Raw genomic sequence first — 57,671 nt, forward strand, 5'->3', positions numbered from 1 at the left:
AACAGCTATTGCACCCCTTTATACCAGAAGCCGCTAGCTATGGGCATTGATATGGCCCTGCAATCGGCAACAAAATACATAGGCGGTCACAGCGATGTAGTGGCCGGCGTATTAACCGGGAGCCACGCAATGATGACTAAGATCTTTAACAGCGAGTACCTTACCGCAGGAAACGGTATTTCACCTTTTAATGCGTGGTTGCTGATAAGGGGGTTAAGAACCCTTCCTGTACGCCTGCAAAAAGTAACAGAAAACACGAAAGCGGTACTGGCCTTTCTGAAAGCGCATCCAAAAGTGGAAGCCGTATTGTTTCCGCATGATGAAAGCTTTCCCCAGTATACATTGGCGAAACAACAGATGCAGGGCGCCTGCGGGCTTTTATCATTTTATCTTAAAGTGGAAAAAATTGAAGAGATCGTAACATTTTGTGAAAATCTTAAGCATATCCTTATGGCAGTGAGCTGGGGTGGCTATGAATCTTTGATCATTCCCGGATGTGCTTCCGTGGCTCAGGAAGCATATAACGTTGCCCAAAAGTCGCAACGTATGCTGCGGTTATATGTAGGACAGGAGGAGCCCGCTTACATCATTGAAGATTTAGAGCAGGCGCTAAATAATACATGAAGGGTTTTGCCAAATGTTTTTTTAGTTGAATATTTGTAAGATAAACGGGAAGCTGTTCTCTTCTAAAAAGTGCCGGTAGCCTGTTGCGGATATTATAAATTTGTTTCATGAGAAAACTATTATGCTGTCTGGTTGTATTTGCAACCTTAATGGCTAACCCAATTGCCAATGCACAAACAAATGTAAAATGGGATCTGCGGCGTTGTGTGGAATATGCGCTTACCAACAATGTTTCTGTAAGACAGGCCGATATACAGGCAAGACTTTCCGCTATTACGCTGAAGCAAAGCAGGCTCCAGCAAATACCTTCACTCAACTTTTCGGGTAATCACGGTTTTTCATTTGGGCGATCGCTCGATTATACAACGAACACATACACAGATAATAATTCAATGTATCAGCGATTAGGTTTGAATACAGAGGTGAATTTATTTAACTGGAATAGCCAAAAGAATACGATAAAATCAAATGATTATAATTACCAGGCCGATGCGGCGGCGGTAGATAAAGCAAAGAATGACATCGCGCTGAATGTGGCGCGGCAATACCTGCTGGTTCTATTAGATATGGAGCAGGCCGAGGTAACGGGTATACAATTAAAGCAAAGCCAGGCGCAATATCAGAATACGCGCAAACAGGTAGACGCCGGAGCGTTGCCGGAACTGAATGCGGCAGAATTAGAAGCCCAGGTAGCCAGGGACAGCGCCAACCTTATTACTGCACAAACCCAGATAGAAGTAGACAAACTTACCCTGAAAGCTCTCATCAATCTTCCCGCAGACGCTGTATTTGAGCTGGATGTTCCCCCGGTGGAACAAATACCCGTGGATAATATTCTTGAAATTTCTCCTGCAACCATATATGACCTGGCGATCCGGTCGCAACCACAGATCAGGGTCAATAACCTGCGCCTTCAGGCAGCTCAAAAAAACTATGAAGCCGCGAGGGGGAGACAATATCCAACGATTTCACTATTTGGACAATTGAACTCAAACTATAATACTTTTCTTAAAGGAGCAGAGATAAAGGATTTAGGTTATTTGCCTAACAATATACCGAACGCTGAGGTTTTTACACTAAGCGGAACAGGCAGGAACTATGTATATACTAAACAATACCAGGAGTACCCATTCCAAAAAAGCTTTAGTCAATTATGGAATGGATATGGCACATTGTTGAAAAATAACTTCGGACAGGGTATTGGTATAGGACTAAGCATTCCTATTTTTAATGGCTGGTCGGCACGTGCGAATATAGAAAGGGCAAAATGGGATATTAAAAGTAAAGAACTGGTTATTGAGCAGGATACGTTACAGTTAAAGCAGGACGTATACACCGCATTTAACCAGGCCCTGGGCTCCTTCCATACTTTCAATGCCCGGCAAAAAGAAGTGGCAACCGCGGAACGTTCTTTTGACCTCGCTTCCAAAAGATATGATATCGGGGCCATGCAAACCATTGAATGGCTTACCAATCAAAGCAATTTATACAATGCCAGGATCAATACGCTTATTGCCCAATACGATTATGTATTTAAGATGAAAGTGCTTGAGTTTTATAAAGGACAGGGCATCAGATTATAACTTCTAAACAACAACACATGAATAAAAAACTGCTGTGGATCATTATTAGCCTTGTGGCTTTGGTTATATTACTGGTAGTGTTGAAAAAGAACGGCGTAATAGGCAAGGAAGAAGGTATAAAAGTGTCTTCGGAAAAAGTAATACCCAGAGACATTACGGAAATTGTAACGGCAAGCGGCAAGGTGTATCCCGAAATAGAAGTAAAAATTAGTCCCGACGTTTCGGGCGAAATAACAGAGCTTAACGTGGAAGAAGGCGACAGTGTAAGAAAGGGGCAGGTGCTGGCACGTATATACGCTGATATTTATGCTACCCAGCGCGACCAGGCTGCGGCGCAGGTTGCCGGTCAGCAGTCGCTGGTATCCAATGCACAGGCGCAGCTGGAAGCATTAAAGTCTTCGCTGGAACTGGCCAAGCTTACTTTCAACAGGCAAAAGCAGCTATTGGATGATAAAGTAATTTCAAGAGCGGAGTTTGAACAGGCTGATAATACGTTAAAAACAGCACAGGCTAATTATGATGCAGCCCTGCAAAGCGTTCGCAGCAACCAGGCGCAGGTTCAGAGCGCTGCTGCCAACCTGCAAAAAGCCAATAAAGACCTGAGCAGAACAGAATTGATATCACCCATGACAGGCGTGGTGTCCTTACTAAGTGTAAAGAAAGGCGAAAGAGTAGTAGGGAACTCCATGATGGCCGGAACGGAAATGATGCGTATAGCAGACATCAGCGTGTATGAAATAAGAGTGGAGGTAGGCGAAAATGATGTGCAGAAAATTGACCTTGGTGACACCGCCATCATTGAAGTAGATGCATACAACAACCGTAAGTTTAAAGGGGTTGTTACCCAAATTGCCAGCAGCCAGAAGGGGGCAGCGCTGCAAACAGCCGCTTCATCAACCTCCAGCACCGATGTTACCAATTATGAAGTGAAGATCCGCATTCTCCGCGATTCTTATGCCGATCTTTTTGATCCTGCAAAACCCAAAAAATTTCCTTTTCGCCCGGGCATGAGCGCCAGCGCCGATATACAAACCAATACCAACAGGAATGTACTTTCCGTTCCCATTAACGCAGTAACCACCCGCGATAAAAAAGATACGGCAAGTGAAGGTGCTAAAGTGAAAGATGTTAAAAAAACAGAGCAGCCTGCTGCCGGGAATGATAACACCACCAACGAAAATCCTTCCGCCACCGCATCAGACGATCTGCTGGAAGTAGTGTTTGTATTGCAAAAAGATAATACGGTAAAATTAGTAACGGTAAAAACAGGCATACAGGATATTAACAATATTGAAATAACAGAGGGGCTGAATGAAGGAGACGAAGTTATTACCGGCCCCTATACTATTGTAAGCAAAACACTCAAAAACAAAACAAAAGTAAAGGTGGTTCCCAAAGAGCAATTATTTGAAATAAAGAATTAAAGGTTTGAGGCCTACTTTTGAGGCTCAAACTTTTTTTATGCAGTTTGGTATTATCGGCAGCGGAAGCTGGGGAACAGCATTGGCAAAAATGCTTACAGACAACGGAGCGCACATTAACTGGTGTGTGCGCAATGAGGCTGTAGCAAAACATCTTGTGAAAAGGCTGCACAACCCCAACTACCTGCAATCCGTATCTTTCGATGCGGGCTTACTCTCCCTCTTTACCAATGCCCGGCAGGTTTTTGCCGCATCGGATCATATTGTTATTGTTACACCCTCTGCTTATGTAATACAGCAGTTTGCCGGCATTACGGCAAAAGAGCTGGCAGGAAAAAAAATCATTTCCGCTGTTAAAGGTATTTTACCGCAACAGAATATGCTGCTGAATGACTACCTGAAAAAAAGGTTCAATCTCGGCATTGACAATTATTTTACCATTATGGGGCCATGTCATGCCGAAGAAGTAGCAGCAGAACGATTATCCTATCTTACTTTTTCCGGAACAAAACAGGCGGCCACAAAAGCCATTGCCGGCTATTTTGCCACACCCTATATCAATACCATTATCAATCATGATATATATGGCGTGCAATATGCCGCCATACTTAAAAATATATATGCGGTGGCAGCAGGCATGGCGCACGGTATTGGATATGGGGATAATTTTTTAAGCGTGCTTATCGCCAACAGCGCCGATGAAATGGCCGGTTTTTTACGTAAAGCGGGTATACGGAATATAAAAGTAGGTGTACATACTGCGGCCAGTGCCCTTCATGCAAAAAAGTCGCCCAACTACGCCGCTTCCGTATACCTCGGCGATCTGCTGGTAACCTGCTATTCCCTCTTCAGCCGTAACCGTAATTTTGGAGCATTGGTCGGCAAGGGATATTCCGTTGTTTCCGCCCAAACCGACATGAAGATGGTGGCTGAAGGATATAACGCAGCGCGCAGCATTCACGAGATCAATAAAGAAATAGGCGCCGATATGCCCATCGCCGAAAACATTTACCAGGTATTATGGAAAAAGCTCTCCCCGCGTATTGCTTTTAAGTATATTGAAGACAGTCTGGTGTAAAAACGCCCTGGTTTGTGTCCCACAAACCAGCTTCCAACTTCCGTTTCGTGAAGACACGAAACGGGGCGGTTAAAGACAGCCTGTTGTAAAAAATTATAAATCAATATCAAGAATGGACGTACCCGGTTTGATATGTATTCCTTTTAAACCGGCAGCCTCCGCGCCTTCAATATTTAAAATGGAGTCGTCTATAAAAACCGTTTTTGAAGGATCAAGATTATTTTCCCTGATGATATGTTCATACGATTCCTTATCGGGCTTGCGCATACGGAGCAGGTGGGAGTAATAGGCTTTTTCAAAGTGATCGTCGAAAACATTTCCGTTAAATGCATCGGTATACATTTTTCTGAAAGTAATTAAATGCAGGGCATTGGTATTGCTGAAGAGAAATGACCGGTACTTATTTTTTAATTTGCTTAATAAGGCAATCCGTTCTTCCGGAAAATGACCCAGCATGGCGTTCCACGCCGCTACCAGTTCTTCATCCGTTAAAGGCAGTGCGGCCAAATTTCTCAGCGCCTCCAGGAATTCCGCATCCGATATACCGCCCACTTCATAATCCTTAAAAAAAGAAGAAACGTTACCGCTGCGGAAAAGCGTATTGTAATCTTTCACACCCAAAGCTGTAAAATGCTGTTCAGCGCGGGGCATATCCAAAGTAAGTATAACGCCGCCCAGGTCGAAGATCAGGTTTTCAATATTTTGCATGAGTTAAAAATACGGAGGATTTTATACTTTTACTAAATGTATAAACAGATGAACATTTGAGAGATGATGGCGTTACCATTATGCATGCCGAGGTAAAAATAGGCGACTACAAACTGTAAACACATAAACCATAAACTTTCCTCAATACGTTCCCCGGTATAAATTGTCGCCTTTTATTGGGGCGGCTTTTTTTAGCGGTATCTGCAACCCGCCGGTTTTATCCAACCAGTCAAACAATTCGGTTTTGAGCAACAAACCGGTTTTCCGGTATGCCGTATCGCGGATCAGGTTGTTCATTTCATAAGGATCATTTTTCAAATCATACAGTTCATTAATATCCCACACGCCATTATAGTAAATGTATTTGTACTGGTCTGTTCTTACAGCAAAAGTGGTAGGTGTTTGGGGGAAAGCCTGTTCCCAGTAATACTCATAAAACACTTTGTTGCGCTGCCAGGCTGTTGTTTGTTCTTTCAGTAAACCTGCAAAAGAATAGCCCTGCATCTGCGATGGCTTATCCACACCTGCCAGTTGCAGGAACGTGGGCGCGATATCTACGTTCATGATCACCTGCTCCAGTACCGATGAAGGTTTTACCATGCCGGGCGCCCATACCAGCATGGGAACCCGCATAGACTCTTCATACGCATGTCTTTTATCTATTAAGCCATGCTCGCCAAATGAAAAGCCGTTATCACCCATATACACCACCATGGTGTTTTGTTCCTGTCCGTTCTCCTTTACCCATTCCAATACTTTCTCAATACTATCATCCACAGCCTGCAGGGTTTCGAGGTAGCGCCTGTAGAAATCATCAAATACAATGGTACCATGGTACATATAATCCACGCCGTGCCAGCTATACCGCTGGTTACGCACCCATTGCGGGATATCGCGGTAATTTACTTTCGTTTGAGGAGCGGTAACGGTTCCGAAAACTTTGCTGCTATCCGTTACCGTCAGGTACATGGAAGGCGGGCAAACTACCGGGATACCGGCATACTTATTCTTATGTCTTTTAGCGGGATAAAATTCGGCGTGCACGCCTTTGTGCGACAGGTATAGAAAAAAGGGCTTGCTTTTACTGGTCTTATCTAACCAGCTAATGGCATAATCCGTTAGCAGGTCGGTAGTGTAGGCGCTGTCGGTAAACTTTACCGCTTTACCGTTAATATTAAATACAGGATTATAATATACGCCCTGGTCGCGGAAACTGATCCAGTAATCGAAACCCGGCTGGGGATTATCACTGTTGGTAGCTCCTATGTGCCATTTCCCCAGGAACGCCGTTTGATAGCCTTTCTGCTGCAGGTACTGCGGAAAAAATCTGAGATTGGCAGGCAATGGGGAATTGTTGTCTACAACGGTATGGGTATGCGCATACTGGCCGGTTAATATAGATGCCCTGCTGGGAGAACATAAGGCCGTAGAAACAAATGCATTCTTTATATGCATGCCTTCCCTGGCCATGCGATCCATACCCGGCGTTTGCAGCCCCGGCATTCTGTTCATAAACCCCATGGCATCGTAGCGATGGTCATCTGCCAGTATAAAAATGATGTTCATGGGCTTTTGCTTTCCCGTTTGCGGGAATGCCCATTTAGCAACAGTTACCAGCAATAACAGCAGTAAAACACGCATGTCGTTCTTTTTAGTGAGGTGTTTCGGATTTAGAGTTTCGGGTTTCTGTTACTCCTCATGCAGCGGTGGCAGCGTTACCCAGTTAAACCCGTCCCTGGCAATCAGCGCTTCCGCATCTTCCGGTCCCCAGGAATCGGGGGCGTAATTAGGGAAATCAACCGGCGGGCGGGCCTCCCATGTTTCTAATATCGGCATAATGATCTTCCATGCGGCTTCCACCTGGTCTACCCGCATAAATAAAGTGGCATTGCCTTCCATTACATCTAATAAAAGCGTTTCATAAGCCTCGGGTTCGTGCTCGTCATAAGCTTCATCGTAGTTGAAGATCATATCCACAGGGCTCAGGGTCATATTCTGTCCCGGCCGTTTGGCCTGGAAGCGGATACGGATATCCATTTCGGGTTGTATGCTAATAGTGAGCCTGTTCGGCCGCCACGTATTTGCAGCTTCAGGCGGAAAAGCAAAATTGGGTGCCGGGCGGAACTGCAGGGTTATAATAGTGCTTTTGTTATGCATGCGCTTGCCCGTACGAACATAAAAAGGAACATCCTGCCAGCGCCAGTTATCAATATAAAATTTTAAGGCGGCAAAGGTTTCCACACCCGACTGCGGAGCTACATTTTTCTCCTGCCGGTAGCCTGCCACCTTCTCACCCTTCATCCATCCTTCGCCATATTGGCCTCTTGCCGCATAATCCTGCACACTGGCATGATCTATTTTACGAATGGCATTCAGCACATCCACTTTTTTATTACGGATCTCATTGGCATCAAAGGAAACCGGCGCTTCCATCGCTATCATGCACATCAGTTGCAGCATGTGGTTTTGCACCATATCGCGCAGGGCGCCCGATTTTTCATAGTAGGCGCCCCTGGTTTCGGCTCCCACGGTTTCGGCAGCAGTGATCTGCACATTTTCAATATAGTTGCGGTTCCATATTGGTTCAAACAGGGCGTTGGCAAAACGCAGGGCCAAAATATTCTGTACCGTTTCCTTACCCAGGTAATGATCAATACGGAATATCTGGTCTTCATCAAACATGGTGCTCAGCAAATGGTTCAGTTCCCTCGCGCTTTGCAGGTTGTGACCAAAAGGCTTTTCAATAACAATACGGGTACATTTGGTATCGGCGCAAATATTCAATGGACCCAGTTTGGCGGTAATGTCGGGTACCAGCTGGGGCGCTACGGCCAGGTAAAAAATAACATTCGGATGTTCGCCGAAAGCCGCTTCTCTTTCTTTAACGATATCGGATATTTTAGCGTATGCCGCTTCGTCTTCGGCATCCATTTGCAGGTAGCTGATATGCTGCGCAAAACTTTGCCAGTCGCCGTTTTCCTCCCCTTTGCGGCGGGAGAATTTTTTAATGCCTTCCAGCAAATGTGTCCGGTATTTTTCATCGCTGTATTCACTTCTTCCAATACCCACGATGCCAAATTTTTCGGGCATCCATTCATCCAGGAACAGGTTATATAATGCCGGGGTAAGCTTACGGAGGTTGAGGTCGCCGCTTCCTCCAAAAATAAAGATCAGCGAAGAAGGCGGACGCTTATGGTTTTGCGTACCTGAAATAGTTGATTGCATGTAATTGTAATATGAATAACAGCTTAACAATAAATAAAAAACACCTGAGCCCGGAAGCAGGGATTGCGCTTCTTTATCTTTTTAAACACCGGTGCACTATTGCCAGTTAGAATGAAATATCCCTTCTTCGTCAATACGCTGATAGGTATGAGCGCCAAAAAAATCGCGCTGAGCCTGTATCAGGTTGGTAGGCATTACAGCACTGCGGTAGGCATCAAAGTAACCTAAGGATACCGCCAGCGCGGAAACAGGAACACCAGCCTGCACAGCCATACCAATAAACTTACGGGTATTGTCTGTTCTGCTTTTCAGCAAGGCCGAAATATGACTATCTAATAAAATATTAGAAAGTTCCGGATTACCCGCATAAGCCCGGTAAAATACTTCCAGCAAAGTAGAGCGGATGATACAACCACCCCTCCATATTTTTACTACCTCCGGAAGCGGGATTTCCATATCATATTCTTTAGACGCCACAAATAACAGCGCCAGCCCCTGGGCATAGCTGATCATGGTTCCAAAAAACAGCGCTTCCCTTGCCTGCTGAATAATGTCTTCTTTAGATACCCCCGTTATTTTAATGCCGGAAGGATATACGGCAGCGGCGGTTACCCTTTCGTGTTTGAGCGCAGAAAGATTACGCATACTCACGGCAATGTCAATGGTAGGAATGGCTATGCCCAGGTCCATTGCGTCCTGCGAAGTCCATTTACCTGTTCCTTTGGAACCTGCCTTATCCAAAACCACATCTACCAGGCGCTTACCGGTTTTATTGTCATTCTTCAAAAATATGTCACGCGTTATTTCTACCAGGAAAGACTGGAGTTCGCCATCGTTCCATTGCTTAAATACTTCATGCAGCTCATCATTGCTCAACCCATAGCCACGGTGCAGCACATCATATACTTCGCTTATGAGCTGCATAATACCGTATTCAATGCCGTTGTGCACCATTTTTACATAATGGCCTGCGGCGCCTTTGCCCAGGTGCGCCACGCAGGGCTCACCGTTCACCTTGGCCGAAACAGCTTCCAGCATAGGTTTTACATGCTCGTAGGCTTCCGGGTCGCCACCGGGCATAATGCTGGGCCCTCTTCTCGCCCCTTCTTCACCTCCCGAAACACCCATTCCCATAAAATGAAACCCTTTTTCCTGCATATACTGTACGCGGCGCAGGGTATCGGTATAATGCGAGTTGCCGCCATCAATTACAATATCGCCTTTATCGAGCAGGGGGATCAGCTCATTAAGCACATCGTCTACCGGTTTGCCGGCCTGTACCAGCAGCGTTATCCTCCGGGGCGATTTAAGCGCCTCTACCATTACTTTAAGATCGGAGGTACCCTTTACGGTAGTACCCGGAACAATTTCGCTCTCTAATTCCGTAACCTTTTGCGGGCTCCTGTTGTATCCTATTACCGCAAAGCCGTGATCAGCCATATTTAATAACAGGTTGCGTCCCATAACGCCTAACCCAATCAATCCAAAATCGAATAATTGATTTGCCATTGTAGTTTGAATAAAAATGAAAAGGATGGCAAATTTAGGTTATTTCATCTGTTTATCTTCCCGGAGTTAATAATTTGAGATTTGCAGGTATCGGCGATCGGGTAAGAGTGGGGTGAGTAGCTACTAACGACAGGCTGAATCTTTCTTCCCTCACCTTTCACCAATCCGTTAATTACAGCTTTGTTCACTTTTATTCAATAGCTGCCCGGTATTGCCTTTAAGCCCCGTTCCTCTACACCGTGTGGAGCGGGATAGCGGGTGCGGTTTTATGCGTTTTAACCGCGCTGCGGTGGCTTTTCAAATGTTTTTCATGAATGATGGCGGCAAGCGGTTTGCCATATACTTTGCTTTCCACCCAGGAAATAACATCGAGATAAGCAAAAGCCCGGGTTTCAAAACGATTTTTTTCGAGGTGCTTGATTTTATACAGGAATTTTTCCAGTTCGGGTTTTAACCGGCGTGGTGAAACATGGAAAGAACTGCGCAGGAAGCGGAACATTTCCTCTTCCACAACGGTAAGGTTTTTCATCTTGGCCATAAATCGGTAAACCGATTTTATAAGCGATTCAATGATCTCATCATTACCCAGTTCATAGTGCGCCATCAGGTGCATCAGCCGGGCATAGCATTGAAGGTCATTGCGCAGGTCAAGCGGGCCATTAATGATCTTTTGCAGGTAATCAATCGCTTTTTCATATTGTTCCGCCCCAAAATACAGGGTGGCAATTTTGTAGTTAAACACCAGTATGCGGTGCCGGTCTACATAAAGCGCATACTCTTTAAGGTTAGCCTCTATTTCAGGGATCAATGCCAGTCCTTCTTTAAAAGTACCTGTCATAAGGTGCCAGTTCACCCGGGCAACATTAATGTAGATAGAAGTATGAATGCGGAAATTGTCGTGATGCCTGGCAACCGGTGTTTTGGCAAATGTTTCAAACCGGCGCAACGTGCCCTGGAACTTCCTGTAATTGCGCAGGTCAAAATGAGCGTTCAGCAAATTGTGCATGCCTTTTATGAAGTGTCCCATTTCCACAGCGATCATGGCGGGATGCGCTTCAAATAAGTCCATCCATTTTTCGCTGTACCGGTAATACATTAAAAAGTCCTGCCGTATAAAGGCATACCAGCAATAGCTCTGGTACAGGTAAAGATTTTCATAAAAGCCGTTAATCGTATGAATGGCAGGTGGGATATTACTTTTAAAAAACGCTTTGATATCCTTTTCATCTTCCACATTACGGGCATGTCCAAACTTAACATACCAGCGGTATAGTAGTAATGCCAGGTTCGACAAACGGGTTACCCTGTCAATATGCGCGCTGATCTCAAGTGCTTCGTGGGTAAGGTCTTCCGTTTTCTCAAGCGTGCTGCGGGTAATATGCAGCGTCTCTATTTTCTTTTCCAGCGAAATAACCTGTGCCAGGAAATTGAATTTCTGGTTGGTTTTGGCCAGTTCCTTGGCCTTTTCCAATATTCTGAGACTTTGTATTTTTAAGCCCTTGTTATAGAGCAAACGGGCATGGTCGAGGTGTTCACTCAGTTGAAGATCAGTATTTTCGGTGGTTTTAAGCAGGCGCAGGCTCGATAAAAGCTGTTTATATAAGTGTGTTTTTAAATTAGCCAACTGCGGTTTGGTAACGCCTTTCAGCTTAGCGAGCAACTGCTTTTCATCGTACTCGTTCAGCTTCTCCAAAGCGTCAAACAGTTGAATGATCTTCAGGTCTTCTTTACCCGAGCTTCTTTTTATATATAGCTTGAAATGTCTTTTTTCAGACTTTTCGAGTGATCGAACCAATTGAAATAAAGCATCTGTAAAACTGTTGGGCATCATAATAAAAATTTCCTGAAATGCAGTTCCACAAAGGGTTTTGCATTACCATACCCCTTTTTGGCATGATAAAATTACGAACAACTTGTTTTGCAGGGCAATAATTCGTGTGTTACTTTTACATCAGCAAGTGAGAAAAGAAGAAAAAGCAAGCAATCGTGAAGCAAGAATCCGGCAAGTGTTAGAGGCATCCAAATGAAAGCAGCAAACTGCAATCATTTACAGAACAAGACTTATTAAGAATTTTCATATGGCAAGCAATCGTTAGAGGTCATCTGTTTCTACAGAAGACCTTTTTTTTATTTCAGCACCAAATCTACAGTATTTTTTCTTTGAAAATTAATTTTTCTTTAACTATTAATTTTTCGCCGATCCGTTGGCAATCTCCCGTTTAAACGAATGCACACTTCCTTTTACTTTCTCAGCATTTTTTTATCCTTCCTGTAAAGCATAACCGGTTAACAACCAAAGCAAAATACATTAAAATCCTGTCCAAACCACCACCATTATCTTATTTGCATAAAATGTTCACCTTTATTTAAGAGGTAAAATAAATTTTGTGAAAATGTAAGCTATACATTACATTTGGTAATGTAAAAGTTACTTTTATGAAGCACAATCCTTTTCCTTACTCCTATTGGACAAAAATTTTAGGGATATTGATCATTATTGCAGGAGTGATCAGCTTTTTCCGGCAGTATCATAAAAAGGGAATTTTCGATATAAATGAATTAGCCATCGGACTTAGCTGGGGACTTGTCTTTATCTTTTTTTCCAAAGAAAGAACAGATGACGAAATGATACATGGGCTCAAATTTAAAGCATTAACATGGGCTATTATTGTAGCGTTTTCTATTACTGAGCTCTATAATTACCTTTTCCTGAATTGGCGTTTTAAACGGGGGCATGATATAATCCTTTCTGTTTCAGCTTATCAGTTTTTGGCTCTAACGCTCATTATCGCCATAATAAGCTTTCATTACTTAAAGCACAAGGCAACGTTAAATGACGCGGAATGAAGAATCTTATAAAAGTTGAGCGGGCAAGGCAAAATATGACACAGGCAGAATTGGCTGAAAAAGTGAAAGTTGCCCGGCAAACCATCATTGCAATTGAAGCAGGAAGGTTTGTTCCTTCTGCCACGTTAGCCTTTAAAATTGCCACAATACTTAATTGTAAAGCAGACGGGATATTCGAACTTGAAGAGAAGGATTGGCTGTAGGTTTAGACGCAGCATGACACACAACGCTTACTTTTGCTGTTTATGAGCAGAAAAAAAGTTAAAAACCAGGTGCTGGAGCAGGTGCTGGTGGAGGATTATGCGGCGGAAGGTAAATCCCTGAGCAGGGTTAACGGGAAAGTTATTTTTATTGAGGGAGCAGTTCCCGGCGATGTGGTGGATGTATTACTGGGAAAGAATAAAAAGGACTGGGCGGAAGGGAAAGCTATTCGTATACATACATTGTCTGCCAGCAGAACCCAACCATTTTGCAGTCATTTTGGGGTTTGCGGTGGTTGCAAATGGCAGATGCTGCCTTATGAAAAGCAATTGGAATATAAGCAAAATGAAGTGGAGCAAAACCTGCGCAGGCTGGGGCATATTAGCTTACCCCCGCTAATGCCTATCCTGGGCTGCGACAGAACGGTACGGTACCGTAATAAATTAGAATTCACGTTTAGCAATCACAGGTATAAAACATGGGATGAAATACAAAAGGATCCCTTACCATTACAACCCCGCAGCGAAAGAAAAGAAGACCCGGCGCTTGGCTTCCATGTACCACGTATTTTTGATAAGGTTATTGATATTACTACCTGCCACCTGATGGAAGAACCCGCCAACCTTATCAAAAACACCGTGCGTGATTTTTCCATGCAGCAGGGCTACCCGTTTTATGATATCCGGCAACATACCGGATGGCTGCGTAACCTTATTATCCGCGTATGCACAACAGGCGAAGTAATGGTAAATATTTGTTTGGCCTACGACGAAAAAGCGGAGCGGAAAAAGCTGCTGAACCATCTTTTGGAGCAGGCGCCTTCCATAACTACATTGCTGTATACCATCAATTCAAAGAAAAACGATAGCATATACGACCTGGCGCCCCAAATATATTACGGCAAGGGATATATTACGGAACGTTTGGAAGATCTTCAGTTCAAAATAAGCCCAAAGTCTTTTTTTCAAACCAACAGCAGGCAGGGCGAAAAGTTGTACCAGGTAACCCGCAATTTTGCTGAACTAACCGGTAACCAAACCGTATACGACCTGTATTGCGGCACGGGCAGCATTGGTATTTTTGTAAGCAGGCTGGCAAAAAAAGTAATAGGGGTGGAACTGATACCCGAAGCCATAACTGATGCTAAGGAAAATGCCTTATTAAATGGCATTGATCATGCCGTTTTTTTTGCAGGCGATGTGATTGATGTATGCAATGATACTTTCATTGCGCAGCAGGGTAAACCTGATGTAATTATTACCGACCCCCCGCGGGCCGGCATGCATGAAAAATTAGTACGGAAAATATTAGAAATGGAGGCCCCCCTGGTAGTATACGTAAGTTGCAACAGCGCCACGCAGGCCAGGGATCTGCAATTGCTTAATGAAAAATACGAGGTAACGAAAGTGCAGCCCGTAGATATGTTTCCGCACACCCACCATATTGAAAATGTGGTACAGCTAAAACTAAAATAATGTTATTGTGGCGGCGATAAAAAAACCACATTGCGGTTTATTATCCCGCTTAGTTTATTTTCGCACCTAATCAATTGAATCATTATGACAGAATTTCGCCCGGGTGGATTCCAGGTATTGCCGGTAGTTGTGAAAAATTTACTGATCATCAATGGGTTGGTATTTTTAGCACAGGTAACTTTTGAGCAAACCGGAATGGGCTCATTGGAAAACCTTTTTGCCCTGCATGATGTGCATTCTGTATACTTTCGCCCTCACCAGCTGGTCACCCACCTTTTCATGCATGGAAGCCTGGGACATATTTTCTTTAATATGTTTGCTTTATGGATGTTTGGCAATGTTTTGGAAAATTACTGGGGCGCTAAAAGATTTCTCATTTTTTATATTGCATGCGGATTGGGGGCGGGGATATTGCATTTGGGTGTTTTATACTATGAGAATGTTCCCATCATGCAACTTTTTCATTCTTTACCCGCGCTTCAGCAGGAGGAACTTTTATATTCCCCCAATTTCAAAGTAAATACTCCAACGGTAGGGGCTTCGGGCGCCGTTTTCGGTTGTCTTGCCGCTTTTGGATATCTTTTCCCCAACAGCCTTATTTACCTGTATTTTTTTATACCTATCAAGGCCAAATGGTTTGTATTGATGTATGCCGCCATGGAGTTCTTTATGGGCGTACGTAATTCGGCCGGCGATAATGTAGCTCACTGGGCACATTTGGGCGGCGCTCTGGTAGGCTTTTTGCTGGTATTATACTGGAATAAAACAAAGCGCAGCAGATTTTATTAGTAATTTTGCCGTGTTAAGCTGAAGTGTAAATTTTTAAGTATGGGGGTGCTTGAGCAAACAAAAACGAGGAAGGTTTTTTTTGGCGCCGATAACGACGCGCTGGTACGGATCATTATCATTAATATACTGGTTACCGCTATTCTTTTCCTTATCCGGTCGGTTTACCAGCTTTCGGATATTGATCTTACCCGGTTTCAGAATGATATAGCAGCCTGGTTTGTATTGCCTGCCGGCGCGGGCAAATTGCTTACCCGCCCGTGGACATTACTTACTTTCATGTTTTCCCATATTGATATATGGAGCCTTATTGCCAATATGCTTTGGTTATGGGCTTTCGGGTTCATTATTCAGAGTTTATTGGGTAGCAGAAGGTTAGCACCCCTGTATATTTACGGCGGGCTGGCAGGAGCCATAGTATATATTTTGTGCAGTAATTTCCTTCCTTCGCTGGCTCCTCATGCTTCCGCAATGACCTTGTCGGGCGCCAATGCCTGTGTTATGGCCATTGCCGTAGCAGCTACAGTGGCCGCTCCCGGGTATCGCTTCTTTCCCATGCTCAATGGAGGTATTCCATTATGGGTATTAACGGTGATTTACGCGGCAATCAGTTTTGCGGGAACTTCTTTTAATAACCCGGCTGCTTACGGCGGAGAGTTGGCAGGAGCGGCAACTGGCTTTTTATTTGTGAAGCGTTTAAATAAAGGCTATGACCCCGGAAGCTGGATGAATAGGCTATACGACTGGTTTTTTGATTTATTTAACCCGGATAAAGCGCCTGATCCGGATTCGGCCCGCCGCCGTATTTTTTATGATACCCATGGCAAGCCACCATATAAAAAGAAACCCAACTTAAACCAGGAACGCATTGATGAAATTTTAGACAAGATCAACAGAACCGGCTATCATAGCCTTTCGCATGACGAAAAAGATATTTTACACCGGGCAGGCGAAGAAGATCTATAATTAACTTTACTGCATGGTCCGCACATTCATCAGGCGTTTTTTACTTATTGTTTATCTGGTTGTTGTTGTTGTTTTCTTAACCGCCTGCCTCTCGCCTTTTTTGAATCCTGCTACCTGGTGGTTTTTTGGATTCCTGGGACTGGCTTTCCCCTATCTCCTTATTATATTGCTTGTTTTTTTAGCGGTATGGATTTTTGCCCGGTCGCGCTGGAGCTGGCTCGCCATTATTGCCTTACTGTTAGGGTGGAAGAATATTGCATCGGTTTTCGCATTCCATCCTTTTAGTTCCTTTGATAAAGAAAAAAAGGCAGCAGGCACTTTGCGGATCATGACCTGGAATATCAAAAGTTTTTTTCCTCCGGAGGATATTAAAAATAGAAAAACGCGGATTGCCCACCGTGAAAGTATATTTGGTGTTATACGCGATTACGACCCGGATATTATTGCCATTCAGGAGTTTTATGGCATAGAAAGCGTTAAATGGTTTAATAATCTCACTTATCTTAGGGAGATGGGATACCGGTATTATTATTTCCCGGGAGATTTTGAAAGATATAGAGACAATTACAGCGGTACAGCTATTTTTTCAAAATACCCTATTGTATATTCTGCAAGAACAAATATGCCCCAGAACGGGGAAGATAAGGTGGAAAGCCTGCTAAAGGCGGACATTATATATAATGCCGATACCATAAGCGTTTTTACCGCTCATTTGCAATCCTACCGGTTTATGCCGGAGGATTATAGCGATCTTTCAAAGATCAGGAACGACCCCAATGAAAGAATTGACGCCTCAAAAAACATTGTCCGGAAAATGCGCGTTGCTTTTAAGAAGCGGGGAGTGCAAACCGATATTATACGGAGGCAATTAGATGAAAGCGCATATCCTGAGATTTTTTGTGGCGACTTAAACGATGTGCCCAATTCCTATGCTTACTTTTCTGTAAAAAATAATAAAAGAGACGCTTTTATTGCCGGAGGATTTGGTTTTGGACAAACCTTCTACAACTTTTCATCCAATTTTATGCGCCGCCTTCCTACCCTCCGGATAGACTATATTTTTACCGATCCCCGTTTTACCATTAAGCAGTGTACCCGGGTGCCTGTAATATTGTCGGACCATATACCCGTGGTTGCAGATATTCAACTGAACGCCAAATAGCTGCTTGCGGCCGTGTTTAACACGGGGTTTATCAACCGGAATATTTATTCCGTTTATATTTGCAATAAACATATACAACATTAAACAGCGGTATGGCAGAACTGAAGGTTTATAATTCATTGAGCAGGCAAAAAGAAGTGTTTACGCCCATTACGCCGGGCCACGTGGGTATGTATGTATGCGGCCCTACGGTTTACAGCGATGTGCACTTAGGCAACTGCCGTACTTTTATTTCCTTTGATATCATATACCGTTATTTAAAATACCTCGGGTATAAAGTAAGGTATGTACGCAATATAACCGATGCAGGACACCTGGAGGGCGACAGGGATGAAGGTGATGACAAATTCTCAAAAAAAGCCCGGCTGGAAAAGCTGGAACCTATGGAAATTGTTCAGAAATATACCCTGGGCTTTCATAAGGTGATGGAACTGTTCAACAACCTTCCTCCTACCATTGAGCCTACGGCAACCGGTCATATTTCAGAACAAATTGAAATGGTAAAGCATATCCTCAAAAACGGCTATGCTTATGAGGTAGATGGTACCGTTTACTTCGACGTGGAGAAATACGACAAGGAAAAACCCTATGGCATTCTTACCAACAGGAAGCTGGAAGATTTGCTGGAAGGTACCCGCGACCTCAGCGGGCAGGATGAAAAGAAGGGACGGCTGGATTTTGCATTATGGATAAAAGCAAAACCGGAACATTTAATGCAATGGCCCTCTCCCTGGGGCATGGGCTTCCCTGGCTGGCATATAGAATGTTCGGCAATGAGTGAAAAATATCTGGGAAAACAATTTGATATTCATGGCGGCGGAATGGACCTGGCGGCAACGCATCATACCAACGAAATTGCACAATCGCAGGCCTGCTATAATGTAAGTCCTGCTCATTACTGGATACATACCAATATGCTCACCGTTAATGGTGCGCGCATGAGTAAAAGCGCGGGCAATGGCTTTTTACCGGAACAATTATTCACAGGCGATCATCCATTGCTCGAGAAAGCCTATTCACCCATGACGGTACGCTTTTTTATGCTGCAAACGCATTACCGGAGTACGCTCGATTTCAGTAATGAAGCTTTGCAGGCCGCTGAAAAAGGATTGAAAAGATTATGGGAAGCATATGAAAATCTTGAACATTTGCAGCAGCAGGCATCGGGCCTTCAGGAAACGGCATCAGACAGTGAAACGGACAGCCGCTGCCGCGGGCTGATCACGGAGTTTGATATTTCCATGAGCGATGATTTTAATACGGCAAAAGTGCTGGCTAATATGTTTGAATTAGTTCCCGTTATCAATTCTTTTAAGGGCGGGCAAATTCCGTTAAACAGCATCAGCCGGTTTACATTTGAATTGCTGCAAAAGCAGTTTACCACCTATTTAACGGATGTTTTTGGATTGAAGGATGATAAGGCCACCAGTAACAAACACTTAGACGGGGTGTTACAGTTGCTGATACAGATCAGGAAGGAAGCAAGAGCGAGAAAGGATTTCGCAACCTCCGACAAAATACGCAACGAGCTGCAACAGCAGGGCATTATATTAAAAGATGAGAAAGACGGAAATGTAAGCTGGAATATCATTTAAAGGGCTTACCCATGCATTATGTGGCACATCTTTGTAACGACAAACAACTGAAAAGCCTGCTCCAATGGCAAAAGCCACTTCAGTTAAAGAAAAGGAGGGATATTTATCTTTACCTCTGCGCTTCTATTATGAGCCAGCAGCTTTCGGTTAAAGTAGCTGATATTATTTACAAACGTTTTCTTAACCTGTATGGGGGCGCCAGGCCCAGCACCCTGCAGATAAGCCAAACGCCATTTGAAGTTTTACGCTCCATTGGCCTGTCGGCTGCCAAAACCAGCTATGTGCTGAACGTAGCCGCATTTGCTATGGAGCAGGGAATAACCGCCCGCAAGCTGAACCTAATGGATGACGAAGAAGTGATTGCTTATATTACACAAATAAAAGGTGTGGGCAGGTGGACAGCGGAAATGCTGCTGATGTTTGCACTTGGGCGGGAAGATGTTTTTTCGGCCGATGACCTGGGCATACAAACAGCTATGCGGCATTTGTATACGCTGGACAATACGGATAAAAAAGATTTCAGGCGGCAGATATTAAGCATATCACAAAAATGGGCGCCTTACCGCAGCTACGCCTGTATGCATTTATGGGCATGGAAAGATGTAAAAGGGGAAAGGTAAGAACCAGCCATCCCCGTCCGAAACGTTCATCCGGGCGAACGGCAGGCTGGTATGCCGGTTTGAAAATGGGGGCGGGCCACAGGGTGCAGGAATACAAGGCGCCAGGAACCTGCTCATTTAATTTTGCCAAATAATATATTCCCGGTATCTTTGCCGCCCCAAAAAGTTCTTTTTGTTTGGGAGTGGCGCCGAAAGCGTCACGTTAACACCAAAAAATGTAAAAAAATGGCAAAAGAAATTACCGGATATGTAAAGCTGCAGGTAAAAGGCGGGCAGGCTAATCCTGCGCCACCTGTAGGTCCAGCGTTGGGTTCCAAGGGTATCAATATCATGGAATTCTGTAAGCAGTTCAATGCGCGTACGCAGGATAAAATGGGTAAAGTGCTCCCCGTATTGATTACGGTGTATTCCGACAAGTCTTTCGAGTTTATCATTAAAACTCCCCCCGCATCCGTTCAGTTATTGGAAGCTGCCAAAGTGCAAAAAGGTTCTAAAGAACCTAACCGCAACAAAGTAGGTAAAGTAAACTGGGACCAGGTTGAATTGATCGCTAAAGATAAAATGGCCGACCTGAATTGCTTTACTACGGAAAGCGCCATGCGCCTGGTTGCCGGCACGGCACGCAGCATGGGTATTACTGTTGATGGTAAAGCCCCATGGGAAAATTAAATCTTCACTTTCCAAAAACTGAAAGAAAATGGCAATCAGTAAAAAAAGAAAAGCTTCGGAAGCTAAAATAGATAAAAATAAGGCGTATTCACTGAAGGAGGCTTCCGCTCTTGTTAAGGAAGTGAATACAACAAAATTCGACAGCTCGGTTGATATCCACCTCCGCCTGGGCGTTGATCCTAAAAAAGCGGATCAGGCCATCCGGGGTACGGTTACCTTACCACACGGAACAGGTAAAACAAAAAGAGTACTGGTACTTTGTACACCCGATAAAGAAGAAGCCGCGAGAGCTGCAGGCGCCGATTATGTGGGACTAGATGAATTTGTAACCAAAATTGAAGGCGGCTGGGTTGATGTGGATGTAATTGTGGCTACTCCCGCTGTAATGCCCAAAATTGGTAAGCTGGGTAAAATATTGGGTCCCCGCAACCTGATGCCTAACCCCAAAACAGGAACCGTTACCAATGATGTAGCTGCAGCTGTAAATGAAGTAAAAGGTGGTAAAATAGCATTTAAGGTGGATAAAGCCGGTATTATTCATGCATCCGTGGGACGCGTAAGTTTTGCTCCCGAAAAGATCGTGGAAAACAGCCAGGAATTCATCAATGCCATCATTAAGGCAAAGCCGTCAACCGCTAAAGGCACCTACCTCAAAAGCGCGTACATGGCCAGCACCATGAGCCCCGGCATTGCTATTGACACCAAATCATTTGTGAACTAATGCTTTTACAGCACAAAAATCTTTTTGTATGACCAAACAGGAAAAAAACGAAGTGATTGAATTGCTGAAAGGCAAGTTCTCTCAATACAATAATTTTTACGTTACCGATACCGAATCTTTGTCAGTAGCACAGGTAGTTAACCTGCGCCGCGCCTGCTTCGACAAGCAGGTGGAAATGAAAGTAGCAAAGAATACCCTTATCAAAAAGGCGCTGGAGTCTTTAGATAATGAAAGATTTGCGGGGGTGTATGATTCATTAAATAATGTAACCGCTTTGCTGTTTTCAGAAAACGCCAAAGAGCCGGCATTGATCATCAGCTCATTTCGTAAAGCAAACAACGGTAAAAAGCCTGAGCTTAAAGCGGCTTTTATTGATGGTGATGTGTTTGCGGGCGACGACCAGTTACAAACGTTAACTGCGCTCAAGAGCAAAAATGATCTTATCGGTGAAATCATCGGACTGTTACAGTCGCCTGCCAAAAATGTGATGAGCGCATTAAACGCCGGTAACAAATTAGCAGGGCTGATAAAGGCTTTGGAAGAAAGAGCGAATTAATTTGAAAATTTGAAAATATGGCAATGTGCTAATGGGCTACCCAGGTCAAGTTGCTATATTTTTCTGAAATTCAAGGAAAGAAGAGAGTAAATTAATGAATGTGGCAATTTGAAAATGACTTTCTTTATTGCGAATTACATTTTCAAATTTTCAAATTGCAATATTTTCAAATTACTTATCCCCGGCCTGGGGGATAATATACAACAAGTTTTTTTAATAACTCCGCCGGAGCACAGGCAATGAAGGCGGAAAAAATTTGATAACAATGGCAGATTTAAAAGCATTTGCTGATCAGTTGGTAAACTTATCAGTAAAAGAAGTAAACGAATTAGCAAAGATCCTGAAAGACGAGTATGGTATTGAGCCCGCTGCTGCTGCAGTGGCCGTAGCTGCTGGTCCTGCTGCTGCACCCGCCGCGGAAGAAAAAACAGCGTTCAACGTAATATTGAAAGCTGCAGGAGCTAACAAATTAGGCGTGGTAAAGATCGTTAAAGACCTTACCGGCTTAGGGCTGAAAGAAGCGAAAGACTTAGTTGACGGCGCTCCCAAACCTATTAAGGAAGGTGTTGCCAAAGCTGAAGCCGATGAAGTTGCAGCCAAGCTGAAAGAAGCTGGCGCTGAAGTAGAAATTGCTTAATTGCTTTACAGCACAAATACATTGAAGTCATCCCGGCAACGGGGTGACTTTTTTTGTGATCGTTGGCTACAGGCTTTCAGCTATCAGCCATCGGCTATCAGTTGGTAAACTATTAAATGACAAGCAGAAGTACGCTTTGTGTGCACTTCCCTGCTCATGGATGACCGCTGAATGCTGGTAGCTTCCACCTGAATTCAAATTTATTTTTGGTTCCCTGCACCCTGCACCCTGTACCCTGTACCCTGTACCCTGCAACATGAAACCTGTAACCCGTCACCGTCATAACTGGTTATTAAGGAGCGGCAACGCTGCGGCAATTTCATTTACTTTTTGATATACTTCCGGGCTTTGCAAATGCGCAAGGTGCCTGTGATGATGAAGGTCGGTACCTAAAAGCTCAATGTACCTGAGTTTAAAAAGCCACGCTGCTATTTGGGCTACGGTCTTGCCGTAATAGCCACTTAGGGAAAGAATATTTACCTGGAATAAACAACCGGCATTTCTCAATTCCTCATATTTTTCCGGCTTTTGATGAAAATAAACGTATCGTTCCGGATGGGCCAGTATAGGTTTGTAACCCTTCATCTGGAGGTTGAATAACTTCTCTTTGTAGTCGAGCGGCGCGCTGGCAAATGAAAACTCCACCAGCACCAGGTTATCTTTTATCGTGAGCAGCGGTTCATCTTTCTGCAGCAGGCTGTCAAAATGATCATCTAAAAAATATTCCGCCGCGGCCTGCAACTCCATTTTGATATTCCTTTTTTCCAGTTCCGCTTTCAGCTTTTCGTATCCCCGCATGATGATCTGCCGGTTATTGGGGTACAGGTCAAACATGAGGTGAGGGGTAGTGATCAGCTTTTCATACCCCGCATCGCGCAGCCCTTCAATGAGTTGTATAGAAGTATCCATATCCGGCGATCCATCGTCTATGCCGGGTATAAGATGCGAATGCATATCGCATTTCAGTACACTGAGGTTACCACTGAAAGCAGGCGGCTTTTTTTTGAAGAGGGAAAACATGGAACAGGAGATTTTAAATTTGATATTTGATATCTGTCACGGCAAACAGGGTTGAGATTGGGAAAGTACGCGATAAGCGCATTGGTGACCTTTAGGGTGTGACTTCACTTCGCTGCTGCTTTCTCATTTTCAGTAGCCACAACTATAGCTATTTTATTTGAGGGCTGAGCCTGGGTTTTGGTTCAAATTGAATAGTTGAATTCTGAAGTTTGAAAAAATAGTACCTGATGCATCATTGTTGTGCGAACTCCGCAATACACCCGAATGCCTTTTGTTTAATTGTTTCCATTTGTAGTGAAAGCTTATCTGCCTCTATCTTTTTTTGCTGAATTTCATCATTTGTCAGCTCACACAAAAAATTCTTTATTTGTGATCTCATCTTATCAGATTCTTCTATAAACCATGCGGCCTTTTGAAGATAACTCCAATTATCATTTTCCTTGTTCCCACAAAACAGGAGTACCCCCCCTTCACACACTGCGCTGATGGCTTTAGATGGGACACATATATGATTCCATTCTGGTAAAAGGGTTACCAGATGAACATCAATATATTTTAAATGGTTGCGTTGAACATGCTCTGTAACAATTACGCCAGTCTTATTTTTAGCTACAGACACGACATCACCGGCTTTTGAACCATATACCGAAAGCACCAGCGAATATTTATTTGCATCTAATAATTCTATAATAGTCAATAAGAAGTTTTTAGAATGGGCTTCACCAAGATTACCACAGTACCCTAAAATGATTTTATTATCATTTTTCCAGTTGGGCATTGATGTTACTTTAGTAGTATTGATACCGCTTTTTTTAATGCCACATGGAAGGATTGTATTTGGTACTGCAATGCGGTAGTTACGTAGAATAAATTCTAATTGAAGTTCGCCCAGGGCAATAATATAATGTGGAGGGCTTTTCTGCATTATTTTTTTATATACTCTATATAATAAGTTACGATGAGATATTAACTTCCCTGCCGCAAACGCTTCGGGGTAAATATCCATTGACCAATAAGCCCATTTTTTTTTCTTGAGCAGCAATGCACTCCATAAAATCAAAAAGGGAGGATCTGTCATTATAATCAGCAATCCTTCCCCTTTCTGTTTTGCTTTTCTGATTAATCTGTAGCTTTCCACAAAGCTTGCGAAAAGCCGGATCAGTTTACGTTTGCCATTATAGATACTTTTAACCGATATAAGCTCTCCTGCAGGATCTGTGTATTTTTCACCTCCCGCATATCCGCCATCCGTATGTATAATTTTAACTTGAAAACCATTGTCCTGTAACCATACAGCAAGTTCATTGGCCGATTCTCCTGTAATACCCCGATTGGGGGGATAATTTTTATTAACAATGGTTATTTTTTGCTGTTTCGGCTGATCCATGATTGATAAATCTCTGTAAAAGTGGTGTTAAGATCTTTAGTGATAGCCCAACCGGGGTAATGCGACCTCATCTTACGCAAATCACTATAATAACAAATATGATCCCCGCTACGATTATTTTTATCGTACCTGTACTTCATTGGTTTACCGGAAATACCCGAGATCAATTCAAAAGCTTCAAGCAATGAACAGGTATTTTCTTTTCCACCACCAATGTTATATACTTCGGCAATTCTGGGTGCTTCAATAAACGCGTTAATAAAATTGGCAACATCATAAGAATGGATATTATCTCTAACCTGTTTCCCTTTATAGCCAAAAATCGTATATTCTTTCTCTTCCAGATTACAGCGTATCAGGTAACTCAAAAAGCCATGTAGTTCCACTCCCGTATGATTTGGTCCAGTTAAACATCCTCCCCTTAAACAGGCTGTTGGCATATTAAAATACCGTCCATACTCTTGTACGCACACATCAGCTGCTACCTTTGATGCACCGAACAGTGAATGTTTAGAATGATCTATCCGAAAAGTTTCGGGTATGCCATTCCGATAAGTATTGTCAGCATAGTCCCATCTTGAATCTAATTCAACCATTGGTATTTCATTTGGAGCATCACCATAAACTTTATTAGTAGACATATGTACAAATGGAACAGATGTAGAATGCTGGCGGGTTGCCTCTAACAAATTGAAAGTACCCACTGCATTAGTATCAAAATCATCAAACGGAATGTTGGCTGCCTTGTCGTGACTGGGTTGAGCGGCCGTATGTATGATTGCATCGGGAGCGATATCTTTAACCAGTTTTAAAATTCCTTCACGATTACGGATATCCATTTCATGGTGACGAAAATTTTTGAGTGTGGTTTGCAGCCGCTTCTGGTTCCACCTCGTATCTCCTTGTTCACCAAAAAAAACGGCCCGTTGGTTGTTATCCAATCCGTAAATCTCCCAACCTTTATTTGCAAAATACATACACACTTCTGAACCAATTAACCCAGAAGAACCTGTAATAAGAATTTTTTTCATATTGTAGTTATAAAATATAAAGTATATCGTTATTTTCGTTCTATCACGCAATTTTCCAGTACCAGCATATCCATCTGTGTTCTTAAAAAGCAATCCAATGCTTCCGCAGGCGTATTAACTATGGGTTCATTTTCATTGAAAGAAGTGTTCAGCAAAATGGGAACGCCGGTTTTTTTTCTGAACGCGTCTATCAGCCCGTAATAGCGGGGAGAAATATTTTTGTCTACCGTCTGCAACCGGCCTGTACCATCTACATGTGTTACCGCGGGTATTTCCGCCTGCTTTTCTTTTTTTATAGGAAATACCTTTTCCATAAAAGGCACTTCATCTTTTTTTGTAAAATAGTCGCCTGTATATTCTTTCAGGATAGAAGGCGCGAACGGACGAAAACTTTCCCGTCTTTTGATTTTTAAGTTCAACAGATCTTTCGCTTTGGAGTTTCTGGGATCAGCAATAATAGACCGTGCGCCCAAAGCTCTTGGACCAAACTCGGCTCTTCCGTTAAACCAACCTACCACGCCGGGTTCTATCAGCTTTTCCGTAACAATATCAAATAACGCTTCATCGGCCAATCGCTTATATACAATGCCTCTTGACTGAAGAAAGCTTTCAATTTCTTCATTCGAAAATTTACTACCCGTATAAGCAGACCATACGGGCTTTGCTCTTGGTTGTTCAAGAACATGATTATAGAGATATAAAGCCGAGCCCATGGAAATACCCGCATCGTGCCCGGCAGAAGGGATATATACGTTTTCAAAACCAGTGGCTTCCGCAACCTTACCATTGGCAACCGAATTTTGCGCCACCCCTCCGGCGATGCATACATTCTTCATACCTGTTCTTTCTTTCAATTTTTTCAGGATATGAAAGATCAGTTCTTCCGTAACCCGTTGTACGGAAGTGGCGATATCTTTATGATATTGTGTGAGTTCTTCTTCTTTCTTCCGGGGCGCGCCAAATTCTTCAATAAATTTATCAGAAAACAGATTGCCCACATAAGGCATGTTATTTTCGTACTTAAACCCTGCCTTTGTAGGCGGTACAAAATATTCCTGGTTCCAGGTATATAAGCCATTGGGTAAAAAGCGGAGCACTTTTTTTACTTTGTCTGTATACTTAGCTTCTCCGTAAGGAGCCAGCCCCATTACTTTATATTCATCGCCGTAATGGGGGAAACCTAAAAATTGCGTGAAAGCTGTATAAAACAACCCGCAGGAAACGGGAAAATCCACACTATCCAAAACTTCAATTTTATTTCCCCGGCCGATACCGATCATTGTGGTGGTAAAGTCGCCAGAACCATCTATGGAAAGAAGGGCGGCTTCTTCAAACGGCGAGGCAAAAAAAGCCGAAGCCAGGTGGCTGCGGTGATGCTCTATATTTTTGATCTTATGTTTAAGGCTGCTGTAGTTGGCCGATGGATCAATTTTTGTGAATTCATCTTCTAAGCCGGACACCTGCTGTGCATTTTTGTACCGGCTAAAAGCTCCGGCGATCAGCGAAGGATTGGAAAGGAGATAGCCTACTTTATTCATTAGTTTAGCTTTGGCATTCCTGCCAATAGTGATATAATCTAATTCATTTAATGAAATACCTGCTTCGCGCAAACAAAATTGAATGGCCTGTACCGGAAAGCCAGCCCAGTGCTTTACCCTTGTAAAGCGTTCCTCTTCCGTAGCCGCTATCATTTCACCATCTTTAAAAATAGCTGCTGATGAATCGGCATGATAGGCATTAATTCCTAAAATATACATCTGTACTAAAGCTTTTATTATTTATTGTATTTGCTGACATCTATGCTTATTCCCTCAATATTTAGGTAATGTGGCAAAGATAATGGCAATCTCCTCATCCCTATCGCCATTGCGAGGAGCATTCGAATTTATAATGTTAACTGAATTACTGTGCGACGAAGCAATCTCCTAATACCGAAGACAAATCAATATCCTTTAAACCGGCTTACTACTCCGCTTCGCTGCAATGGGCTTGCTTCGGCGTGGACGGAACTCCAAAGTTCCAACATCTGCTTACGCCTCGCAAGGACGTTGTTATAATGGGCATTTTGATATATCACCACTCCTTTATATCTTCCCACAAATCCTTCCAACCGGGATTCATGCTTTCAATTATTTTAATTTTATTTTCCCGACTTCCTCCTTTAATTCTTTTCTCCTCTTCAATTGCTTCCATTATGGTTGGAAAGAAAAAATAATAAACAAGTTTGTCAGCATTATACCTGGCTGAAAAGCTTTTCGGGTGCTTTTTTTCTTTGTGTTCCTTTATTCTTGCTGCCAGGTTACTTGTTACGCCTGCATACAGCACAGTGTGGTGCTGTTAAGTTATGATATAAATGAAGCCGCCTTTTACAAACGTCATTACGAGACCCTAAAGGGATTTGAATGCTGCGTAATACTTTTAAGGGTCGAAGTAATCCCCTGATTCGGAGGAGGATTATATATTGATGGTTTATCGTTGCTTCGAATTTAGAATTTTTGACTTCGGATTTTACCCTATTACTCCGCTTCGCTACATGGGGCTTGCGCCCTCCCGTCATTGCGAGGAAGCAACCGGATGAATAATATTACTCCAAATATTATCTGACGAAGCAATCTCCTGATGGTAGAGACGGGTTATATTTTTTTCAACTGGCTTACTGCTCCGCTTCGCTACAGGGAGATTGCCTGCCTGCCGGCAGGCAGGCTTCAGCGTGTATAATTCTTCAAACTTCGAACATCCTTTTACGCTTCGCAAAGACGGGCCGTTTATTGTCACCACTCTTTTATCTCCTCCCATAAATCTTTCCAACCCAAATTTATACTTTCGATTAATCTTATTTTGTTTTCTCTGCTACCTCCCTTAATTCGCTTTTCTTCTTCAATTGCCGCCTCAATAGCTTCAAAGAATGCATAGTAAACCAATTTGTTGATGTTGTATCTCGCTGAGAAACTTTTGGGGTATGCTTTCTCCCGGTGTTCCTGAATCCTTGCTACCAGGTTACTTGTTACACCTGTATACAGCACAGTGTGGTGCTGGTTAGTTATGATATAAATGAAGCCGCCTTTTACAAACGTCATTACGAGACCCTAAAGGGATTTGAATGCTGCGTAATACTTTTAAAGGTCGAAGTAATCTTCCAATGGCGGAGACAGATTATATTTTTTAAATCGGCTTACTACTCCGCTTCGCTACAAGGGGCTTGCGCTCTCACGTCATTGCGAGGAAGCAACCGGATGAATAATGTTGCCCCAAATACTATCTGACGAAGCAATCTCCTGATGGCGGAGGCAGATTATATTTCTTTGAATGGGCCTACTGCTCCGCTTCGCTACAGGGAGATTGCTTCGGCGTGTATAATTCTTTTAATATCCAGCAACCGTTTCCGCTTCGCAAAGACGGGTCACTTATGGGCCGTTAACTGAATAACTCCTTATACTTTTCCTTCAGGTTCGAACTTTCCATAAAGTTCCTGGCATACTGCCATGCCCCCGCGCTCCACTGCTGAAAGGCTTCATCATCCATGCCGGCCACTTCCTGTAGCACGCGCACAAACTCCTTTTCATTGCTTAAGGGCAGATCCCAGCCGGCATGCTGTTCCTGCAAGCTGCGCCAGGGTGTTTGATCACTGATGAGCACCGGCCTACCCGCACTCAGTGCCTCAAAAATGGCATGACCGAAATTTTCACCGAGGGTGGGTAATACAAAAAGATGGTGCGCATTGATCAGTTCTTCAATCTCCTGATGCGGAACATCCTGCCGTAGTTCAACCGCGATAGGTTGAGGCAAACTTTCTATTATTTCCCTGCATTTTAACCAATATCCTTCATCTTCAATAGTAGCTACAATAGTTAACATTACGCTACCCGCAACGAGGTGCAGGCAACGCAATAAAAAAGCCAGGTTTTTTATAGGATGTACCCTGCCTGTAAAGATTATTTTCAGTGATCCGCTTTCTTTATATATAGGCTGCAAATCTTTTTGCATTGGGGGGAAATTGCTGATCTGTTTTGTAGGAACCGCCTCTCCAAACAAATTTTTAATATCGGCTTCTTCCGTGGAATCGGTAGCGTGGAAAACAATCCTGCCGGGTATATTAAGCAGCTTTAATAATTGAAAAAAAAATTTCTTCTTTCCAGGTTTGTATTGTACCGCTGTTGATTTCAACATGCCCCTTGGCGCCAGTATCACTTTAGCTGTAATAAGGCCAAAACGTTTCATCAGCAGCGGATAAATAGTAAAATACTTCGAATACATATTGTTCAGGTAAATATAATCCGGCTTAATATCCCGTACATGCACCAGAATGCTTTCCCAGTTCAGCGCGCCGGGAGATGCATAAAAGAGCTGAACACCATCTTTTTCTATCCAGCGGTTGGTTTCAATTTGCAGATACGCCTGCTTATCACCAAGGTCCCTGTCGCCGGTGAAAATATATATGGCATAATCCTCCTTCATGTACGCGGCGAAGTTCACGCAGGAACGGATGGGGCCGCCGGCCTTGAAACCGGGTTCGTACCAGTCGGTGAAGACCATTATTTTGGGTTGAACGGACATAGCATATTCTTAATAAACAGCGCAGCACTCCCGGCACGCACCTGAAGCGGTGCTTGCTTTGTAATAAACCTAATTTGATCCTTACAATTCCCTGTTCATAATATTAGCAGGTGAAGCAGGCTGCACGGCCAATGCTCCGGCTGCTTTACCGGGTTTATATTCAAAGTACTTCTTCAGATTCAAAAATCTTTTTTCAAATAAATAATAACTGCCCGAAGCAATAATATAGGTGAAAGCAAAACATAGTATGGCCTCTATCCATATATTGCCTGTTTTGAAAAACTGCCTGGCCAGCCAAAAGCAAATGGGATGATATACATACAGTCCGTAACTGATCTTGCCGGTATAAATGAGCGGAGGGATACGCAGCATTTTTTTAATGAAAAAACCCTGTCCGGCCGTTATCACAAACCCGATAAATGAAAAGTAAGCGAATCCAAGTATAAGGAACCTTGTTAGCCTGAAGAAAAGATTTGATGAAGTGCCGGTAAGGCTCTGCCAGAACAACAGTACAAGAATGGCGCTTATTATAAACAGGAAAAGGAACCTTTTCCTGTTTTGTTTCACCTGCTTAAGCTTTCCCTTTGCTTCCAGCACGGCCAGTAATGCTCCCATAGCCAGCTCATCCATCCTGGAAAAGGTAAAAAAACGGTATTCATAATTGCCGGCAATCAGCAGCCCACGGGTGAGCAGGGCTGTTATAATAATGGCGGATATGACATACGTGATCTTTTTGTTGTTTAAATAATATACCAGCAACGGCCAAAAAAGATAAAAATGTTCTTCTATGGCCAGCGACCAAAAATGGCCGGGGCCTTCAGCAGCCCAGTTGAAGGTAAATGCAAAGTCCTGCATGTAAATCCAGTACACGGCCTGCATAGAAAAGGGCTCCTGGGGTACATGTTTAACCAGTGGAAAAACAAAATAGTAAACCGCCAGGAACAGGTAATATAAAGGGAAGATACGGAGTGACCTGCGTAAATAAAAATGGTAAAAAAAACGTTCATTTTGCCGGGAAGCCATCAGTATACGGGTAATGAGAAATCCTGATAAAACAAAAAATAAAGAAACTCCTGTTTCCCCGAAATAACTCAGCTTTCTCACTGTCAGCAAAAAAGCATCGTCGGTTTTCAATTGGAAAAAGAAATGGAAAAACATCACCATTAAAGCAGCAATGCCTCTTACACCGTCTAATTCCCTGATATATGAAATTTTCATAAATGGTTGTATTAACAGAAAACGATGCTCCGGTTAATATAGTATACCGGTTTGTTAACCGGATAAATTTATAATTAGTTTATTATAAAAACAGGCTTGTAGGTTTTAATTTACCGCAAAATATCACACGGGGTTAACTGATAAAAGAACCTTTTAAGCCGGGTTCGTACCAGCAGGTGAAGAGCATTATTTTTTTAAACTATTCGTCAATGCCATTTTTTTCGAGCCAGTATTCCAATACCACAAAAAGCCAGATATCCATCCACCGGATAGATGGGTCATTGCTTAAGAACCGTTTCCAGTATTGCTGTAATGCGCTGCTGTTGATAAAGCTTCTTTCGCACAAACGGGTAATATATCCGGTACAAAACGACCGTAATTCATTTTTCATCCAGATATTCCAGGGAAACACAAAGCCCTGTTTTTTCCTGAATACAATTTCATCGGGCAAAAGCGGCTTTACCGATTCTACCAGCAGGCTTTTGGGATATACCGGCTGCTTGAACCTGTCTGGTATGCCCAGCACGTATTCTACAAGGTCGGTGTCGAAAAAAGGCTCTCTTACTTCCAGTGCTACCGACATGCTCATCTGGTCGGTATCTTTTAACAGGGTATGCTGTGTGTATCCCATATACTCTGCCACTGATACCTGGCTTAACACCGGTAGTTGATGGAGCTGCTCTTTATATTTAAATAAGTAACCTTGCAGCGCTGTACCATCATTGACCGGAAGGGTTGTTAAATGTTTAGCCAATTGGGGCGATAACATTTGTCTTAGCACCGGGTACATGTGCTCAATATCAGGTAAAGGCGTCCTTAATAACTGCTGTAAGCGATATTTCTTGTTCGAGAACTTTCCCGGAAAAAGGGATGCCGCTCCGAGCTTCCTGATCAAAGCGCTGTATTTCCACCATGCGCTTTTAGCATGCAGTTTTTGAAACTGGCTGAATATAGGGTAACCCGCAAACAATTCATCCCCTCCTACTCCGGATAGGGCTACTTTTATGCCCGCGTTTTTTATGGCTTTGGATACCACGTAACTGTTCACCCCATCGCCGCTTGGGGTATCCATCGCCGTTAAGGCCTGCTCCAGGTCATCGAGCATACTATGTGGTGATAACCGGATTTTAGTATGGTTAGTATTGAATTTACGGGCGATAAGCTCCGCATATTCCGATTCATCAAACTCCTTTTCGGAAAAAGAAATATTGAAGGTGGATGGTTTAACCTTTGCTACTTCCGACATTAGGCCTACCACGATACTGGAATCAATGCCGCCGGATAAGAAAGCGCCTACCGGCACATCGCTTACCAAACGGCGCTGAACCGACTGCCCGAGCAGTTGCTTTATGTTTTGTTGGATGGTTGCCGCGTTTGTATATGCTGTTTGCTTTGGCGCATCGCAAACATTCCAGTATTTTACTGTTTCCGCTTTGCCCTGCTTTATTTTTATATAGGATCCGGCTTCCAACTGTTGTATACCTTCAATCATAGTGAGCGGGTAGCTAACAGACTGGTACGAAAGATATTCGTATAAAGCTTTTTGATCTACCCTTTTTTGCACATACCCGCTGGCAAGAATTGCCCGGATCTCAGACGCGAAGATGATTTTTTTCTCATCTATAAAATAATACAGGGGTTTAACCCCCATCCGGTCGCGCACCAAACACAATTCTTTTTGTTGCTTATCCCATACCGCGAAGGCGAACATGCCTTTAAAATATTGAAGGCAATTCGTACCCCATTTGGCATAGGCCGCCAGCAGGGTTTCGGTATCGCTGCTGGTTTGAAAGGGATAGTCATTTATTTGTCCTCTCACCTCCCTGTAATTATACATTTCGCCATTGAACACCACAACGTATCTGCCTGAATAATCTGTAAAAGGCTGGTTGGCGGCAGCGGAAAGGTCTATGATAGATAAACGGCGGTGCCCAAGGGCTATTTCATTTTCTATGAAAAAGCCTTCGGCATCGGGACCCCGGTGCGAAACGGCATTTGTGATACGCCGGATAACCTCTTCCTGCGCCTGCTGCTGGTTAAAATGTAGAATACCGGTTATGCCGCACATAATTATAAACGGAAGAAACTAAATTGAAAAAAATACCTCGTATTAAATGGATATCCTATCCGGAAGAATTATTGTCTGTCATAATCTTTTTATATAGCTCCCTGTACTGCTCTGCTATGCGGCCCGGATCAAACCGTTTGCAGTTCTCCAGTCCCGCATCAACTATATGCTGTCTGTAGGCTTTATCCTGTATAACTTTTAATATTCCTTGCCGGATATCGGGTACACTATAGGGATTAACAAGGCTGGCGCCCTTGCCGGCAGTTGATGACATGGGGAGAATGTTACTGGTAACCACTGGCCTGCCGGAAGCCTGGGCTTCAATAATGGGTAAACCGAAGCCTTCCAGCAGTGATGCAAAAACGAGCATATCACATGCTGCATATTCCGCTATTACTTCCTGTCGCGACAAAGCACTTTTATAACGAAATTCAATTTTGTAATGATTCAAAACCCCGATTTGGGCCGTGCTGGGTTTGCCTATTATCGTTAATGTGCAGGAAATGCCCTCTAACGCTGCTGCTACTCTTTCAATGTTTTTATTAGGCGTGATGCCTACATGGAGGATAGCAGGTTTATTCGTATTAAAAGGCCTGCAGGATATAGAATAATTCCCAATCAGGCAGTTTGGAATAACGCTTATTTTGTTTGGATTGGTTTTTACATATTGCAGTAAATGCGTCCGGGTGGCTTCGGAAATTACCGTAATGTATCGTAACCGCTTTACGGGCAAATAAAACCAAAACAACCACAGGATGAACTTTTTTATACCTTTCTGCTTATCGAGTTCACCACAATCGTGAATGGTAAGTATCGTATTACGACGAGGTAAAAAAAGCGCGAGATAATGAATATCGCCGGTAATATGATTAATTTCTCCTGCATGCTTCTTTGCGAATAGCCCGTTTAACCATCTTTTTTTTATACCGGTACTCTCATAGGGCATAATGTGGTTCTGAAATGCCGGACAGGGAATCAAATTTTGCTGTATAACTCCAAACAGTTCCTCTATACTAAAAAAAGCCGGGTTCTTTTTCCTGCTGAAAAATTGCACTTCCATTTCGATGTTTTGCCTTTTGATAGAACTATTATAGGTTTATACTTTGTTTTCAAAAGAAGCGCGTGAGGTATATCCGGCTACGAAATTTTTTGTGGGGCGTTTTGTTTTCACTGCCTGTTTCCCGGATTTTCCAAACCATCCCGGTAATAACTTATATAGCACCCATATAAAGAAAGCAGATTTAACTAAAGAATTCATAATTTGAAGTGTATCCGTTTCAGCAGAATAGGTAACCTGGTAAAATAACACCGGTATCCAAAAAATCAGCAAAGGTGAGACTTGCCCGGATAGCCTAAATAAGAAAGCATACGCCCACCTGATAAACGCCCCTAATAATAGCATATACAGGATCCCTGCGTTAGTTCCAAAGCTACCATATGCTTCGCCCAAAGGACCCACATTGGTAGACCACCCTCTGATGGTGTAGCCTGTGTAGTATTTCATGTTAAATTTACCGCCGGCTTCGGGTTTATCCGGCCACACCACACGGGGAACAAAAGCGGATATAAAAGTCAGAAAAAGCCTGTTACCATAATCATGCTCCTGCTTTTGTGGAATTCTTTTCATAACAAGCGCCACATTAAAGCCCTGGTTGGTTCTGGTATATATCGGGAATAAAGCATCGGAGGATGTAAGATTCAAGGAAGATAACTGGTCAAGAATCAATTCGCCTAATAATACTCCTTTATTGCCCGAGTATTCTTCCCGCCAGGTCATTTGCCTGTATGCCGGCTTAGCCATCTGCAGTATGAGCAATACAAATACCCCGGCAGCAAACCACAATGTTTTTTTCCAGAGCTTCAGTTGCCTGCCCAGGAAAAAAAATGAAAATATGGTCAGGCCCATATAGGCAACAACAGTAAACATCCCTCCTCTGACGGCTTCTATCATTACAAAAACCCCGAAAATGAGTAAGCCCGGAAGCCGGTAAGCAGTCCGGGGAGCATAGTACAGGTATAGGAAGCCCGTAAATCCTGCTATATAAAAAAGGTACATTACAAATTGGAGGGCACCAGGTAAAAAATTGGTTAATACAGAAGATATTAACCCAATGATAATCAGGTAAAACCCAACTTGGGGTTGTTTTGCTAAGATAACTTTTGCCGAAACAAGAAGCCTGCTCAAGTGTTTTCCCGTATCGCTATTGTTGCCGCCCAAGGGCCAGGTCAGTAATAAAATAAAACCGGCTACAGCGGGAAGCGCATAACTGTAATACAGGGTCTCTGGTACGGGCATGTATTTTACCCATAACCGCGACAAAGCATTGCTTACAGTAAAAGCACGATAGCCCCAAAGGGGGGCTATCAAACAAACAAACGTTGTATGCATGGCTATTATTTCGCGCAATACAATCCCCTTACCTAACTTATCAAGGGTGGCTATAATTATTATTATAAACAAGCTGATAGTAAGAAACGCATACCAGTTGGTGAGCAGCGACAAAACAAAAACAAGGCACTGCAAATAAGCAAAAAGATAATTCCTGTTTTTCAAATAGTATGCGTTTAGCTGCTTATTGATTTCTTAGATGCAAACAACAGCCCGCTTCCCTTTGTTATAACGCCAGGTAAAAGATGGATTTTCCCTTTTGTATTCATTGTGTACAAGGTATATCCCCAGTCTGCCAGCAGGCGTTGCGCATCCCCGGGCGTAAACCCGGCATGCTTTTCCGCCCAGTCTACAAATTCAAACAGAATATCAGGAGCGTTTTCCGCTGTCAGTAAATTTTTACCTCCCATAAATACATTTCGCTCATATCCTTCCACATCAATTTTAATTAAATCAACCCTGCCTATCTTCAATTCAAAAATCAAAGTGTCTAAAGTAATTGTTTTCACTTTTACTGCGTCATGTGTAAAAACAGGCGACAGTGACCCTTTACCAAATTTTTCTCTGGGAGAATAAAAGTTCAGTTCCAAATCATCTGAATTATAAAGTGCTTTATCCACTACGCGTATTCCCGAAAGTTCATTAGCAGCAAGATTTTTTTTAAGGTAGCTTACGAGCCATGGCGCGGCTTCTACACAAACAATATTTATATCCTTTCGTTGCATTGCCAGGGGTACAGTGATGGCGCCGATATTAGCGCCAAGATCAAGAAAAGTTGCTCCGGATAGCAGCTTATTACATAAAAACCCAACTGTTTCCGGCTCATACATTCCATTCACAAATATATCAAAGCCAATAGTTTCATATAGATTAGGTAACAAAAAGGAACAACCATACTTTCCTTTTATTGTTATATCCCTCTGCTTTAGCAAACTATTCTTAAAAAGCAGTTTTGCCAAACGGGATTTACCCCTGAAGACTGGCAAACTCCTCAAAAATGCATCCATAGTAATTCTTTTTACGTCATTGATAGTTTTCTCCACAAGGGATCTAAAACTTTCTCGTAAAAATAAGGTGAGTTTTGATACGTTAAGTTTGAGTGATCTATCATCTGGGCAAGGTCAAATTCCTCCATATTCTGAAAGTCAACGGCTACTATTCTGGGATAACTATTATTGGTAACATACGCATGGCTTGTTTTCATTTCTACCGGAAACCAGGTATCCAAACCACAGGCGTAGTATTCAAACAATTTGTTGGGTGCATTGTAAATGTAATTGGGAATATGCCCTTTATACAATATTACTCCAACTTGATATACTTCTAAAACACCAGGGAGATCATAGTAATTCACCTGTCCCTTGAAATGAATAAACCTACTCCCTATTGATGACAAATATGCAAGCAAAGGACCCGCATCCTGCAGGGAGTAGATATCCCACATTACTGTGCCATTTTTGCTCTCAACCCATTTTGCGAATTCTTTTATATACATGGTGTCCATTCCCAAAGCACCTGCATAAACAATACGGACCGGTAATGTATTTTTATTTTGTCTGTTTGGATTTAACCAGCTTGCGGGCGGATAATTGGGTAGTATATATGTATTGTGGAATTTTATACCTGGATTATCTTTTTTAAAAAACTGCATCCTGTCTTCATTCGTATGAGAAATCCAATCCATTCTTGCATATTGTTTTTTTTCAAGAGTATGTATTACTCTGTTTAAGATCATGCCAGTTTTGTATTCCAAGGGGGTGATATATTCATGAAAATGACAAAATATCCGGGGGCTTTTTCCCAGAAACCTCATGCTTATTTTATATGCATAAACTGGCAGAAAAGATAATGTTTCATAGTACAGAACATCTGTTGGCTTATTTTTAAGGAGATGAAGAAAAACGCTTGCATAAAATTTAAAATACTCGAGCATTCGCTGTAATTTTCCTTTGTGCTTATCCGGCATTCGAAACCTGTGAATATTTACGGATTCATTTACAAAAAAATTATCGGTTAAACTCAATGCTGTTGAATATACATCTACCTCAAAAGAAAGTTTCTTGTGGCTGATATAATTTATAAAATTAATAACTGGTGGATAAAATTCAAGTGGCAGAAAATGTATAATGGCTAATCGCTTCATAGGTAATGGTTAATGCTTCTTCAATAATTTAATAAATTATTCCACGCATCTTTTCCTAAACCGTTAATAGTATAGATTTTACCCAGCATGATTGCAGGAAGGCGTGACTACGCTAAAATTCTGGCGCCATTCCCTAAAACAGGCATTCTTCACATTTAGAGAATCCTCTATATGGTTTGAGTTATGCGCTTGCTCTGGTTAATAATGTTCAGAATACCGTCCTCCAATTTCAATAACGGACGGTTGAGTACAGCAATCATTTTTGTATTATCCGGTTGGCGTCGGGTCATGTCACCCTCTTTGAGGGGCGGTAAATAAGTAATTTTTGAAGAAGATTCTGTAATACGTATTATGGTTTCTGCCAGTTCTTTCACCGTCGTTAGCTTATTGTTACCCACATTTACAACATCATTTACAAACAAATGCTCTTCAAGTATTTTACGGGTAAACTCGAGGTTATCATCTATATAACAAAAGGTACGTGTTTGGCTGCCATCCCCATAAATGGTTATGGCCTCATTATTTACAGCAGCATTTAAAAATTTAGCTACAACAAAATCTTGGCTTTGTCTCGGTCCGTATGTATTAAAAAATCGAAGGATTGTATAATCAAGCCCGAATTCGTCATGGTAAGAACGGCAAAAGCATTCGCCTATATTTTTTACTACAGCATAGGGCAGCCTCGAGTTAAGTGGCGTTACATACTCATGCTGTGGCAAATGCACGGGCTCGCCATATACTTCGGAAGAGGAACTGAAAAATATCCTTTCGACACCCGTATTTTTGGATAGTTCAAAAACATGTTGTAACCCCATGATATCATCTAACACCATTTTCGGATGATCAAGTGTACGTAAAACTCCTACAACGGCGGCATAGTGAAAGACATAATCAAAACGATAATTGAGCATTACTGCAGAAATATCTCTGTAATTATTTACATCTCCTTTTATAAACTTGTAGTTGGGATGGTCACTAATATGTTTCTTACAACCAGTTAAAAAATTATCAATGGCTATAACATAATAATTTCCCGTAGACAAAAGACTTTCGGCAAGGGAGCTGGCAACAAATCCGGCACCTCCCGTTATCAAAACATATTTCATTTAGTATAGTTTTAAAATTTACAGTAATATCAAATATGATATAGAATCATTTGTAACCTATGTGTGTAGGTATTGGATTCCATTAGTAAGGAATGGGCATTTTTACGAATTCTCTGGCATTCTTCCGGTTGGCTAAGCGCCCATTTAACCTGGTTAACCAAATCCGATTCAGACTGAAAATAGAGCGCGTGCTCCCTGTTCCTGAACAAATGCTCCTGTTCGGGGCAGGCCGATGATAACTGCAATCCAAAAGCAGTAGGTATTTCAAAAAACCGCATATTAGCTGCGGGATAATTAGTATCATCAATAACATTAATATTAATACGGGATTTATTGAAACATTTTGCCAGCTCGGCTTCATACACCCCTTCGCTTTTCACTCTTTTTCTTATTTCTGAATCCTCACTCTTTTTTTCCCAGTTCGGTCCATGAATTTCTATCCGGCTTTCCGCAAAATGCTGACAGATTACGGACATCATTTTTTCTCTTTCTGGCCGCCATCCACCAATAAAACAGATATCAGACGCAAAGTCATCCGGAGGTTCATGGATACCATGCATAAACGGATCTCCCGCTAAAGGTACCCAATGAATATTTTTAAACCCCAATCGGGCAAAAACCGGCACGGCTGCCTTACTATAACTGGCAGTTATATCTATGAGGGCAGCATTGAGGAAATTGTGAGTTTCCAGGTTAAAAGGAGTATCAGGCCATATCCAGGCAATTTTTATAGTGGGAAGCATAGTTTTAATGCATGCTAATGTACCCGGGAGGACTTTTACATTCGTGAACAATAATATTATTTCAGGATTGAATTTTTTTACGGATAAAATTAATTCTCTGTTCATTTTTCGAGTCCACTGCTCAACCGGTAAAAATGCGTGAACCATTCGTCCAACTTTCCCTCCTTTCAGGTATTGCCGCTGCTCTTTTACTGGGTCAAAAACCTCTAAGTCAAGTTTTAATTCCCTGAATGCATTTATATAAGAATATTCAAGCGCTCCTTTGGCCTGTGAACCGACAACAAAAAATCTCTTTTCTTTTATTATATTCATTTTTCTTCTTCTTCAGCAGCTATTTTTACGTTTTCTATTATGACTCCGGTATTGTATTGCTGCACAGTTGACAATGATAGTTTACCAGCCTCTTTGCGAAAGGAGTCATCACGGATTAATTGCTTCAAGCAATCTGCTAATTGCTGCACATTACCTCTTTCAAATATAAACCCATTTTTACCCTGTTCAACAAGATCATGCGAACAACCTACCGTATCTGATACTACAACAGGCAACTCAAAATTCATGGCTTCATTTACAGAGAGACCCCACGTTTCACTTTCAGAACACAGCACCAGCATATCAGCTATGGCATAATACCTGGAAATCTGACTTTGATTAACAAAGCCGGTAAGGTAAATATGCTGAAGCTTATGGTCTTTAATATATGTTTCCATATCTCTCCTTAATTCACCTTCTCCAACCATTACCAAGGCAATATTAAAAGATTGCAATAATGCATAAGCCTTTATCAAATCTATAGGCCGTTTTACAGGTTGGTATTTTCCCGTAAATAAAATGATAATTCTATTTGCCGGAAGATTAAGCTCCTGCAATAATTGAGTTTTTTTTTCACGATATAGCAACCAGGCATTGTGGAAATATTCATTATCAACACAATAAGGTGTATAGATTAACCTGTTATCCGGTACGCCATACAATTTAAAAAAATCTTTGCTGTCTTTCCCTATATAAAGGCATTTGTCAATGAAGAAGCGAAAAAGTAAATGTTTTAAAAGTAGTTTTTTAAGCCAAAGAATATGTTTTCTTTTTCTGATCTCCTTGCTATAAGGATTTTCAATACGCAACCAAATTTTTTTCCCCATTAGTCTGGCAAAAAAAATTGCTATCAGCGAGGTGCAGTAACTCCATCCGTTCATTATAATAATGGATGAAGGATCATCAAATAACTTTTTTATCACTCCCGGATTAATTAAATCCCAAAAACGGTTGTCAAGGGAAGAGCTCCCTGAATAATTTTTTATAAAACAACTATTGTATCCTTCCAGCAGGGGAATATCCCATTTTATATTTTGCCCAAACCCTTTGTCCATCCCCCCCTTTATACTGATATCTGAGAAGTAATATACCTGCAGTTGAAAAGATTTGGCCATTTCCCGTAACAAAGGAGAAAAGTATTGTATTGGGTGACTTAGATAATAACTTATTCGAACTTTGTGCTGCATATTGATCTTAAAAGATTTATAAAAACATTTGAAGGCCTTACGAAGTGGATGGAGGATTAATAATCCATTTCGTTCATGATTATTTATTAACAATCAATCGTTTCAGCATCTTTAACTTTGACCTGTACCCTTTAATCAATCTCCAATCTGTATTTTTAAAAGAGAAATTGTTATTGAGCCCACGGATGTCATAAATACTGGCATAATATAGTATCTGGGTAGTCAGAATTTCTTTATACTTCTTTTTATTTGTTTCACTTATCCAGCTTTGCAGTTGCAGCACTTCTATAAAATCATTCAATAGCTGAATAATGTTTCGGGCTTTATCCTCATCACTCATTGAACGGGAAACAGATCCCATTTTTAGTCTCCTGTTGTATACAGCAAAACTTCCTTTTATATATCCAAACGTTGCACCGGCTAAAGCTGCTTTTGTAAAAAACTCCCTGTCCTGAGCTACGCTGGTTAAAGGATTCCAACCACTCATATTAACTACCTGTTGAACAGTATCTCTTCTCAGCAAGTAAGCATGCGAAGCAATCCAGTTATCTGTAAGTAACTCATACAAAAAATCTTTATAAACAGTGCATTGCTTATATTCGGTTTTGAATAATTTTTTATTTTCATCGTAAATATCCAGCCGCCAGTCAGAATAAGCTATATCCACAGAAGGATTCTTTTCCATGAACAACAACTGGGCATCTAATTTGCCCGGCAATAAAAAGTCATCCGAATCAAGCCATTGAATAAAGTTTCCCGATGACAGGGAGAATCCATAATTACGCGCGTTATTGGCTCCTTTTAAAGGATTTTGTTCTATGATCACACTTCCATGCTTTTCTTTTAAACTGGTTAATATATCCCAGCTATTGTCAGTAGAATGATCATCTACTATTATAATTTCTTTTATACAGCTTCCCTGATCTATACAGCTTTCTACAGCAGCTCCTATCCATTTCGCAGAATTGTAGCAGGGGATAATAACGGAGACAGCATGTTTACTCAACCCATTAAACTTTTAAATTAACAACACTAATTTCAAAACCAACCCCAAAATCTCTGTTATTTCCTGTTGAATGTAAATTCAGTATATCCTTTTTCGCCATTCGGCAAATCATTGCCTGCTGACCCGTAGTTTATGGTTAGCAAGGTATTGCTCCTCATATTCTCCAACTGAATGCCGGTGAGGTTACCGGTTGTTTGTAATGAAAAGGGCAACCTGATTTTTCTGTTTCCCGTGTTGCCATGTACCCTTATTTTTACTGTTCGGGCATCATATTCTAATTCCGTATATCCTCCCGATATGGTAATGCCATTATAGGAAAACCATGCAGATGAAGATAAGAGCGCCCCACAGAATCCTTCTTTTGTTTTTACCGCATAATAATCAGGGCTGATGATAATGTCATTTCCCTGCTGCTCAACCAGAACGTTATTGAGTGAAATGGATTTTACGCTTTCCTGATAGGGATTTTCTCCTTTAACATAAGGTAATAGTATATTAAAAAAAGGCTTATCACTGTGTAACCGGATAATTTGCTGCTCTTCGGAGTAAGCACGCTTGTTTGTGGCCTTAAATTCATTTGTTTCAATGGTGTTTTGCCAGGTTGTACCCCATTCTGCTACTGTAAATTGCATGTTCGATGAAGACAGCGTATACAGTTCCCAATTGATACCGTTTGCAGGATGTGCCGGCCATTGCTGGCCGTTAAACACAAAACGATTCAACCCTGGCGAAAGCTCCTTTACGGGAGATGCCCGGGGCAGTTCTTTCCGTTTGTTATTGTCATATATTCTTTTTACCGGCGTAATCAATCCCGCGGGTGTACGAACAGCCCCTTCCGACATCATTAACATACTCCATATATTAGCCTCATTACCGGGAATGCTATCATAAAAAGCTATAATGGGCACATCTTCATGCAGGGTAATCATATTGATTTTACGATACCATACCGCACCATTCTTCATGCTCATTTTAATATAGCTGGTACTGCTATAACCCAAATGGGCAAATTCAACCAGGTCTGATAAAGGCCAGGTTCGGTTGGTAAGCGAGTGGCCGGTAATGGGTTGCTCTGGTTGGTTCCACTCGGGAAACAGCTTTTCAGGAACTACCACAGACCTTATCCGGGCATCTGTTGCCGAGGGATAATAAAAAGAACTCCGGCTTAGAGATAAAGGCGTTTTTAAGGCATATACGGCCACTTCACCTGCATCGTCATTCCGGTGATCGTAGAGTTTATTACCATTTAACACCCACAATGCCGTTTCATTCGCCGTATTAATTCCCGACCTGAAATGAGAGTGATACCCGGTATAGCTGGATGTTGTAACAGTAAATACTTTTGACGGATTGTAATAAAGGTTAACCGATAAGCCTATTGATCCGAACGCAGAATTACGCATGGGCCCATTGTAATAGCAGGAAAGTAACTCTTCACCTAACTCCTTATTTTTTTCCCTCAAGCCGGTTGCAAGGAGGGCAAATACGGACGCACTCTCCTCAGAACCATCACCAAAAGAAATCAGCTTCCTGTTATTGCTAAAACGAACCGAAGGTGGTGTAAGTAATGATAGGTAAAACCGGGCAAAACGTTCAATTCTTGGCTCTGTGTCGAAGAGGTCTTCCATTCCGGACTGGCGTATCTGCAACATGGAATACAGAACAGGTTCAACAGCAGGCTGGATATAATGAGGCGACCCTATCCCGGCTCCATTTTCATAAATAGCCTTTTTAATATCATTGCGAACGTCTTGTACAGCCTTCTGTGCCCGCAACCGGAATTCCGGGTCATCGGCTAACAATAATGCAAAGAAGATACGGGTATTATTGTACATTAATGGCATGTTAGCCGGCCCATAATTAATGCCGGCGCTATCCACAAAAGGCACGTTATTGTCATCCCAAAGAATACGCGCCATCAGCGCAATAAGTTGTTCAAGCGTTTTCTTCTCGTTAGGAGTAATTATTACGTCAGCATCTGCCAATAAGGCCGAAACCAATAGCGACTGCTTTTTAAAAAGATTACTGCCCTTCCAGTATCGAAACTTACTGGTATAACTTGCCTCTCCTTCGGTATATGCAACTTCAAGCGTTGTCTTAAAGTTTATCAGGTGCTTCTTAAGTGAGGCGGCCGAGTCCGGATAACGCCAGACATCCCAGATCGTTTTATAGGCCTCATCTATACGGCACATTTGCTTGTAGAAGCCTGCATCCTTTTTTATTTTTTGCTGCAGTGATTGAATATCACCAGCCGGCATATAGATGGCCCCCTCATAAAAAGCTGGCACTATCTTAACCGGTTTCTGCGCATACGTTTTTATTTTACTGCCTAACCCGGAAATTCGGTTCATCTCTTTTGCAATAGGTTGTGTTTTTTCCGGCGCAGGCAAGTCTGCTTTTGTACTAATAAAAAGCCCCCACTGGAAGCGTTTCCGGGGATACCAGGAATTATCAGGCCCCCGCCGGCTAATTTCAACAGTAAATGTAGCGTATTTTTGCTGGTTCTTTTCTTTGGCTTCAGGTGAAACTTCCAGCCTCACACCAGCGCTTCTTCCGCCAATCAACCGCTTTGGCTGACCCTGAAAAAAACCGACCAGGGGAGAAGCGTTATCACCCTTACTGTTAAACATCTGCCAGTATCTTCCCGAATTAACTTCTCCACCCGCAGGCTCCCACAATACAAGAGGCGGGTAGCTCTTTGATTTGGAGTAATCAATATCTACAGTGGCATCAAGAGGATATCGCCGTTCATCTTCCGAACGGTATTTATTTCCCGAAGGTTCATAGCCAAGTTTTATATCTGATGAAGACCAGCCCCTGTACCTTGCTTTGTCCGGCCACAAACCATTACTTATATTGACGCTATACCTAATATCATAGTCTGAATCTTCTTCAATTAATATTGCTTTCTCCCCTTTTTTTACCGTAATTAAACAAGAGTAAAAACCGGGTCCCGCTTCCCCGCCTTTATATTTGGCTTTGCTGAATTGAAATTCCTTTTTTTGAAAGCTATAGGTTATGCTTACGGTAACCTGTATGGATGAATTGGTAACAAACTTAACATTCATTGAAATGGGGGGAGTAGGGCTTTTTAGTTCATTCTGCTTATCATTTGAGTATACGCCATTACTATAAATAAATGCCTGAACCGGAGCGGGAGCAGGCTGCCCATTTTTAAAAGCACTTTCTGCAGGAATAACAATACCCAGTAAGCCGTTCCTTATTTCAATAGTGTTGCCTTTTGTTTTAACAGACACATTTTGTGTATTAGCCAGTGAATTTGAGAAAAATGCAAGTGAGAAGAAAATGATTTTATAAAAAAAACTTGTCATTCTTTTATTCGGCTCGTGGTATAAGATTCTATTCGGGACGTTAATTCATTCGGACACAACAGATATTCACAAAAATCCATGTTTGAATGAATTCCAATTGTTTGAATTCGTTCTATTTGCAATGTATTCAGATCTTTCTTATTCCTGAACATGGTATAGTTAATTTCTTTTAGCATTGCTTCGATTTTGTTTTGACGCTGAATCCTCATCTGGTTTTCATTTGAATAACAGGGCAATATTTCTATCAGTATAAATGGTCTGTCAAGTTTTATTCTTTCCAGTAAAGAACATAAAACAAAAGATTCAGCGCCTTCTACATCAATTTTTATTATGCTTATAGGACCAGTGCTCAGGTTAAGACTTGCAAAATCAAAAACGGGAACCGCTTTTTTAAATATCACTTTTCGCTCAGGCCGAAAATCAGGTATTAATGAAGCGCTTGAATCAGTCGAATAAAAGGAATAAAAATTAAGATGTAATAATTCATCAGATGTCATTATGCCCACCGGGTAAAGGGTGCAGTTCATGAATCTGTTTTTAGCAATTAATTCTTCAACATAAAAAATGCATTTTGGATTAGGTTCAAATCCAATATATTCTGCTGCAGGAGCAACTGACTTAAGCTTAATGAGCGTTTGACCGGTATTAACTCCTATGTCAAAAAACACTCCGGAGTTTATTCCGTATAGTATTTTAATAGTATGGATCATCCAGGATTCAGATATATAATAATGTTCACTACCTATGGAATAAATAATTGGAAATTTGAACCGAACTCCATTTATATACTTTATATAGGTAAAATTAACCAGCTTTTGGAGCCCAAGTTTGTTGAGAATCCTGTAAAATAAATAAATCATTGTTTTATGCGCCCTGCGTCCTATTGGAGCAGGGCTTTTTATAGCAATATAAGCTTCAGAAGATGCTATTCCTATTTAATAATCGTTTCAGAAGATGTAGAATGAAGTATTTTAACTGAACAAATTGAGACAATATTACAAATATTTCTCCACATTATAACAAGGAATTATAACTGAAACCAACATAATACCCGCCTTTATAATTATTGTATTCTCGTTAGTGTAACTGAAATGAAAAAATACTAGTTATTGCCAATTGATTAAATTATAGCCAGCATAAGTAACATAATTTTTTAGAAAGATCACGTTTAACTTCGTTGACTTACTATATTCTTCGACTTTTCCTATGCAAGGTTACTGTTTTCCATACTTATTCGGAATATGGATTATAGTTAATTGGCTTCTAATTAATTTATCATATTATATCTTGAACTAAACTCATTTCAAATGGTGTTTCAACTCTTTATTAAAAGCAGCAACTCCGTCTCTATTTAAATGGTGCTTATCATAAAAATCCAGGCTATCGTTTAAATGCATTAACTCGTTAAAATTGTAATAGCTAACGTTATAGGTATTCATCAATGAATCAAAAGCCTGGTTATTGATATATGAATGATAAAAACTTGAAGTTACCGGTGCGTATACCAGAACCAACTCAATTTTTTTTGTTTTAATTCTTGTCACGGTTTTTTCAAATGCCTTAATTTGTTCACGTCTGAATTCCCATTGCTTTGCGGGCTCACAACAGGTGTCGGAGAACTGCTGCAAATCTTTTTCAACATATCCCCCCCGGATATAGGTATCATTAAATTTCTGCTTTCTTACCGGTTCGCTAAAGGAATTATACAAATGTAAAGCCTCACACCAGGAGCTATAAATTAAAGTGTTGTATGTGGGAATATCATTTATCTTAAATGCCATTATTACAGAACCTATATCATTTTTATCATTGGATATGATGTCCAATGCTGATTCAACGCCATCAATACAAAAGCCATTTGGAAACACCTCATAAATAATCATTTTAGGGGTTACTTTATCCAGGTAGCGTTGTAGCAGCAAATCCGTTTGAATAGGTGTTTGGGAGTTGCTGCCTAAATTAAAGGTTTTCATTCCGGGAAAATTCCGGGGGTCAAATCCACGATAAGCATGTGATGAGCCCAGGAATAAAATATCTACTCCTTTATCCAATTGTTTAATTTCTTTTAACCTGGAAAAAGTATAACCATAGCCCCCTTTCACATATTTAATATTTGGCTTAAACGACTGAGGAAAGCGCCACCCCCAAAGTAAAACCGACACCAGGTAAACCGGTATTGCAAAAACAACAAAAAGCAACAGTCTTTTTAAAAAAAAAATCATCACCTAAAACTGAAAATAAATAAACGGACTCTCATCCGTTTTCATATACACTCCCATTAGTACAATAATGAAACTGTAAAATGCCCACCTCAGTAACCTGTGCCAGCCTGTACCAATATTTGCAATAGCGTATGGTTGTGCTCTCCCTATCCATTCGATAATATTAAAAAAAGCCAGCAGGCAAAACATAGGTGCCGGAGCAATAGCAGTACTTATAAAATCACTTCCTTTAGGAACCGTCAGCAAAGACAGGGAGAAAATACCCGAAAAATAGGATAACGCATGTTCCATATTCTCTGCTCTGAAAAAGACCCAGGCAAGCACTGTCAACCCAAATGTGATTATCATGCTGATCAGTTCTTGGGGGGCAGGTAATATCCGCCCCTGTGCCACAATTTCCATATTGTTCCTGTTTCTGTTGGTTAGCATAAGCGGCAAAAAGTAAATGGCGTTTAATGCGCCCCAGGCTATAAACGTCCAGTTAGCACCATGCCAGAATCCGCTAACAATAAAGATGATAAAAGTATTTCTTATTTTTTTCCAGGTTCCTCCTTTGCTGCCACCAAGGGGAATATAAAGATAGTCTCGGAACCAGGAAGACAGAGAGATATGCCATCTTCTCCAAAACTCCGCGATATCCCTTGAAAAATACGGAAATGAGAAATTCCTTAACAGTTCTATCCCGAAAAGTCTTGCGGTTCCCAGCGCTATATCAGAATATCCGGAGAAATCTCCATAAATCTGGAAGGCAAAAAATATGGCGCCAAGTAATAGGACACTTCCCGGGTAATGAGAGGAATTATTAAAAATCAGGTTTGCATAATCAGCACAGTTGTCCGCAATAACCACTTTCTTAAACAATCCCCATAAAATTTGGCGTAATCCATCAACCGCCTGGTTATAGTTAAACACTCTCTTCCTCTTAATTTGTGGCAAAAGGTGCGTAGCCCTTTCTATCGGACCAGCCACCAGCAATGGAAAAAAGCTCACAAATACCGCATAATCTACAAAGTTCCGCTCGGCTGTGATTTTATTATTGTAAACGTCAATTACATATGACAAACCATGAAAAGTGTAAAATGAAATCCCTACCGGAAGTATAATATTTAATACCCATGGATTTACATTTAATCCCAAATTGGACAGTGCTTCTGCAAAAGTTTCTGTAAAAAAATTATAGTATTTAAAAAAACCTAAAAAACCTAAATTGACTATAATGCTCAACAAAAACCAAACCCTCTTTCTTTGTTGATTATCCGCCTCCGACATTTTTATACCGGTATAGAAGTCGAGCAGGGTTGAGAACATTAACAAAAACAAAAACCGCCAGTCCCAGCAGGAATAGAAATAATAACTTGCAATTAAAAGAAAGGAATTTTGAATCTTCAGGTTTCTATTAGCAATAAACCAATAGATGAAAAAAACAACCGGTAAAAATAATGCGAAACTGAACGAATTAAAAAGCATAGTGGTTTAGACAGTATTATACTGCCTGATTTTATGCCTAAATATTTTCTTATTTGTGAATAATATAGGCGTTGCTATCGATTTCAAATTTCTTGAATTTACTATTCAAAGGGAAACCACTAAAAATATATTCTGATACCGCAGTTTTATCATTATTATAAGAGATTTCAGAATTAAAAATGAAACCAAGCTTTATTCTCATTGCCAGGTACCTCATCTTTATCTTTGATCGCCCTGTTATTTGAGAAATATAACCTTTAATGCCCCGCCTGCAGTTAGGATAAAAATAATTATATAACACATAGTGCATAGCTGCCATATTATTATTATCACCTCTACTTATTTTAAGAAAAAGCGAAGACATCTGTCTTAGGAAGTACATAGTAGTAGTATAAGAACCGCCTATAATGCCTGCATTATACAGGGCTAAATCAAAAAAATTACCAGGCATAGAGCAACCTAGTTTTTTTGAAAGCTTTGCAACGGAATTTATATTCCAGTTCGACTGGTAGATTTTGTTTCCACTACCCCGCCCAACGAAGATTGTATTTTCGCTCTTCTGACCGAAAAAAGGGAAAGGATCTGATGTAAAGGTCACATCATTCCCGTCAGTAAAAAGAATATAAGAAGGGGAATAACGTAAAAAAAAAAGATAATAAATAATGAACCGCTCATCGTTTAAGCTAAAATTACCGAGCTTACATTTCACAAACCTTATATTAGGCGTTTGATACTTTTGAATAAATTCTTTCGACAAATTATCATAAAAAACAATACCAAACAGGTTTAATTGTAATACACTAAAGTACCAGGGTTCTATGTATTTGATATCATCAGCATCTACCTGGATATTCCGTTGAGGGTCTGTACTTGTTGTGAAGTAAGTGGTACATACAACAGCGTCCCCAATATGCTCAATTTGTTCAACCTCTCTTTCTGCTGCAAGCAGATCAACATTTTCAATCTTGTAAAGTTGATCCCTGTCATCCATTAAAACATTTTTGAATCGCTGCAATTTCTCTTGAACTTCAATACTGCGGCTGGATGGGCAATCAAAATTACTACTCACCTTCATTTTGTTTCACTCCAATTGATTAATGAAATAGTTCTTAAGAAATAGATGTTATTCTTATACGCATTATAGCCTGTGCGCCCAAATGTTCAGTTTCATATCCTGGTTTAATTCTGCTGAATTATCGATGAAGTGATTTGTTTTTTTGAATTCATCTTCTATAAAATATCTGAACCCGTTTTCTTCGAACATCTGTAAATACTTTGAAAGATATTGCGGATCGTTTACAAAAGAATGATATTCCAGGAATATGTGATCCAGGTTGCCGATATTGTTCCTGATATCCTCAATGATAAATTTTTCAGCCCCCTCAATATCAATTTTCAAAAGATCCACTTTTTGCTGAAGGTATTTATGCAGGGGAATTGTTTCTACCTCATAACTGGACTCAAGATTCTTCTCAACAATCAATGATCCGGATATTTTCTCATTGGTTGTAAATAGTTGTTTCCCCTCTTTGTCAGATAAAGCCTTATTAATACATGTAACATCTGCGAGTTTGTTTTCCTGAACATTTTTGACCAAAGAAGCATAAGCTTTTTTGGAGGGTTCGAAAGCAATAATTCTGGACTTGGGATATTTTCTTTTCCAATACAATACTCCGAGTCCAATATTAGCCCCTGCATCTATAATTAGCGGACTATCAGTGTTACTTGTAAAATTGTATATGTCTCGTTCAAAAATATGTCTGAAAACCTTTGTTATACATGCTAAGTCATGTGTATATAACTTAAATTTTTCAAACACTTTATAGTGGAATTCTCCTTGCTTCTTTATTTCAAGTTTCTGTAAGTTTTTCCGCTTTCTGAATCTATTTAAGAGTTTGTTCAACATATTATTCTCGTATTTTTATTACCCTTGCAGGAACACCGCCCACTATTGCATTTTTTTTAATATCTTTTGTCACCACTGCTCCGGCGGCTATTATGGAGTTTTTTTCAATATTAACTCCATCCAGAATATTAACTCCGGCTCCTATCCAAACATTATCTCCTATTTTTATGCCTTTCCTTTCTATTCCCTGTAATCTTATGGGAGTATCTAAATCTTTGAATTGGTGATTGGCGGGGATAATTACAGTATGAGTTGCTATGCGCACTTCGTTACCAATTGTTAGATTTCCATGCCCATATAATACACAGAAAGGATTGATACTTGTATGATTGCCTATTTTTATATTTCCGCCATACGTAGCAATAATTACGTTTTCAAGAATATTGCAGTTATCGCCTATTTCAATCGTTCCTCCTTTTTCATTATTTAATATCACGGTGCTGTCAATGTGTGTATTTTTACCAACGACTATATTCTGCCTGTTTCCCTTGAGAGTAAAAGAGGAATTGTCTTTCTTAAGCCTTAGTTTTGAGAGTAGATTCCACATTAAGATAAATTTTGCCAAAGTTATTGTTTAGGAATACACCACTGCCATACACATCCTTTGACAGAATGTGAAAAACATAAGCATTCTCGATATATTCCAGCCGGCCTCCTTTTTTATAAGCAACAGAAATATCTATTATATATTTTCCTTCAATTAAATTGGGACTTTCTATTTTAAACAGATAACTGTCATTATTTTCTTCTGAATTATAAAGAAGCTTTAAGGGTTTCATTGCTGTGCTAAACGCTGATATTTTTTGGTCAAATTCATCCTTTATAAAAAAACCTAAATGTAACCCTTGTATTTCCTTAATTCCTTTCGCATTGATTTGTATGGTAAAATCAGTACCCATTTCAAATTCACTTGCAATAATATTATCACAGTTGAACATCAAAACTTCATTAACATACTTTGTGTTAGCCAGAATTTTGCTACCCAAAATATCATTCCCTTTTAAATAATGCTCAATTGATTCTTTGGCCGTACCAATGTAAGCCACCTTACCCTTATCTAATAGCATACCCCTATTACAAAGATTTTCAACAGCAGCCATGCTGTGACTAACGAACAATACCGTCCGGCCTTCTTTGCTGCTCACATCCTTCATCTTACCTAAACTCTTTTTCTGAAAATCTGCATCACCTACGGCAAGCACTTCATCTACCACCAAAATCTCCGGTTCCAGATGTGCTGCTACAGCAAAGGCCAATCTAACATACATTCCGCTGCTGTATCTTTTTACTGGGGTATCCAAAAAAATTTCTACCCCGGCAAAATCCACTATTTCATCAAACTTTGATCTTATCTCAGATCTTGCCATGCCTAGAATAGCGCCATTTAAAAAAATATTCTCCCTGCCAGATAATTCAGGATGGAATCCGGTGCCAACCTCCAGCAATGAAGCTACTCTTCCCTTCAGGGATATTTTTCCCGTAGTAGGCTCTGTAATCCGGCTCAGCAATTTGAGAAGGGTACTTTTACCTGCGCCATTTCTGCCTATTACGCCAATCCGGTCGCCGCGGTTGAACTCAAAATTTATATTTTGCAAAGCCCAGAACTCCTCTCTTACATTACTGCTTTTGTTATTAAATAACCCTTTTATTGTTTGGGAAACAGTATCTCTGAAAGTGGCATAACGTTCGGTACGTTGATGATCAATTATATAACTTTTTCCAAGACCTTCTGCTTTTATAATAATATTACTCATGTATCACTTTAAATAATATCCGCAAAGGATTTTTCCATTTTTCGAAACTTTGTAATGCCCATCCACAAAAAGAGAAGGGATATAAGAACAGATATAAGTAGACTTTCCACATTTAAAGCCGGTTCTCCATTAAGCAGGCTCCACCTGAACCCATCAATAACTCCCACCATTGGATTGAGATAAAACAGCAATCGGTATTTTTCAGGAATAACACTGGTACTGAACCCTACAGGAGATACATACAAGCCAAATTGAACGATAAAAGGCACTATATACCTGAAATCGCGGTATTTTACATTTAATGCTGTTATCCATAAACCAATGCCAATTGCTAGCGTAAAGGCAAGCAAAAGAAAAAGAGGCAGGAAAATAATCTGCCAACCGGGCAGGTATTGATAAAAAAGACACAGCAGCAGCATTAAAAAAAATGCAATGAGAAAATCAATCATACTCGTAATTACCGAAGCGGTAGGTATAATCAACCTTGGGAAATAAACTTTTGAGATGAGATTGGTGTTGCCGATCAGGCTATTACTTGCTTCACTGATTGCATTGGCAAAAAACTGCCATGGCAGCATGCCTACATATACCATAATGGCATAGGGCGCACTGCCCGCAGCGGGTAATTTGGCAACTTTGCTGAAAATAAGCGTGAATACGATCATTGTGATTAAAGGACGCAAAACGCTCCATAAAACGCCCAGCACAGTTTGTTTATATCTTACTTTTATGTCTCTTAAACTCAGTATATAAAAGAGTTCCCGGTATCTCCACAAATCCTTCCAGTAATTCTTTTCTGCTTTACCTGCTTCTATAATTAGTTCTTCAGCCATAATCAGTTTATACACTTTTCATGCGATGTCTGTTAATCATCCTCTTGATTAAGAATAGGTAGTATCCCCCGCCAGATTATCATATTGGGTAAAAGACTTCGATGAGTTTAAAAGTACTACAAAGCAAGAGTACTATACTCATCCTCTCTTACCAAAAAGTTTTCTGAACTTTGACTTTTTACCGGTTTCTGTTTGAAAATAATCTCCTCCATATCCATAACCGTATCCATAACCATAATACGTACCTCCCCCGTACCCATAATAACCTTTATAGCGTCCCTGGGTTTGAATATCGTTTACTACCAATCCCATATTGGGCAGGCGCTTCTGCTGGTACAGGTCTTCTACCATGCTTAACTGCCTTTTAAGGGTATAGCCGTGGCGTATAATATAGAGGCTGGCATCGGCGTAGTCGCTGAGGGTAAAGGCATCGCTTACTAAGCCCACCGGGGCACTGTCTATAATAATATAATCAAACCGCGTTTTCAGCTCTTCAAACAATTTGCCTACCTGTTTGTCTAACAGTAATTCCGATGGATTGGGGGGAACAGGTCCGCAGCCTATTACGTATAAATTAGGAAATTCCGGCACCGGCTGCACAATTTCCTCTATGCCGGCATTGCCTATAATATAATTGCTCAGGCCTTTTGTGGTTTGCATATTCAGGCCTTTGAGCAGGCGGGGCTTGCGGATATCAAATTCCAGCACCACCGTTTTTTTGCCGGTAAGGGCCAGGGCCGCGCCATAGTTGGTGGCCACAAAAGATTTGCCCTCACCACTTACAGAGGAGGTAACAAGTATAACAGGTTGATTTACTTTACTAATCATGTACTGGACATTGGTGCGCATAATGCGGAACTGCTCGGCCACCACCGTACGACTCCCGGCCTGCACGATGAGGGTTTCCTCGCCGGCATGGCCAATTTCACCAATAATGGGCGCCCGGGTTTGCCGGGCAATTTCTTCGCGCTCCCTGATCTTATCGTTCAGCATTTCCAGTAAGGCTATAATGGCCACCGGGATCAGTATGCCTGCAAAAAGCGCTATCAGGTAAATATTTCTTTGATTGGGCTTCACGGGGCTTCCCGTGCTGGTGGCTTCTTCCAAAGGACTGGAGCTGGCTACGGTGGCAGCGGCGGAAATGGCGGCTTCCTCTCTTTTTTGGAGCAGAAATAAATAAAGGTCCTGCTTGATCTTTTGCTGGCGCTCAATATCCAGCAGGCCCATGGCCTTGGATGGTATTTTTCGAACGGCTGTACGGGAGCGCGTTATTTCCTCCTTTAATTTGTTAGAAGCAATGGCATAAGACTGCTGTACGTTTTTAAGGGCTTCCAATATCTGTTCCCGCAGCTTTTCTATACTGTGGTCAATGGTGGCAATGGCCGGGTTGGCGGCGCCGGTGGTTTGCAGCAGATTATTGCGCTGCAACTGCAGGGTATTGTACTGGCCAAACATGGGGCCCAGCACGGGTTCCTGTATGCCCAGACTGGCGGGCACGAGGCTGTTGCGGTTGGCGGGGTTCTGCATGTATTGCAGCAAATAATCCAATACCCCGCTTTGTACCTGCTGGCCGATGAGTTGTTTATTGCTCTCAGATAGTATTTCAAACTGCTGGGCAGATTGTTGGCCGAGGTCTACCACTTCGTTTTTTTCACGGAACCTCAGTATCCCGCTTTCCACATCTCCCAGCTCGTTCTTAATGGTATCCAAACGCTCGTCAATGAACTGCATAGTGGCCTGCGAAATGCGGCGCTTATCTTCTATATTCATTTTGCCGTATTCCACCATCAGGGCGTTGATCACGTCTTTGCCATAGGCAATATTATCCGTTTCAATGAACAGATCAAGGATAGTAGCCTGGTCAATGGTTTGGGCGGTGGTAATGGCAGACGCCAGGTTAGCTGATGCACTTGGGAGCGGGCGGTAGGTGATCAAAAAATTATCGCTGCTATAATTCTCAAAAGATACTGCGGGAGCCCTGCTAACACGAAAAACCCCGGATTTCGTTTCAAATACCTTGTCGTATTCGATAGCAGTATTGGTGTTGGGAAAGCGGAAGCCTGTGTCTGAAGCCTCAATTTCAAGGGTAAAAGAAACAGCGGAATCTTTCAGGGACAGGATTTCTAAGTATATAGGTGAAGCGCCATACACATTGGACGACCGAACATTGCCTTTATTGTAATAGCTTACCTGCAGTCCCAGGTTTTTTACTACCCGGCTAACCAATGGCTTGGACTTCAGGATCTCCAGCTCATTTTGGAGATTGAGGTTGCCGGAGAACATGAACATGTTTTCGAGGCTTTCCCCGCTGCCCCTGTTATCGCCTTCCTTATTAATGAACAGGCTGCCGCTTACCTTGTAAATGGGGGTGGCATATCTTACTTTAATAAAGGCAAGGGTAAGTGCTATTAAAATAAAGGCCGCCAATAGTGGCCAATAGCGCAGGTATTTAAAGATAAATTCCTTTAAGTTAAATTCCCTGAGCGGCTGGCCGGTTTCATAATTATCTTGCATGTATACGATTCATTCGTTTAGGATTCAATTGTAAAAGCAGCATTAAACAAAAAATATAAAGTACGGTTCGCCGGCCTCCATTGTTTTCTACCGGAAAATTTGAACGAGTACCAGGGTAAGGGAAAGCAGGATGGAGGAAATGGTGGCCGCCCGCGCAAAATTACGGTTTGCAGTTTGCTCTGACACGTCTGGCTTTTTGGGATTCGTTTTTACAATTATAATATCGTTTTGCTGCAGGTAATAATAAGGAGAAGTAAACACCTCAGGATTACTTACATCTAAATATCCAAAACTTCTTTTACCGTTGGTTTCTCTTACCACCATAATGCTGTCTTTTAAACCAAACATATTAATATCTCCGGCCATACCCAGGGCTTCTAAGATGCTGATCCTTTCGCCCGGTATACTATATATCCCCTGCTTTGTTACTTCACCCAGCATGGTAAATCTATAGTTCAAAAAACGGATATTGCAATAGGGGTTCATGAGGTATTTAGCTAATTTTTCTTTGAGCATGTGTTCCAATCCCGCCTTGGTCAGTCCTTCCACATGCAGCTCACCCAGCAACTGGAAGCGGATATTGCCGTTGGCATCTACTAAGTAGCCGGGCATGCTTTGGGCAGCGGTTCCTGTTGTGCCGGTGGCTGTGCCTGCTCCGGAAGCGGCGCCGGTGGCCAGCGTGGTATTCATTTGCTGGTTAAATACGGCAGTGACTTCCGGGTTGTCGCTGTATACGGTAATGCCTATCAGGTCGCCTTTCTGGATCAGCGGCTCGGGCAGGCTGATCCGGCTGAGGGCGGCGGTATCAATGGGGCCCTGCAGGTATTGCACCGGCCTGGTGGTGCGGCATGAAAACAGCAGCAGGCTGAGCGCCAGTGTAAAAAAGGTATTATGATATATACATTTATGAATGGTCATTCACCTGTATTTATGGTATTGTAGTGGTTGATATCTTTTCTGCGGGGAATTAACGTATGGTAACCGGAGATATTATATAAACGCATTACGAGGCCCTAAAGGAATTAAAATACCATATAAATATAGGGTCGAAGCAATCCCCTGGTCCGGAGGCTGATAATTTTTATAAATTAGGACT

49 protein-coding genes (1 of these 49 only partly in view) are annotated in these 57,671 nt (G+C 41.6%); 16 read left to right on the top strand and 33 right to left on the bottom strand.

The features are described 5' to 3' along the window. From PLE34_RS01655 to PLE34_RS01670, 4 genes are all read left to right on the top strand, one after another. On the top strand, nucleotides 1-624 hold the 3' portion of the coding sequence (locus tag PLE34_RS01655; RefSeq protein WP_324553568.1) for a trans-sulfuration enzyme family protein. 537 nt of this gene lie to the left of the window's left edge; the window shows 624 of its 1,161 coding nt (coding positions 538-1,161); the start codon falls outside the window, past its left edge; it ends in the stop codon at nucleotides 622-624. 107 nt (nucleotides 625-731) lie between these two features. Continuing rightward, nucleotides 732-2,207: a TolC family protein gene (locus tag PLE34_RS01660; RefSeq protein WP_324553570.1), complete on the top strand. Its 1,476-nt coding sequence runs from the start codon at nucleotides 732-734 to the stop codon at nucleotides 2,205-2,207. A gap of 17 nt (nucleotides 2,208-2,224) precedes the next feature. Then, entirely contained in the window at nucleotides 2,225-3,631 is a 1,407-nt protein-coding gene (locus PLE34_RS01665) for an efflux RND transporter periplasmic adaptor subunit (protein WP_324553572.1), read from the top strand. Nucleotides 3,632-3,668: 37 nt separating this feature from the next. Further along, complete coding sequence (locus tag PLE34_RS01670) at nucleotides 3,669-4,706, top strand: NAD(P)H-dependent glycerol-3-phosphate dehydrogenase (RefSeq protein ID WP_324553574.1); 1,038 nt, start codon at nucleotides 3,669-3,671, stop codon at nucleotides 4,704-4,706. Between the two features lie 93 nt (nucleotides 4,707-4,799). Here PLE34_RS01670 and PLE34_RS01675 read toward each other — a convergent pair whose 3' ends face one another. From PLE34_RS01675 to PLE34_RS01695, 5 genes are all read right to left on the bottom strand, one after another. Then, nucleotides 4,800-5,414 carry an HAD family hydrolase gene (locus PLE34_RS01675; protein ID WP_324553576.1) on the bottom strand — a complete coding sequence of 205 codons (615 nt, stop codon included), beginning with the start codon at nucleotides 5,412-5,414 and terminating at the stop codon, nucleotides 4,800-4,802. Between the two features lie 141 nt (nucleotides 5,415-5,555). Beyond that, nucleotides 5,556-7,055, bottom strand: a complete 1,500-nt coding sequence (locus PLE34_RS01680) for a sulfatase family protein (RefSeq protein ID WP_324553579.1) — start codon at nucleotides 7,053-7,055, stop codon at nucleotides 5,556-5,558. Nucleotides 7,056-7,103: 48 nt separating this feature from the next. After that, on the bottom strand, nucleotides 7,104-8,639 hold the full coding sequence (gene zwf / locus PLE34_RS01685) for a glucose-6-phosphate dehydrogenase (RefSeq protein ID WP_324553581.1): 1,536 nt from the start codon (nucleotides 8,637-8,639) through the stop codon (nucleotides 7,104-7,106). A gap of 96 nt (nucleotides 8,640-8,735) precedes the next feature. Continuing rightward, nucleotides 8,736-10,148, bottom strand: coding sequence for an NADP-dependent phosphogluconate dehydrogenase (gene gnd, locus PLE34_RS01690; protein WP_324553583.1), 1,413 nt, complete (start codon nucleotides 10,146-10,148; stop codon nucleotides 8,736-8,738). A gap of 232 nt (nucleotides 10,149-10,380) precedes the next feature. Further along, nucleotides 10,381-11,979, bottom strand: a complete 1,599-nt coding sequence (locus PLE34_RS01695) for a hypothetical protein (RefSeq protein WP_324553585.1) — start codon at nucleotides 11,977-11,979, stop codon at nucleotides 10,381-10,383. 605 nt (nucleotides 11,980-12,584) lie between these two features. On the opposite strand from PLE34_RS01695, the gene PLE34_RS01700 reads away from it, so the two are divergent. From PLE34_RS01700 to rplL, 12 genes are all read left to right on the top strand, one after another. Beyond that, nucleotides 12,585-12,995, top strand: coding sequence for a hypothetical protein (locus tag PLE34_RS01700; protein WP_324553587.1), 411 nt, complete (start codon nucleotides 12,585-12,587; stop codon nucleotides 12,993-12,995). Then, nucleotides 12,992-13,198, top strand: coding sequence for a helix-turn-helix transcriptional regulator (locus PLE34_RS01705; protein WP_324553589.1), 207 nt, complete (start codon nucleotides 12,992-12,994; stop codon nucleotides 13,196-13,198). The genes PLE34_RS01700 and PLE34_RS01705 overlap by 4 nt, the downstream gene beginning before the upstream one ends. A gap of 42 nt (nucleotides 13,199-13,240) precedes the next feature. Next, nucleotides 13,241-14,671, top strand: a complete 1,431-nt coding sequence (rlmD, locus tag PLE34_RS01710) for a 23S rRNA (uracil(1939)-C(5))-methyltransferase RlmD (RefSeq protein ID WP_324553591.1) — start codon at nucleotides 13,241-13,243, stop codon at nucleotides 14,669-14,671. Between the two features lie 84 nt (nucleotides 14,672-14,755). Beyond that, the gene (locus PLE34_RS01715) at nucleotides 14,756-15,460 is read left to right on the top strand and encodes a rhomboid family intramembrane serine protease (protein ID WP_324553593.1); all 705 of its coding nucleotides are present in this window, start codon (nucleotides 14,756-14,758) and stop codon (nucleotides 15,458-15,460) included. A gap of 39 nt (nucleotides 15,461-15,499) precedes the next feature. Further along, nucleotides 15,500-16,423 carry a rhomboid family intramembrane serine protease gene (locus PLE34_RS01720; RefSeq protein WP_324553595.1) on the top strand — a complete coding sequence of 308 codons (924 nt, stop codon included), beginning with the start codon at nucleotides 15,500-15,502 and terminating at the stop codon, nucleotides 16,421-16,423. A gap of 13 nt (nucleotides 16,424-16,436) precedes the next feature. Next, the gene (locus PLE34_RS01725) at nucleotides 16,437-17,585 is read left to right on the top strand and encodes an endonuclease/exonuclease/phosphatase family protein (protein WP_324553597.1); all 1,149 of its coding nucleotides are present in this window, start codon (nucleotides 16,437-16,439) and stop codon (nucleotides 17,583-17,585) included. Between the two features lie 92 nt (nucleotides 17,586-17,677). Next, nucleotides 17,678-19,180, top strand: coding sequence for a cysteine--tRNA ligase (gene cysS, locus PLE34_RS01730; RefSeq protein ID WP_324553599.1), 1,503 nt, complete (start codon nucleotides 17,678-17,680; stop codon nucleotides 19,178-19,180). Between the two features lie 11 nt (nucleotides 19,181-19,191). Further along, nucleotides 19,192-19,800 carry a DNA-3-methyladenine glycosylase family protein gene (locus PLE34_RS01735; protein ID WP_324553601.1) on the top strand — a complete coding sequence of 203 codons (609 nt, stop codon included), beginning with the start codon at nucleotides 19,192-19,194 and terminating at the stop codon, nucleotides 19,798-19,800. 225 nt (nucleotides 19,801-20,025) lie between these two features. Then, on the top strand, nucleotides 20,026-20,469 hold the full coding sequence (gene rplK, locus PLE34_RS01740) for a 50S ribosomal protein L11 (RefSeq protein ID WP_324553603.1): 444 nt from the start codon (nucleotides 20,026-20,028) through the stop codon (nucleotides 20,467-20,469). Nucleotides 20,470-20,497: 28 nt separating this feature from the next. Then, a complete protein-coding gene (rplA, locus tag PLE34_RS01745) occupies nucleotides 20,498-21,190 on the top strand; it encodes a 50S ribosomal protein L1 (RefSeq protein WP_324553605.1) in 693 nt (230 codons plus the stop codon). Between the two features lie 28 nt (nucleotides 21,191-21,218). After that, entirely contained in the window at nucleotides 21,219-21,746 is a 528-nt protein-coding gene (gene rplJ, locus PLE34_RS01750) for a 50S ribosomal protein L10 (RefSeq protein ID WP_324553607.1), read from the top strand. A gap of 265 nt (nucleotides 21,747-22,011) precedes the next feature. After that, nucleotides 22,012-22,383: a 50S ribosomal protein L7/L12 gene (gene rplL, locus PLE34_RS01755; RefSeq protein ID WP_324553609.1), complete on the top strand. Its 372-nt coding sequence runs from the start codon at nucleotides 22,012-22,014 to the stop codon at nucleotides 22,381-22,383. Nucleotides 22,384-22,662: 279 nt separating this feature from the next. On the opposite strand, the gene PLE34_RS01760 is transcribed toward rplL, so the two are convergent. From PLE34_RS01760 to PLE34_RS01895, 28 genes are all read right to left on the bottom strand, one after another. Beyond that, nucleotides 22,663-23,403 carry a tyrosine-protein phosphatase gene (locus tag PLE34_RS01760; protein ID WP_324553611.1) on the bottom strand — a complete coding sequence of 247 codons (741 nt, stop codon included), beginning with the start codon at nucleotides 23,401-23,403 and terminating at the stop codon, nucleotides 22,663-22,665. 232 nt (nucleotides 23,404-23,635) lie between these two features. Beyond that, complete coding sequence (locus PLE34_RS01765; protein WP_324553613.1) at nucleotides 23,636-24,790, bottom strand: glycosyltransferase family protein; 1,155 nt, start codon at nucleotides 24,788-24,790, stop codon at nucleotides 23,636-23,638. Beyond that, on the bottom strand, nucleotides 24,763-25,821 hold the full coding sequence (locus PLE34_RS01770; RefSeq protein WP_324553615.1) for an NAD-dependent epimerase/dehydratase family protein: 1,059 nt from the start codon (nucleotides 25,819-25,821) through the stop codon (nucleotides 24,763-24,765). Before PLE34_RS01770 ends, PLE34_RS01765 begins: the two co-directional genes overlap by 28 nt. Nucleotides 25,822-25,850: 29 nt before the next feature. Further along, nucleotides 25,851-27,578, bottom strand: coding sequence for a carbamoyltransferase family protein (locus PLE34_RS01775; protein WP_324553617.1), 1,728 nt, complete (start codon nucleotides 27,576-27,578; stop codon nucleotides 25,851-25,853). A 316-nt stretch (nucleotides 27,579-27,894) separates the two neighbouring features. Next, entirely contained in the window at nucleotides 27,895-28,146 is a 252-nt protein-coding gene (locus tag PLE34_RS01780) for a GIY-YIG nuclease family protein (protein WP_324553619.1), read from the bottom strand. 446 nt (nucleotides 28,147-28,592) lie between these two features. Beyond that, nucleotides 28,593-28,898, bottom strand: a complete 306-nt coding sequence (locus tag PLE34_RS01785) for a GIY-YIG nuclease family protein (RefSeq protein WP_324553620.1) — start codon at nucleotides 28,896-28,898, stop codon at nucleotides 28,593-28,595. A 337-nt stretch (nucleotides 28,899-29,235) separates the two neighbouring features. After that, complete coding sequence (locus PLE34_RS01790; RefSeq protein ID WP_324553622.1) at nucleotides 29,236-30,375, bottom strand: glycosyltransferase family 4 protein; 1,140 nt, start codon at nucleotides 30,373-30,375, stop codon at nucleotides 29,236-29,238. 81 nt (nucleotides 30,376-30,456) lie between these two features. Next, on the bottom strand, nucleotides 30,457-31,593 hold the full coding sequence (locus PLE34_RS01795; RefSeq protein ID WP_324553624.1) for an acyltransferase family protein: 1,137 nt from the start codon (nucleotides 31,591-31,593) through the stop codon (nucleotides 30,457-30,459). A 199-nt stretch (nucleotides 31,594-31,792) separates the two neighbouring features. Continuing rightward, the gene (asnB, locus tag PLE34_RS01800; protein WP_324553626.1) at nucleotides 31,793-33,661 is read right to left on the bottom strand and encodes an asparagine synthase (glutamine-hydrolyzing); all 1,869 of its coding nucleotides are present in this window, start codon (nucleotides 33,659-33,661) and stop codon (nucleotides 31,793-31,795) included. 55 nt (nucleotides 33,662-33,716) lie between these two features. Further along, nucleotides 33,717-34,721, bottom strand: coding sequence for a glycosyltransferase family 4 protein (locus PLE34_RS01805; RefSeq protein WP_324553628.1), 1,005 nt, complete (start codon nucleotides 34,719-34,721; stop codon nucleotides 33,717-33,719). A gap of 36 nt (nucleotides 34,722-34,757) precedes the next feature. Further along, the gene (locus PLE34_RS01810) at nucleotides 34,758-36,215 is read right to left on the bottom strand and encodes a hypothetical protein (protein WP_324553629.1); all 1,458 of its coding nucleotides are present in this window, start codon (nucleotides 36,213-36,215) and stop codon (nucleotides 34,758-34,760) included. An 11-nt stretch (nucleotides 36,216-36,226) separates the two neighbouring features. Beyond that, nucleotides 36,227-37,057 (bottom strand): FkbM family methyltransferase, encoded by an 831-nt coding sequence (locus PLE34_RS01815; protein WP_324553631.1) that lies wholly within the window; start codon nucleotides 37,055-37,057, stop codon nucleotides 36,227-36,229. An 11-nt stretch (nucleotides 37,058-37,068) separates the two neighbouring features. Further along, nucleotides 37,069-38,193: a glycosyltransferase family protein gene (locus PLE34_RS01820; protein WP_324553632.1), complete on the bottom strand. Its 1,125-nt coding sequence runs from the start codon at nucleotides 38,191-38,193 to the stop codon at nucleotides 37,069-37,071. A 167-nt stretch (nucleotides 38,194-38,360) separates the two neighbouring features. After that, nucleotides 38,361-39,299 carry an NAD-dependent epimerase/dehydratase family protein gene (locus tag PLE34_RS01825; protein ID WP_324553633.1) on the bottom strand — a complete coding sequence of 313 codons (939 nt, stop codon included), beginning with the start codon at nucleotides 39,297-39,299 and terminating at the stop codon, nucleotides 38,361-38,363. 29 nt (nucleotides 39,300-39,328) lie between these two features. Beyond that, entirely contained in the window at nucleotides 39,329-40,354 is a 1,026-nt protein-coding gene (locus PLE34_RS01830; protein WP_324553635.1) for a CgeB family protein, read from the bottom strand. Continuing rightward, nucleotides 40,351-41,541, bottom strand: a complete 1,191-nt coding sequence (locus PLE34_RS01835; protein ID WP_324553637.1) for a glycosyltransferase family 4 protein — start codon at nucleotides 41,539-41,541, stop codon at nucleotides 40,351-40,353. Before PLE34_RS01835 ends, PLE34_RS01830 begins: the two co-directional genes overlap by 4 nt. A gap of 79 nt (nucleotides 41,542-41,620) precedes the next feature. Next, nucleotides 41,621-42,547, bottom strand: coding sequence for a glycosyltransferase family 2 protein (locus PLE34_RS01840; RefSeq protein ID WP_324553639.1), 927 nt, complete (start codon nucleotides 42,545-42,547; stop codon nucleotides 41,621-41,623). Nucleotides 42,548-42,603: 56 nt separating this feature from the next. Then, nucleotides 42,604-45,804 carry a hypothetical protein gene (locus PLE34_RS01845; protein ID WP_324553641.1) on the bottom strand — a complete coding sequence of 1,067 codons (3,201 nt, stop codon included), beginning with the start codon at nucleotides 45,802-45,804 and terminating at the stop codon, nucleotides 42,604-42,606. 71 nt (nucleotides 45,805-45,875) lie between these two features. Continuing rightward, entirely contained in the window at nucleotides 45,876-46,739 is an 864-nt protein-coding gene (locus tag PLE34_RS01850) for an FkbM family methyltransferase (protein ID WP_324553643.1), read from the bottom strand. A gap of 438 nt (nucleotides 46,740-47,177) precedes the next feature. Then, nucleotides 47,178-48,101, bottom strand: a complete 924-nt coding sequence (locus PLE34_RS01855) for a hypothetical protein (RefSeq protein ID WP_324553645.1) — start codon at nucleotides 48,099-48,101, stop codon at nucleotides 47,178-47,180. Nucleotides 48,102-48,104: 3 nt separating this feature from the next. After that, the gene (locus PLE34_RS01860; RefSeq protein WP_324553647.1) at nucleotides 48,105-49,163 is read right to left on the bottom strand and encodes an MBOAT family O-acyltransferase; all 1,059 of its coding nucleotides are present in this window, start codon (nucleotides 49,161-49,163) and stop codon (nucleotides 48,105-48,107) included. Nucleotides 49,164-49,617: 454 nt separating this feature from the next. Further along, nucleotides 49,618-50,643 (bottom strand): hypothetical protein, encoded by a 1,026-nt coding sequence (locus PLE34_RS01865; protein WP_324553649.1) that lies wholly within the window; start codon nucleotides 50,641-50,643, stop codon nucleotides 49,618-49,620. A 63-nt stretch (nucleotides 50,644-50,706) separates the two neighbouring features. Then, a complete protein-coding gene (locus PLE34_RS01870) occupies nucleotides 50,707-51,474 on the bottom strand; it encodes an FkbM family methyltransferase (RefSeq protein WP_324553651.1) in 768 nt (255 codons plus the stop codon). A 1-nt stretch (nucleotide 51,475) separates the two neighbouring features. Continuing rightward, nucleotides 51,476-52,039, bottom strand: coding sequence for an acyltransferase (locus PLE34_RS01875; RefSeq protein ID WP_324553652.1), 564 nt, complete (start codon nucleotides 52,037-52,039; stop codon nucleotides 51,476-51,478). After that, complete coding sequence (locus PLE34_RS01880) at nucleotides 51,990-53,228, bottom strand: ABC transporter ATP-binding protein (RefSeq protein ID WP_324553654.1); 1,239 nt, start codon at nucleotides 53,226-53,228, stop codon at nucleotides 51,990-51,992. Before PLE34_RS01880 ends, PLE34_RS01875 begins: the two co-directional genes overlap by 50 nt. A gap of 8 nt (nucleotides 53,229-53,236) precedes the next feature. Beyond that, complete coding sequence (locus tag PLE34_RS01885) at nucleotides 53,237-54,061, bottom strand: ABC transporter permease (protein WP_324553657.1); 825 nt, start codon at nucleotides 54,059-54,061, stop codon at nucleotides 53,237-53,239. A 138-nt stretch (nucleotides 54,062-54,199) separates the two neighbouring features. Then, nucleotides 54,200-56,575 carry a GumC family protein gene (locus PLE34_RS01890; RefSeq protein ID WP_324553659.1) on the bottom strand — a complete coding sequence of 792 codons (2,376 nt, stop codon included), beginning with the start codon at nucleotides 56,573-56,575 and terminating at the stop codon, nucleotides 54,200-54,202. Between the two features lie 87 nt (nucleotides 56,576-56,662). Next, nucleotides 56,663-57,493: a polysaccharide biosynthesis/export family protein gene (locus PLE34_RS01895; RefSeq protein WP_324553660.1), complete on the bottom strand. Its 831-nt coding sequence runs from the start codon at nucleotides 57,491-57,493 to the stop codon at nucleotides 56,663-56,665. Nucleotides 57,494-57,671: the final 178 nt, after the last annotated feature.

Origin of the sequence: Agriterribacter sp., from assembly GCF_035445465.1 — a bacterium.
Lineage (GTDB): Bacteria > Bacteroidota > Bacteroidia > Chitinophagales > Chitinophagaceae > Agriterribacter.

What these genes read in the sequence shown, in the direction of transcription:
- PLE34_RS01660 (WP_324553570.1), top strand. Translation starts at nt 732, where the DNA reads ATGAGAAAACTATTATGCTGTCTGGTTGTATTTGCAACCTTAATGGCT.
- PLE34_RS01665 (WP_324553572.1), top strand. Translation starts at nt 2,225, where the DNA reads ATGAATAAAAAACTGCTGTGGATCATTATTAGCCTTGTGGCTTTGGTT.
- PLE34_RS01670 (WP_324553574.1), top strand. Translation starts at nt 3,669, where the DNA reads ATGCAGTTTGGTATTATCGGCAGCGGAAGCTGGGGAACAGCATTGGCA.
- PLE34_RS01675 (WP_324553576.1), bottom strand. Translation starts at nt 5,414, where the DNA reads ATGCAAAATATTGAAAACCTGATCTTCGACCTGGGCGGCGTTATACTT.
- PLE34_RS01680 (WP_324553579.1), bottom strand. Translation starts at nt 7,055, where the DNA reads ATGCGTGTTTTACTGCTGTTATTGCTGGTAACTGTTGCTAAATGGGCA.
- zwf (WP_324553581.1), bottom strand. Translation starts at nt 8,639, where the DNA reads ATGCAATCAACTATTTCAGGTACGCAAAACCATAAGCGTCCGCCTTCT.
- gnd (WP_324553583.1), bottom strand. Translation starts at nt 10,148, where the DNA reads ATGGCAAATCAATTATTCGATTTTGGATTGATTGGGTTAGGCGTTATG.
- PLE34_RS01695 (WP_324553585.1), bottom strand. Translation starts at nt 11,979, where the DNA reads ATGATGCCCAACAGTTTTACAGATGCTTTATTTCAATTGGTTCGATCA.
- PLE34_RS01700 (WP_324553587.1), top strand. Translation starts at nt 12,585, where the DNA reads ATGAAGCACAATCCTTTTCCTTACTCCTATTGGACAAAAATTTTAGGG.
- PLE34_RS01705 (WP_324553589.1), top strand. Translation starts at nt 12,992, where the DNA reads ATGAAGAATCTTATAAAAGTTGAGCGGGCAAGGCAAAATATGACACAG.
- rlmD (WP_324553591.1), top strand. Translation starts at nt 13,241, where the DNA reads ATGAGCAGAAAAAAAGTTAAAAACCAGGTGCTGGAGCAGGTGCTGGTG.
- PLE34_RS01715 (WP_324553593.1), top strand. Translation starts at nt 14,756, where the DNA reads ATGACAGAATTTCGCCCGGGTGGATTCCAGGTATTGCCGGTAGTTGTG.
- PLE34_RS01720 (WP_324553595.1), top strand. Translation starts at nt 15,500, where the DNA reads ATGGGGGTGCTTGAGCAAACAAAAACGAGGAAGGTTTTTTTTGGCGCC.
- PLE34_RS01725 (WP_324553597.1), top strand. Translation starts at nt 16,437, where the DNA reads ATGGTCCGCACATTCATCAGGCGTTTTTTACTTATTGTTTATCTGGTT.
- cysS (WP_324553599.1), top strand. Translation starts at nt 17,678, where the DNA reads ATGGCAGAACTGAAGGTTTATAATTCATTGAGCAGGCAAAAAGAAGTG.
- PLE34_RS01735 (WP_324553601.1), top strand. Translation starts at nt 19,192, where the DNA reads ATGCATTATGTGGCACATCTTTGTAACGACAAACAACTGAAAAGCCTG.
- rplK (WP_324553603.1), top strand. Translation starts at nt 20,026, where the DNA reads ATGGCAAAAGAAATTACCGGATATGTAAAGCTGCAGGTAAAAGGCGGG.
- rplA (WP_324553605.1), top strand. Translation starts at nt 20,498, where the DNA reads ATGGCAATCAGTAAAAAAAGAAAAGCTTCGGAAGCTAAAATAGATAAA.
- rplJ (WP_324553607.1), top strand. Translation starts at nt 21,219, where the DNA reads ATGACCAAACAGGAAAAAAACGAAGTGATTGAATTGCTGAAAGGCAAG.
- rplL (WP_324553609.1), top strand. Translation starts at nt 22,012, where the DNA reads ATGGCAGATTTAAAAGCATTTGCTGATCAGTTGGTAAACTTATCAGTA.
- PLE34_RS01760 (WP_324553611.1), bottom strand. Translation starts at nt 23,403, where the DNA reads ATGTTTTCCCTCTTCAAAAAAAAGCCGCCTGCTTTCAGTGGTAACCTC.
- PLE34_RS01765 (WP_324553613.1), bottom strand. Translation starts at nt 24,790, where the DNA reads ATGGATCAGCCGAAACAGCAAAAAATAACCATTGTTAATAAAAATTAT.
- PLE34_RS01770 (WP_324553615.1), bottom strand. Translation starts at nt 25,821, where the DNA reads ATGAAAAAAATTCTTATTACAGGTTCTTCTGGGTTAATTGGTTCAGAA.
- PLE34_RS01775 (WP_324553617.1), bottom strand. Translation starts at nt 27,578, where the DNA reads ATGTATATTTTAGGAATTAATGCCTATCATGCCGATTCATCAGCAGCT.
- PLE34_RS01785 (WP_324553620.1), bottom strand. Translation starts at nt 28,898, where the DNA reads ATGACGTTTGTAAAAGGCGGCTTCATTTATATCATAACTAACCAGCAC.
- PLE34_RS01790 (WP_324553622.1), bottom strand. Translation starts at nt 30,375, where the DNA reads ATGTCCGTTCAACCCAAAATAATGGTCTTCACCGACTGGTACGAACCC.
- PLE34_RS01795 (WP_324553624.1), bottom strand. Translation starts at nt 31,593, where the DNA reads ATGAAAATTTCATATATCAGGGAATTAGACGGTGTAAGAGGCATTGCT.
- asnB (WP_324553626.1), bottom strand. Translation starts at nt 33,661, where the DNA reads ATGTGCGGCATAACCGGTATTCTACATTTTAACCAGCAGCAGGCGCAG.
- PLE34_RS01805 (WP_324553628.1), bottom strand. Translation starts at nt 34,721, where the DNA reads ATGGAAGTGCAATTTTTCAGCAGGAAAAAGAACCCGGCTTTTTTTAGT.
- PLE34_RS01815 (WP_324553631.1), bottom strand. Translation starts at nt 37,057, where the DNA reads ATGGATGCATTTTTGAGGAGTTTGCCAGTCTTCAGGGGTAAATCCCGT.
- PLE34_RS01820 (WP_324553632.1), bottom strand. Translation starts at nt 38,193, where the DNA reads ATGAAGCGATTAGCCATTATACATTTTCTGCCACTTGAATTTTATCCA.
- PLE34_RS01825 (WP_324553633.1), bottom strand. Translation starts at nt 39,299, where the DNA reads ATGAAATATGTTTTGATAACGGGAGGTGCCGGATTTGTTGCCAGCTCC.
- PLE34_RS01830 (WP_324553635.1), bottom strand. Translation starts at nt 40,354, where the DNA reads ATGAATATAATAAAAGAAAAGAGATTTTTTGTTGTCGGTTCACAGGCC.
- PLE34_RS01835 (WP_324553637.1), bottom strand. Translation starts at nt 41,541, where the DNA reads ATGCAGCACAAAGTTCGAATAAGTTATTATCTAAGTCACCCAATACAA.
- PLE34_RS01850 (WP_324553643.1), bottom strand. Translation starts at nt 46,739, where the DNA reads ATGATTTATTTATTTTACAGGATTCTCAACAAACTTGGGCTCCAAAAG.
- PLE34_RS01855 (WP_324553645.1), bottom strand. Translation starts at nt 48,101, where the DNA reads ATGATTTTTTTTTTAAAAAGACTGTTGCTTTTTGTTGTTTTTGCAATA.
- PLE34_RS01865 (WP_324553649.1), bottom strand. Translation starts at nt 50,643, where the DNA reads ATGAAGGTGAGTAGTAATTTTGATTGCCCATCCAGCCGCAGTATTGAA.
- PLE34_RS01870 (WP_324553651.1), bottom strand. Translation starts at nt 51,474, where the DNA reads ATGTTGAACAAACTCTTAAATAGATTCAGAAAGCGGAAAAACTTACAG.
- PLE34_RS01880 (WP_324553654.1), bottom strand. Translation starts at nt 53,228, where the DNA reads ATGAGTAATATTATTATAAAAGCAGAAGGTCTTGGAAAAAGTTATATA.
- PLE34_RS01885 (WP_324553657.1), bottom strand. Translation starts at nt 54,061, where the DNA reads ATGGCTGAAGAACTAATTATAGAAGCAGGTAAAGCAGAAAAGAATTAC.
- PLE34_RS01890 (WP_324553659.1), bottom strand. Translation starts at nt 56,575, where the DNA reads ATGCAAGATAATTATGAAACCGGCCAGCCGCTCAGGGAATTTAACTTA.
- PLE34_RS01895 (WP_324553660.1), bottom strand. Translation starts at nt 57,493, where the DNA reads ATGACCATTCATAAATGTATATATCATAATACCTTTTTTACACTGGCG.